The organism is Microcoleus sp. Pol11C2 (assembly GCF_036701505.1).
Classification (GTDB): Bacteria; Cyanobacteriota; Cyanobacteriia; order Cyanobacteriales; family Microcoleaceae; genus Microcoleus.
This window is the reverse complement of record NZ_JAUBQX010000014.1, coordinates 24,813-82,483: the sequence shown is the minus strand read 5'-3', so window position 1 is coordinate 82,483 and position 57,671 is coordinate 24,813. Positions and strand designations below refer to the sequence as shown.

Annotated in this window: 47 protein-coding genes (1 of these 47 only partly in view); 24 read left to right on the top strand and 23 right to left on the bottom strand. The window is 46.6% G+C overall.

What is annotated here, in order from left to right:
* The 3 genes from glmM to hisH all read right to left on the bottom strand — a co-directional run.
* On the bottom strand, positions 1-285 hold the start of the coding sequence (gene glmM, locus QUA42_RS11095) for a phosphoglucosamine mutase (RefSeq protein ID WP_333137338.1). Its footprint begins 1,176 nt before the window's first position; only the first 285 of its 1,461 coding nucleotides appear in the window; its start codon is at positions 283-285; its stop codon lies off the left edge, out of view.
* Between the two features lie 256 nt (positions 286-541).
* Positions 542-1,084, bottom strand: coding sequence for a 16S rRNA (guanine(966)-N(2))-methyltransferase RsmD (gene rsmD, locus QUA42_RS11090; RefSeq protein ID WP_333137369.1), 543 nt, complete (start codon positions 1,082-1,084; stop codon positions 542-544).
* Between the two features lie 107 nt (positions 1,085-1,191).
* A complete protein-coding gene (gene hisH, locus QUA42_RS11085) occupies positions 1,192-1,827 on the bottom strand; it encodes an imidazole glycerol phosphate synthase subunit HisH (protein WP_333069630.1) in 636 nt (211 codons plus the stop codon).
* Here hisH and QUA42_RS11080 point away from each other — a divergent pair.
* The gene (locus QUA42_RS11080) at positions 1,817-2,395 is read left to right on the top strand and encodes a pyroglutamyl-peptidase I family protein (RefSeq protein ID WP_445301305.1); all 579 of its coding nucleotides are present in this window, start codon (positions 1,817-1,819) and stop codon (positions 2,393-2,395) included. The two genes, hisH and QUA42_RS11080, sit on opposite strands and share 11 nt — an antisense overlap.
* A gap of 113 nt (positions 2,396-2,508) precedes the next feature.
* On the opposite strand, the gene QUA42_RS11075 is transcribed toward QUA42_RS11080, so the two are convergent.
* The 4 genes from QUA42_RS11075 to lgt all read right to left on the bottom strand — a co-directional run bounded on the left by QUA42_RS11075 (position 2,509) and on the right by lgt (position 5,881).
* A complete protein-coding gene (locus tag QUA42_RS11075; protein WP_333039820.1) occupies positions 2,509-2,991 on the bottom strand; it encodes a flavin reductase family protein in 483 nt (160 codons plus the stop codon).
* Positions 2,992-3,143: 152 nt separating this feature from the next.
* Positions 3,144-3,980: a dienelactone hydrolase family protein gene (locus tag QUA42_RS11070; protein ID WP_333137337.1), complete on the bottom strand. Its 837-nt coding sequence runs from the start codon at positions 3,978-3,980 to the stop codon at positions 3,144-3,146.
* A gap of 59 nt (positions 3,981-4,039) precedes the next feature.
* Positions 4,040-4,867, bottom strand: a complete 828-nt coding sequence (gene cobM, locus QUA42_RS11065; RefSeq protein WP_333137336.1) for a precorrin-4 C(11)-methyltransferase — start codon at positions 4,865-4,867, stop codon at positions 4,040-4,042.
* 120 nt (positions 4,868-4,987) lie between these two features.
* Positions 4,988-5,881 (bottom strand): prolipoprotein diacylglyceryl transferase, encoded by an 894-nt coding sequence (gene lgt, locus QUA42_RS11060; RefSeq protein ID WP_333137335.1) that lies wholly within the window; start codon positions 5,879-5,881, stop codon positions 4,988-4,990.
* A gap of 346 nt (positions 5,882-6,227) precedes the next feature.
* Here lgt and rlmN point away from each other — a divergent pair, with 346 nt between their 5' ends.
* The gene (gene rlmN / locus QUA42_RS11055) at positions 6,228-7,337 is read left to right on the top strand and encodes a 23S rRNA (adenine(2503)-C(2))-methyltransferase RlmN (RefSeq protein WP_333137334.1); all 1,110 of its coding nucleotides are present in this window, start codon (positions 6,228-6,230) and stop codon (positions 7,335-7,337) included.
* Positions 7,338-7,667: 330 nt separating this feature from the next.
* On the opposite strand, the gene QUA42_RS11050 is transcribed toward rlmN, so the two are convergent.
* From QUA42_RS11050 to QUA42_RS11040, 3 genes are all read right to left on the bottom strand, one after another.
* Positions 7,668-8,777, bottom strand: a complete 1,110-nt coding sequence (locus tag QUA42_RS11050) for a class I SAM-dependent methyltransferase (protein WP_333137333.1) — start codon at positions 8,775-8,777, stop codon at positions 7,668-7,670.
* On the bottom strand, positions 8,770-9,441 hold the full coding sequence (purN, locus tag QUA42_RS11045; protein ID WP_333137332.1) for a phosphoribosylglycinamide formyltransferase: 672 nt from the start codon (positions 9,439-9,441) through the stop codon (positions 8,770-8,772). Before purN ends, QUA42_RS11050 begins: the two co-directional genes overlap by 8 nt.
* A gap of 131 nt (positions 9,442-9,572) precedes the next feature.
* On the bottom strand, positions 9,573-10,148 hold the full coding sequence (locus QUA42_RS11040) for a GNAT family protein (protein WP_333137331.1): 576 nt from the start codon (positions 10,146-10,148) through the stop codon (positions 9,573-9,575).
* 59 nt (positions 10,149-10,207) lie between these two features.
* Between QUA42_RS11040 and QUA42_RS11035 the strand changes: the two genes are divergently transcribed.
* Complete coding sequence (locus QUA42_RS11035) at positions 10,208-11,098, top strand: sugar ABC transporter permease (RefSeq protein WP_333137330.1); 891 nt, start codon at positions 10,208-10,210, stop codon at positions 11,096-11,098.
* Positions 11,099-11,241: 143 nt separating this feature from the next.
* On the opposite strand, the gene QUA42_RS11030 is transcribed toward QUA42_RS11035, so the two are convergent.
* Positions 11,242-11,832 (bottom strand): DJ-1/PfpI family protein, encoded by a 591-nt coding sequence (locus QUA42_RS11030; RefSeq protein ID WP_333137329.1) that lies wholly within the window; start codon positions 11,830-11,832, stop codon positions 11,242-11,244.
* A gap of 77 nt (positions 11,833-11,909) precedes the next feature.
* Here QUA42_RS11030 and QUA42_RS11025 point away from each other — a divergent pair, with 77 nt between their 5' ends.
* On the top strand, positions 11,910-12,269 hold the full coding sequence (locus QUA42_RS11025; RefSeq protein WP_333137328.1) for a hypothetical protein: 360 nt from the start codon (positions 11,910-11,912) through the stop codon (positions 12,267-12,269).
* A gap of 258 nt (positions 12,270-12,527) precedes the next feature.
* Here the strand turns inward: QUA42_RS11025 and psaX are convergent, their stop codons facing one another.
* Both psaX and lipA read right to left on the bottom strand, forming a co-directional pair.
* Entirely contained in the window at positions 12,528-12,632 is a 105-nt protein-coding gene (gene psaX, locus QUA42_RS11020) for a photosystem I protein PsaX (RefSeq protein WP_333137367.1), read from the bottom strand.
* A 168-nt stretch (positions 12,633-12,800) separates the two neighbouring features.
* On the bottom strand, positions 12,801-13,757 hold the full coding sequence (gene lipA / locus QUA42_RS11015; RefSeq protein ID WP_333137327.1) for a lipoyl synthase: 957 nt from the start codon (positions 13,755-13,757) through the stop codon (positions 12,801-12,803).
* Positions 13,758-13,955: 198 nt separating this feature from the next.
* On the opposite strand from lipA, the gene QUA42_RS11010 reads away from it, so the two are divergent.
* Together QUA42_RS11010 and QUA42_RS11005 are read left to right on the top strand one after the other, a co-directional pair.
* Positions 13,956-14,507: a response regulator gene (locus QUA42_RS11010; RefSeq protein WP_333069606.1), complete on the top strand. Its 552-nt coding sequence runs from the start codon at positions 13,956-13,958 to the stop codon at positions 14,505-14,507.
* A gap of 286 nt (positions 14,508-14,793) precedes the next feature.
* On the top strand, positions 14,794-15,885 hold the full coding sequence (locus tag QUA42_RS11005; protein ID WP_333137326.1) for a PfkB family carbohydrate kinase: 1,092 nt from the start codon (positions 14,794-14,796) through the stop codon (positions 15,883-15,885).
* 167 nt (positions 15,886-16,052) lie between these two features.
* Here the strand turns inward: QUA42_RS11005 and QUA42_RS11000 are convergent, their stop codons facing one another.
* Together QUA42_RS11000 and QUA42_RS10995 are read right to left on the bottom strand one after the other, a co-directional pair.
* Positions 16,053-17,807, bottom strand: a complete 1,755-nt coding sequence (locus tag QUA42_RS11000) for a CapA family protein (RefSeq protein ID WP_333137325.1) — start codon at positions 17,805-17,807, stop codon at positions 16,053-16,055.
* 541 nt (positions 17,808-18,348) lie between these two features.
* The gene (locus QUA42_RS10995) at positions 18,349-18,492 is read right to left on the bottom strand and encodes a hypothetical protein (RefSeq protein ID WP_333039792.1); all 144 of its coding nucleotides are present in this window, start codon (positions 18,490-18,492) and stop codon (positions 18,349-18,351) included.
* Positions 18,493-18,712: 220 nt separating this feature from the next.
* Here QUA42_RS10995 and QUA42_RS10990 point away from each other — a divergent pair, with 220 nt between their 5' ends.
* The 10 genes from QUA42_RS10990 to QUA42_RS10945 all read left to right on the top strand — a co-directional run bounded on the left by QUA42_RS10990 (position 18,713) and on the right by QUA42_RS10945 (position 30,023).
* Entirely contained in the window at positions 18,713-19,906 is a 1,194-nt protein-coding gene (locus QUA42_RS10990) for a HEAT repeat domain-containing protein (protein WP_333137324.1), read from the top strand.
* 105 nt (positions 19,907-20,011) lie between these two features.
* A complete protein-coding gene (locus QUA42_RS10985) occupies positions 20,012-21,097 on the top strand; it encodes a glycosyltransferase family 4 protein (protein ID WP_333137323.1) in 1,086 nt (361 codons plus the stop codon).
* 135 nt (positions 21,098-21,232) lie between these two features.
* On the top strand, positions 21,233-21,994 hold the full coding sequence (gene map / locus QUA42_RS10980; RefSeq protein WP_333083028.1) for a type I methionyl aminopeptidase: 762 nt from the start codon (positions 21,233-21,235) through the stop codon (positions 21,992-21,994).
* A gap of 315 nt (positions 21,995-22,309) precedes the next feature.
* A complete protein-coding gene (locus tag QUA42_RS10975) occupies positions 22,310-23,239 on the top strand; it encodes an LD-carboxypeptidase (RefSeq protein ID WP_333137322.1) in 930 nt (309 codons plus the stop codon).
* A gap of 165 nt (positions 23,240-23,404) precedes the next feature.
* Positions 23,405-24,175, top strand: a complete 771-nt coding sequence (locus QUA42_RS10970; protein WP_333137321.1) for a hypothetical protein — start codon at positions 23,405-23,407, stop codon at positions 24,173-24,175.
* Between the two features lie 239 nt (positions 24,176-24,414).
* Positions 24,415-25,479 carry a uroporphyrinogen decarboxylase gene (gene hemE, locus QUA42_RS10965; RefSeq protein ID WP_333137320.1) on the top strand — a complete coding sequence of 355 codons (1,065 nt, stop codon included), beginning with the start codon at positions 24,415-24,417 and terminating at the stop codon, positions 25,477-25,479.
* Between the two features lie 405 nt (positions 25,480-25,884).
* Entirely contained in the window at positions 25,885-26,850 is a 966-nt protein-coding gene (locus tag QUA42_RS10960) for an NAD(P)-dependent oxidoreductase (protein ID WP_333137319.1), read from the top strand.
* Positions 26,851-27,221: 371 nt separating this feature from the next.
* Positions 27,222-28,814 carry a B12-binding domain-containing radical SAM protein gene (locus QUA42_RS10955; RefSeq protein ID WP_333137318.1) on the top strand — a complete coding sequence of 531 codons (1,593 nt, stop codon included), beginning with the start codon at positions 27,222-27,224 and terminating at the stop codon, positions 28,812-28,814.
* A 99-nt stretch (positions 28,815-28,913) separates the two neighbouring features.
* Positions 28,914-29,078: a hypothetical protein gene (locus QUA42_RS10950; protein WP_333137317.1), complete on the top strand. Its 165-nt coding sequence runs from the start codon at positions 28,914-28,916 to the stop codon at positions 29,076-29,078.
* A 45-nt stretch (positions 29,079-29,123) separates the two neighbouring features.
* The gene (locus QUA42_RS10945; RefSeq protein ID WP_333137316.1) at positions 29,124-30,023 is read left to right on the top strand and encodes a M48 family metalloprotease; all 900 of its coding nucleotides are present in this window, start codon (positions 29,124-29,126) and stop codon (positions 30,021-30,023) included.
* A 78-nt stretch (positions 30,024-30,101) separates the two neighbouring features.
* Here the strand turns inward: QUA42_RS10945 and QUA42_RS10940 are convergent, their stop codons facing one another.
* The 4 genes from QUA42_RS10940 to QUA42_RS10925 all read right to left on the bottom strand — a co-directional run bounded on the left by QUA42_RS10940 (position 30,102) and on the right by QUA42_RS10925 (position 35,606).
* Positions 30,102-31,655, bottom strand: coding sequence for a GmrSD restriction endonuclease domain-containing protein (locus tag QUA42_RS10940; protein ID WP_333137315.1), 1,554 nt, complete (start codon positions 31,653-31,655; stop codon positions 30,102-30,104).
* A gap of 415 nt (positions 31,656-32,070) precedes the next feature.
* Positions 32,071-33,945: an ATP-dependent zinc metalloprotease FtsH4 gene (ftsH4, locus tag QUA42_RS10935; protein ID WP_333137314.1), complete on the bottom strand. Its 1,875-nt coding sequence runs from the start codon at positions 33,943-33,945 to the stop codon at positions 32,071-32,073.
* Positions 33,946-34,174: 229 nt separating this feature from the next.
* Complete coding sequence (locus tag QUA42_RS10930; protein WP_333137313.1) at positions 34,175-34,648, bottom strand: tryptophan-rich sensory protein; 474 nt, start codon at positions 34,646-34,648, stop codon at positions 34,175-34,177.
* 112 nt (positions 34,649-34,760) lie between these two features.
* Entirely contained in the window at positions 34,761-35,606 is an 846-nt protein-coding gene (locus QUA42_RS10925) for a M48 family metalloprotease (RefSeq protein ID WP_333137312.1), read from the bottom strand.
* Positions 35,607-35,867: 261 nt separating this feature from the next.
* On the opposite strand from QUA42_RS10925, the gene QUA42_RS10920 reads away from it, so the two are divergent.
* Positions 35,868-37,475, top strand: a complete 1,608-nt coding sequence (locus QUA42_RS10920; RefSeq protein ID WP_333137366.1) for a HAMP domain-containing sensor histidine kinase — start codon at positions 35,868-35,870, stop codon at positions 37,473-37,475.
* 310 nt (positions 37,476-37,785) lie between these two features.
* On the top strand, positions 37,786-38,352 hold the full coding sequence (locus tag QUA42_RS10915; RefSeq protein WP_333037677.1) for a hypothetical protein: 567 nt from the start codon (positions 37,786-37,788) through the stop codon (positions 38,350-38,352).
* A 313-nt stretch (positions 38,353-38,665) separates the two neighbouring features.
* Here the strand turns inward: QUA42_RS10915 and QUA42_RS10910 are convergent, their stop codons facing one another.
* Together QUA42_RS10910 and QUA42_RS10905 are read right to left on the bottom strand one after the other, a co-directional pair.
* On the bottom strand, positions 38,666-39,862 hold the full coding sequence (locus QUA42_RS10910; RefSeq protein WP_333137311.1) for a GNAT family N-acetyltransferase: 1,197 nt from the start codon (positions 39,860-39,862) through the stop codon (positions 38,666-38,668).
* Positions 39,863-40,053: 191 nt separating this feature from the next.
* Positions 40,054-40,788 carry a dihydrofolate reductase family protein gene (locus QUA42_RS10905; protein ID WP_333137310.1) on the bottom strand — a complete coding sequence of 245 codons (735 nt, stop codon included), beginning with the start codon at positions 40,786-40,788 and terminating at the stop codon, positions 40,054-40,056.
* A 286-nt stretch (positions 40,789-41,074) separates the two neighbouring features.
* Between QUA42_RS10905 and QUA42_RS10900 the strand changes: the two genes are divergently transcribed.
* The 4 genes from QUA42_RS10900 (at position 41,075) to mdh (ending at position 43,985) form a co-directional block, all read left to right on the top strand.
* Positions 41,075-41,458: a photosystem I reaction center subunit IV gene (locus QUA42_RS10900; RefSeq protein WP_333137309.1), complete on the top strand. Its 384-nt coding sequence runs from the start codon at positions 41,075-41,077 to the stop codon at positions 41,456-41,458.
* Positions 41,459-41,460: 2 nt separating this feature from the next.
* Complete coding sequence (locus QUA42_RS10895; protein ID WP_333137308.1) at positions 41,461-42,393, top strand: DNA-formamidopyrimidine glycosylase; 933 nt, start codon at positions 41,461-41,463, stop codon at positions 42,391-42,393.
* Positions 42,394-42,699: 306 nt separating this feature from the next.
* The gene (locus tag QUA42_RS10890; RefSeq protein ID WP_015178120.1) at positions 42,700-42,915 is read left to right on the top strand and encodes an NAD(P)H-quinone oxidoreductase subunit O; all 216 of its coding nucleotides are present in this window, start codon (positions 42,700-42,702) and stop codon (positions 42,913-42,915) included.
* A gap of 116 nt (positions 42,916-43,031) precedes the next feature.
* Positions 43,032-43,985: a malate dehydrogenase gene (gene mdh, locus QUA42_RS10885; protein WP_333137307.1), complete on the top strand. Its 954-nt coding sequence runs from the start codon at positions 43,032-43,034 to the stop codon at positions 43,983-43,985.
* A 221-nt stretch (positions 43,986-44,206) separates the two neighbouring features.
* Here the strand turns inward: mdh and QUA42_RS10880 are convergent, their stop codons facing one another.
* Complete coding sequence (locus tag QUA42_RS10880; protein WP_333137306.1) at positions 44,207-44,437, bottom strand: hypothetical protein; 231 nt, start codon at positions 44,435-44,437, stop codon at positions 44,207-44,209.
* 953 nt (positions 44,438-45,390) lie between these two features.
* On the opposite strand from QUA42_RS10880, the gene QUA42_RS10875 reads away from it, so the two are divergent.
* Entirely contained in the window at positions 45,391-49,950 is a 4,560-nt protein-coding gene (locus tag QUA42_RS10875) for a PAS domain S-box protein (RefSeq protein ID WP_333137305.1), read from the top strand.
* A 422-nt stretch (positions 49,951-50,372) separates the two neighbouring features.
* On the opposite strand, the gene QUA42_RS10870 is transcribed toward QUA42_RS10875, so the two are convergent.
* Positions 50,373-54,503: an EAL domain-containing protein gene (locus QUA42_RS10870; RefSeq protein WP_333137304.1), complete on the bottom strand. Its 4,131-nt coding sequence runs from the start codon at positions 54,501-54,503 to the stop codon at positions 50,373-50,375.
* A 462-nt stretch (positions 54,504-54,965) separates the two neighbouring features.
* Here QUA42_RS10870 and acnB point away from each other — a divergent pair, with 462 nt between their 5' ends.
* On the top strand, positions 54,966-57,581 hold the full coding sequence (gene acnB, locus QUA42_RS10865; protein WP_333137303.1) for a bifunctional aconitate hydratase 2/2-methylisocitrate dehydratase: 2,616 nt from the start codon (positions 54,966-54,968) through the stop codon (positions 57,579-57,581).
* Positions 57,582-57,671 lie beyond the last annotated feature (90 nt).

Genomic DNA, 57,671 nt, shown 5'->3' with positions numbered 1-57,671 from the left:
CATTGCCAGCATATCGCTGGAATTCCTGCTGTCTTGCCCCAAAATCACAGGCCCCTGGTTGGGGGAATGTTGGCGTAGAACTTGCCCAGCCCAGAAGCCCACTTGCAGGGCTAGGGGTGCATTCAGCAATTCTCCAACTTTCCCGCGAATGCCGTCTGTGCCGAAGAGTTTGGTATTTGGCAGGGAGAGGCTATTTCCCAGCAGAATCGTATCCAGTTTGGCTGGCTGTACCGAGTTAACAGCCGGAAACTCGCTGCCACGAGGGCGCGAAGGTGTCTGAACCATATTCACTCCTTTAGGAATATTCACACTCACACTTTGGGTTCATGTTACAACTGAAAGTCTTTATTTTCAGCGTAAACTCCATTTATTTCGTCCATTGCTCAAGCAACTTGCTGTGACAACCTACGCACAAAGCTTAACTTCATCGGAAAAATTTGTATTGTACCCAAGGGAAAAACTTTTAGTCCCGGGCGCGCCAACGCCATGAAACCCGGTTTCTTTCTGCGTCGAGTAGTGACGCTGCTGCTGTTTGAGCCTGTCAGCAACTGCGTGTGTAGAAGGTTAATGCTGTATTGCCGTATATTTTCTGGCGGCAAATTTCTAGGCCGGAAATCGCTTGTGCCGATCGCTCCGGGCTGTGTTCGATCGCGATTTCCCCGTTTGGTGCTAGCATTTCTTGGCTGGCGATCGTGTTTAACACAGGTTCGTACAAGTCGCTGGCGTAGGGCGGATCGAAGTAAATGCGATCGAACTGCTGCCCCGCTAATGTCGCCAATTTCGCCGTCGCGTTTCCCCGCAGTATTTGGAATATTTGGGACGAGTCTGCTACTTGCTCCCAGTTTTCGCGGATAATCGCACAAGCTTTCGCCGACTGTTCGATGCCAGTGACACTCGCCGCTTGCCGACACAAAGCTTCTGCACCCATCGAACCGCTGCCGGTACAAATGTCAAGCCATCTGCAATCTGCGATCGTCCCTTGCCAAATATTAAATAAAGCTTCTCTGACTCGCGAAGGTGTAGGGCGAGTGGCGAGTCCCGGCAGAGTTTTGATTTGGCGGTTGCCACAGATTCTCAGGCTCATTTCGGAAGAAGGAAGAAGAAAGAAGGAAGAAGAAAGAAGGAAGAAGACTTTTAAAAATGTCAAACCCGGTTTCGGCAATCTACCGGGTTTTTCAATATTCATGCCACCTAAGCAGGTACTTTTTCCCTCACCAGACTGACAAAATTTGACAGCATTTGCAATCCTGTACTCGAAGACTTTTCCGGGTGAAATTGCACTGCCATCAGATTATCTTTAGCTATAGCCGCCGTCACGTTTTGACTGCCGTGACTCACCATTGCCGATCGCACTTCCCAATCAACTGGATCGACATAATAAGAATGCACGAAATAAACCCAAGGATCGGACGGTAAATTTTGCCACAGCGGGCAATTCTGCTGAGTAAATTGCAATTGATTCCATCCCATGTGGGGAATTGTCAAACCCGGTTCCGAGCGAAATCGGCGCACTTTTCCCGCAATAACGCCCAATCCCGGTTCTACACCTTCTTCGGAACTTTCCAACAGAATTTGCATACCCAAACAAATGCCTAAAAAAGGTTTTCGCGAGGCGATCGCCCTTTTTATCGGTTCTATCAAATTGCGCGATCTTAAATTCTGCATTGCCGGGTCAAACGAACCAACTCCCGGCAAAACCACCGCATCAGCCTGCTCGATTATAGCAGGAGAATCTGTAATTTTTGGCACTGCACCCACATTTTCCAAGCCTTTACAGACTGAGTGCAGATTGCCCATGTCATAGTCTACTACTGCAATGACAGACATTGACTTACTTGCCTTATATTATCAATATCAGTATTATTGCACAAATATGACGGCGAAAATCCTGCTAACCTCATTTGATACTTGGCTTCCCCATCAGCAATCCAACTCTTCGGACGACTTATTAGCCAAGATTTCCCAAATCAAATCTTTGCCTGATTCCCTGACTTTTTTGAGGAAACTGCCAGTAGATTTTCAGCTAGCACCGAATTTGGCTATCGCCAAAATCAACCAACTCCAACCCGACACTATTATCTGCTGTGGCATGGCCGAAAGCCGGCAAAAATTAACCGTAGAATCTTGCGCTTGTTGCGATCGCGACATTCGGAAAACCGCAGTTAATCTCGAACCGCTGGTCGCTGATTTAGCTGCCACAGAAATCAGTCACGAAGCCGGAAAATTTGTATGCGAAGCCCTATATTATGCGGTTTTAAAACATATTTGCGATTTTGAAATAGCCGCTCAATGTATTTTCGTCCACGTACCAATTTTAACTTCCGACAACGCTGACAGAATTGTCGCCGATTTTTTATTAGTTATGCGACGCCTAACTCTCGCAAGTAATAAATAGGTGGCTCTAATTCAACTTAAAAATGTGTTTAGTATTCAGAAACCCGGACTTTTAAAGAAACCGGGTTTCTCAGCGTTAGTTTTTTTTACTAACAACTGCCAACTGCCAAGTCTTTAGCCGCCGTAATTCCAACCCGTGCTTTCTAGCAGCAACGGATTGCCTTCTCGGTGGACGCCTGCAGCCACAACTTCTCCCACATAAACCGTGTGATCCCCGTGTTCCACAGCACCGACAACTTTGCACTCGACGTAACCCAGAGAATCCGAGATAATCGGACAACCAGTTTCCGCGCCGGGATAAAATTCTACATCCTCAAATTTATTGCCAACGCGGCGCTGCTGCTTGAAGAATTTCTGGGCTAAGTCTTTCTGTTCTGCTTCTAGGAAACTCAAAGCAAAGACACCGCTAGCTTTGATCATGGCGTGGGATTTGGAGTCTTGCTTGACGCAGTTGACAACTAACGGAGGGGTAAAGGAAGATTGCATCACCCAGCTAGCGGTGAAACCGTTGACTTCCTCCCCGTCTTTGACACCGCAGATGTACAATCCGTGAGGGATTTTCCGCAAGATGGTCTTTTTAGCTTGTTCGTCTAGCACGGGCTTACCTGTTCGATCGATAATTCTACACCGCTCAGTTTACCAATGTCGGGCCCACAAACCCACCTGTCTTAAGGGCTATTCGCTAATATTGACTTTTTCAATCCCAAACTTGACACCTGTTTTAAGTCAAAAATAACAACTCACAACTATTATGAAACTCCATACTTTTTAAACCAATCTTGCATCCGTTTCCAAGCCTCCTTAGCTTCTTTTTCCCGGTAAGTGGGGCGATAGTCGGCGTTAAAACCGTGCGGCGCATCTGGATAAAGCACAATTTCGGAACCGCTGCTGCCAGTTTTGAGAACTTCCTGCATTTTCTCGACTGTATCGTTGGGAATTGACTGGTCTTTGCCCCCGTAAAGCCCCAATACGGGCACTTTCAAACTGCCTGCAATGTCGATCGGCTGTTTGGGAGTTAAATCCGTAGAATTGCCAACCACGCGCCCGTACCAAGCAACTCCCGCTGTGACTTTGGGGTTGTGGGAAGAGTACAGCCAAACAATTCTGCCACCCCAGCAAAATCCTGTAATTCCCAACTTATTAGTATTGCCTTTTCCTGACTTTTGTGCCCACTCTACGGTAGCATCTAAATCAGACATAACTTGAGCGTCAGGAACTTTCGAGACAACTTTACTAATAATTTCTTGAACCTCGGTGAGTTTAGAAACATCACCTTGACGGGCAAACATTTCTGGGGCGATCGCTAAATAACCTAATTTGGCCAAACGGCGGCAAATATCTTGAAGGTGCGCGTGAACTCCGAAGATTTCTTGAATTACTAAAATTACTGGAAAATTGCTGCCGCTGGCTGGCATGGCTCTGTATGCTGGAATTGAGCCGTCTTTTACAGGAATTTTTACCTCACCTGCAACTAAACCAGCAGCATCGGTATTGATAACGGCAGCCGCAATAGGATGAACTGCTAAGGCAAATCCGGCGCTTAATGCGGTGACAGTGATAAATTGTCTGCGAGTTAAATCAGTCATGGCGATTTTAGATTTTAGATTTTAGATTGGGGAATTGAGAATTGGGAATTGGTAATTGGTTATTTCATAATTGCTCCTTCTTCCCTCTTCCTTCTTCCTTCTTCCTTCGATGGTTTAAAAAGCCGATCGTGCTCTGGATGGTACAAGCGCGATCGCCCTTCTGCTGATTTTCCCAACGCCGGACTAATCACATACATTGTCGTTCTGAGCAAATTATTTTCGCGCGTAGCAACGGCCATTTTGTCAAGGGAAACTAGCACAATTTTTTCATCTGGCCAGCCCAACCGATAACAAATCGCTACAGGCAAATCCGATGGGTAATGTTCCATCAATTTAGCTTGAGCTTGTTCGACATGGCGGGCACTCAAATACAGGCACAAACTCGCTTGATGAGCCGCTAAACTCGCCAATTCTTCGCGTTCCGGTACTTCTGTTCTGCCGCTAATTCGCGTCAAAATAATTGTCTGCACAACTCCCGGAACTGTCAACTCAATTTTAAGTTTAGCCGCCGCAAGTTGGAAAGCGCTAATTCCCGGGATTACCTCAAAAGCAATCCCCTCGGAAGCCAAAGCTTGCATTTGTTCGCCGACAGCCCCGTAGAGACAGGGATCGCCCGAATGGAGGCGGACGACGCTTTTTCCGTCGCGCACTCGTTCCACCATCAAAGGTACAATCTCTTCGAGGGTCTTATCCGCAGTTTGGATCACTTCAGCATCCGCGCGCACCCCATGCAAAATTTGCTCTGGGACTAGGGAATCAGCAAATAATATGACATCAGCCGCAGCCAGTAATTTTTGAGCCTTAACAGTCAACAAATCCGGATCTCCCGGGCCTGCACCTACAATGTATACCCTTGGAATTAGGGCTTCAATCTCTGTCAAACTCATGGCTGCTAAAAAATTTGCTAAATTTATGAACGCTTCCGGATGTACCTATTTTAGTTGGAAGTAAGAGATGGTAGATGCACCCTGGTTTTGAACCCTAGAGACTAACCTCTCTGGGGTTTTTTATTGATCCTCTGGCAATTTCGGAGCGATCTTTGCCCGATCGCTATTGGGGGAGACAACATCGGGTAAAGGTCGATCGAGCAAATAAAGCCAAGCCAACCCGCCCAACCCTAAAACGATCCCAGTCAAGCTTACCATTTGCGCCGTCCGCAGCGGCCCGAACATCAAACTATCAGTTCGCAACCCTTCAATCCAGACTCTACCAGAACTGTAAGCTGCGATATAAACTAAAAACAAAGCACCAGTTTTTAAGCGAATTTGGCCCTGCAAATCGCGGAAAAATAAAGTTAAAAGCAACCCAAATACTGTCAAATTCCACAGGGATTCGTAGAGAAATGTGGGGTGGAAGTATTCAAAATTAGCGTAGGCGGGCGGGCGGCTGTTTGGCGGAATATAGAGTTTCCAAGGCAAATCCGTAGGACTGCCAAAAGCTTCCGAGTTAAAGAAATTTCCCCAGCGTCCGATCGCCTGACCGAGAATTGCCGAAGGCGCGATTAAATCTGCCAATTGCCAAAAAGAAACTCGCTGAATTTTCGCAAAAATTAAAGCTGCGATCGTGCCACCCAAAATCGCCCCGTGAATGGCAATTCCGCCTTTCCAAATCGCAATAATATCTTCAGGCCTCTGGGCGTATTGCTGCCACTCGAAAGCCACGTAATAAATTCGAGCACAGGGAATAGCGCCCAGAACCAGCCAAATTGCCAAATCGCCCAGCAATTCCGGGTTAACGCGGCGTTTTTGGGCCAAGTATTGGGACAGACTCACCCCAATCAAGACGGCAGAAGCTATCAACAGCCCGTACCAGCGAATGGCTACGGGGCCAAGTTGAAAGATAATTGGGCCCGGCGATGTAAATTGAAACGCTAAGGGCAACGCAAGAATATTTAGCACCATAAAAGTTGCATTAATTGTGATGGAAAGCTGTCAAATTTGCATACCCTTTAACAAACTCCAGAGTTTATTTTAGGGGGCTGTGGTCATTTACACGCAATATTTGGGGAATTTTACCAAAAATTAACTGGATTCTTGATGCTGCTGATTTCGGTCTTGAGTTTTCTTTGTGAGTCCACAATAAGAGACCCCTAACCCCCTTTTTTAAAGAGGGGAACCGGATTATTCTTAAAGTCTCCCAGATTAAGAGGGATTTAGGGGGATGGAGACTTCACCTTTTGGAGGATTAACGGCAGCTTTGGTCTAGAAGTTTTAATATAGAGGGTGGCTTTAAATTTTCTGATGACCTATGTCTCCTACTTCCGTTTCTCAGGTGTACTCTTCTGGTAATTCCAAGGGCGCGAATCAGTCTCGCAAGACTGCTGCTTTGGCTGTTGAGTCGGGTAAAATTCCGCCCTTGCTGGGGGCGAGTTTAGCTGAGTTAACGGAGTGGGTGCAGCAAAATGGGCAACCTGCTTATCGCGGGAAGCAGTTGTACCAATGGATTTATGAGAGAGGCGCGCGATCGATCTCTGACATTTCTGTATTCTCGAAACAGTGGCGCGAGACTGTTGCTAAAATTCCGATCGGGCGATCGACCATTCACTATCGATCGGTCGCACCCGACGCCACGGTAAAGTATCTCTTAAAATTGGCAGACGGTCAAATCATTGAAACAGTCGGCATTCCCACAGAAAAACGGCTGACTGTGTGCGTCTCAGCCCAAGTTGGCTGCGCGATGGGCTGCGACTTTTGCGCTACCGGAAAAGGCGGTTTCAAGCGCAATTTAGAAAAACACGAAATCGTCGATCAAGTCTTGACTGTACAGCAAGATTTCGGCCGCAGAGTCAGCCACATCGTATTTATGGGAATGGGCGAACCCCTGCTGAATTTCGATAATGTTGTAGCTGCTGTCAAGTGTTTGAATCAAGACGTAGGAATTGGACAGCGAAATATCACGATTTCCACAGTAGGAATTCGCAATCGCATCAGCCAACTAGCCGAACATCAACTGCAAGTTACCCTCGCCGTCAGCCTCCACGCTTCCAATCAAAGATTGCGTGAAGAGTTAATTCCTAGCGCCCGCCCTTATCCTTTGGGTGAGTTAATTGCAGAATGTCGGGAATATGTGCGATCGACTGGACGCAGATTAAGTTTTGAATACGTACTTTTAGCAGGTGTGAATGACTTGCCGGAACACGCAGCCGAGTTAGCAACTCACTTGCGCGGTTTTCAGTGTCACGTCAATTTGATTCCTTACAATCCGATTCAGGAAGCTGAATACAAGCGACCGACTCCCAATCGAATTAACAGTTTCGTTGCGACTTTGAAGGAAAAGAAAATTGCAGTTAGCGTGCGGTATTCTCGCGGCTTAGAAGCAGATGCAGCCTGCGGACAATTGCGGGCATCCGAGGTTTAGGATTGGATTTTTAACCGCTAAAATTTGTCGTAGGGTGCTTTATACCTGAGATGTTGCACCATTCTCAATTAGCCTTTTGCGGGCGGGCAGGATGCCCACCCCACAAGAAAACTCCATCTTTGTGGAACAGGCATCTTGCCTGTTCTTGAGAATGGTGCAAGAGGTGAGTTAGACCGCGTTATTTTATCAATCATCTATAAACTACTTTGTGACGCACCATACTAAACTCTTTAAGGTGTTCTGCCTTTAAATTGTCTGTCCAAAAAAATCAAAGTCTTGTGGGGTGGGCGTCTCGCCCGCCCTGAGTATACAATTTAAATGCGCGACAGCTTACAAGCGTTTAACAAGTATCCACCGCAACTCTAACGGCGGTGTTTGTTGCACAGAAAATAAATCGCGCCCGCTAGCCCAACTCACAAACCAAGGTGTCGGCGGCCAAGCCGAGTCAGGCAAATGTTTTTGTTCGTATTCAATCACAGATTCATCAGAAATAATTTCTAACGGCAAACCCTCTATTGCGGCTTGCAATTCTTGTCTGGTAATCAGATAAGACCAACACAATTCAGACATTTGTTTTGCCATTTCATCGGGTTCGTACCCATCTACAGCTAAGAAAGCACTGAATAAGATAAACCCGCCGCTTAAAACGGCATCGGACATTTTGCCGAGGAAAAGACGAATTTGTTCGGGGTAGCGGAAATGAGAGAGAACTTCGGTAGCAATGGCTAATTTGTACCGATAAGTTTTCATCCTCAATAATGGATCTAAAACGTCGCCTTGGGTGACATTTATCGGCAAGTTTTCGGCGGTGGCTGCTGCTGATAGTTTCTCGGCAAATATCGGTGTTAGTTCGATCGCATCCACGGAATGGCCTAACCTTGCTAAAGGCAAACTATTGCGCCCTGGGCCCGCACCGACATCTAAAATAGGTGCTTTTCCCGGTTCGCCTAATTCGGCAGCAATGGCGATGACTTTGGCATCGGGATGGCTGCCGAATAAAGGTTCGGGGCGAATATCCGGCCAGCTATGATATTTCTGCGCCATTGATTCGACTTGAATCTTGGTATTCAGAGTAATGCCACCGGCTAAACCGCTTTGGGAATTGGCGGGAAAATAGGAGACTATTAGATTAGCGTGGGGGGAATTTTTGAATCCTTCTGCTAAGGCGTTGGCGATTAATGTTCGCAAGTTTTCGGCTTGGGCAGCGTCGATGTTTTGTCCGAGAATGTTTAAGAAGTCTGAGAGTAATTTAAGATAGTCGTCTAGCATCGATGGCAAGCAAGGCAGATAGAATTCTCCCTTGAGGCCGATGCTCCTTTTGAGCCTTTCTTTGAGAATTAATTTCAGGCGATTCGAGTCTGTCAGCGGCGGGTCTGTTTCGGGTGATGCGCTGACTGGCAATTCGGGGATAGATGCAGCACTGGTGAGGTTTTTAGTCACAATATTTTCGATTAGATTCGGCAATAAGTGCGAGCGCACCGAGCATAATCTTGTGCTCTTGCACCTGAATTCGAGCGTGCAAGGTTTCTGCGGTATCATCCGGCAATACTGGCACCGCAGCCTGCATTAAAATCGGCCCGCTGTCTACTTCTAAACGGGCGATATGCACCGTACATCCGGTGATTTTAACCTTGGCAGCCAGTGCTTGCTCGACGGCGCGAATTCCTGGGAAACTCGGCAGTAAGCTGGGGTGAATGTTAATAACGCGATCGGGAAAAGCATCAAACAAAACTTTGGTAACAATTCGCATCCAACCCGCCATCACGACCCATTCTACATCATATTCTTGAAAAGTTTTGACAATTTTTGTATCTAATTCTTCGCGGCTTTTGCAGTCGCGGTGATTGAGCAGAATCGAGGGAATGCCGTATTTTTCTGCTCGGGCGGCGGCTTTTGCTTCGGGGTTGTTGTAAATTAATACTGGGATTTTAGCGTTGAGTTGTTGATTTTGGATGGCTTGGGCAATTACCTCGAAGTTGCTGCCGCTTCCTGATGCTAAAACTCCTAATTTTAATGGAGGATGGGCCGGATCGATCGCACTTTTGCCAATCTCAGGAGAAATCAGGCAGGCATTGGAATTAACAGATACTGGATTAGCGGTCATAAAGATAAAAACTATTCACTCGTATTCTACAATACAGGTAAAGGGTAAGGCGTGCTTCGGCGCACTCTACATGGAGATATTGCGTAAGTCCTAAGTATATTATTTTTTTTCGCTGACCGACTGATTCACTCCTATTCTACAATATTCTCAAAAAACTCTTCCCTGAGAATCGAATAAAGTTTTATATCCCAATATCTGTCTTTCACAAATAGGTGCTGTCGCAATACCCCTTCCAATTGCATCCCCACTTTTTCCATTACCCGAGCGGAAGCAATATTGTTAACTTCACATCGAGCCATTATTCGATTCAGCAACATCTCCCGAAAGCCGAATTCAATAACTGCATTGACAGCCTCGCTCATGTATCCTTCGCCCCAATAGCTCCTAGAGAGTGCGTAGCCAATTTCCGCGCGGCTGTGCGTCATGCTCCATTCCACAAATCCGCAAGTCCCGATAAACTTTTTCTCGACTTTGTGGACAATTCCCCAATCTACAAGCTCTCGTCTTTTGTACATTTTTGTAAGTGACTTGAGAAAGTATTTAGTGTCTTCGATCGAGGTGTGGGTTGACCACATTGTGTATTGTGATACTTCGGGGTTTGAGGCATACTCAAACATATCGCTCGCATCGTTTAAAGTAATTTTTCGGAGTAGGAGCCTTTCAGTTTCTATAGTGGGTAAATGAGCTAATATATCGAGAAGGTTCATTTTGACATTGACCTATATTGTGATACCATTTAAAACTAAAAGCTAAAATTTACAAGCCAATGGTTCGGATTAAATTTGGGCGTTTTAACTGGTTGGATAATGATGCGATCGCAGCTTGGACTTTTCTGGCCCCAGCTTTGCTGTTTCTGGGTACTTTTTTGATTTGGCCGATCGCCTATTTATTTTACCTCAGCTTTACCAGCGGCAGCTTTACCCAGTCGGGAGTGCGTTGGATTGGCTTCAACAACTACTGGCGTCTAGTCACAAACCCGGATTTCTGGCAAATTATCCAAAATACGCTCTATTTTACTACTGCAACAGTCATTCCCAGTTTAGTGATTCCACTGGGCTTAGCAGTTTTGCTAAATCGCTCGTTTGCTTGGCGAGGAGCTCTCCGCACCGCTTATTTCATTCCTTCGATTACCTCTTTAGTTGCAGTGGGCTTGGGTTGGCGGTGGTTGTTTCAAACTGACGGCCCGGTGAATAATGCCCTAAGTGCGATCGGCTTAAATCCAATTCCTTGGCTTAGCAGCACAGTTTGGGCAATGCCAGTGATAATTCTGCTCAGTGTTTGGAAACAATTAGGCTTTAATATGGTAGTATTTTTAGCAGGATTGCAAGCAATTCCGGTAAATCGTTACGAAGCTGCAGAATTGGATGGAGCTAATGCTTGGCAGCAATTTTTGTACATCACTTTACCCGGTTTGCGGCCGACTTTAGTATTTGCTACCGTCACTACTGCTATTTTTACTCTGCGGAGTTTCGAGCAAGTTTACGTCATCACCGGCGGCGGCCCTTTGAACTCTACTAATTTGCTAGTTTATTATATTTACGAGCAAGCTTTTTCACAATTTGATTTTGGCTATGCAGCCGCAGCGGCAACTTTCCTGATGGCTGTAGCTTTGCTATTAGTTTATTTACAACTAAAAGTTTGGGGCGAAGATGCTTGATATCACGTCCGGTAGCATCCTTCGTGTGTGGTTCGTGTATGGGCGGGGCGGGTTTACGAGATTGTTTGTTTTAGGCAATTATGGTTGGTAAAACCCGCCCATACGCACAAATTATACAATTAACCATGCCCAATGCTCCATTACTAATTCCCAATTTTATATTCCATGTGTTCTGCAGTTTGTTCAGCTTGTGCTGTACCCAAAAGTTTGCCGACAACGTGCAAAGACATATCAATTCCCGCAGCAATTCCCCCAGAAGTGATGATTTTGCCGTTATCTACAAATCGCTGATTTTCGATAATAGTTGTGTTGGGAGCTAATTCTTTCAATAAACCCAATACTTGATGGTGTGTAGTTGCTTCCAAACCTTCCAACAAACCAGCTTTTGCCAAAAGCAGTGAACCCGTACAGACAGAAAGCACTAATTCTGCTGTTGGCGCACAATCTTTTATCCAATTAATAACTGCTGAATTATCGATTAACTTTCTCGTACCTTGTCCTCCCGGTACAATTAAAATATCCGGTGGCGGACAATCGGAAATGGTGCAGTCGGGATTTACACTCAAACCGTTGCGGGCGTTGACAGCACCGGGATGTTCCGCTACGGTAGAGACTGCAAAAGGTCGATCGCCCTTACTTAATTCTGATGTCACCGAAAACACTTCAAAAGGGCCTGCAAAGTCCAGTACCTCGACATCATCGAACATTAAAATAGCTACGTTCCTAGTTGCCATAAGACATACTTCTGATAGAGACCAAAATATCGGCGATTTGTTATCGTAGAACTGGTATAATTTAAATCATTAAAGCTATGCCGAAAATTATTCGCCATCGCGCCCTGAAACTCTGTGTTTTGTGTCTGGCTTGTGCCTTAGCAATTGCTGTTTCGCCAATTTTTACGCCCGCTCAATCCACAACTCAATTAGAATTTCGCATTATTCAATTAGAACGTCAAATTTCTGAACTCAGAGGACAAATCTACAGTTTGCAGAATCAAGGTTCTCGAGTTAACAGGTCTCCGTCTCCTTCCGGTTCTGGTCGGACAAATGCTAGAATGCTGTCGGGAGACCCGATGTTTGATAATTTAGCAACTTTGGCAATTGAAACTAAGCAAGATGTTATCAAAATTCAAGAGCGGTTGTCAAAGCTAGAATCGTCCAGAAATCGCTAGAGAAGTCATTAGTTAGAAGAAAGAGGGAAGAAGGAAGGCACGACACGGATTTTGACACGGATACAGGGATTAATTATTGAGCAAAAGTCGGAAGTCAGGAGTCAGAAGGAAGAGGGAAAAAGTCAGTAGTCATTAGTTAGAAGAATGAAGTCATATTCTCGCCAACTCCAAACTCCAAACTGTCCCCCTCTCCATCTCTCCCATTCTCCGACGTTGAGGTCGAGAACAGCAGGGTCTGCTAAAAGTTAAGTTGCAGAACTATTCAATGATATGGAAATAAAAGCCTGCAACCACAAAATTGATTGCTAACAGCAAGAGAAACCAGCCTGCGCGAAATGTGTAAGGGAATTTGCCCGTTTTCATCACGGAGTCGGATTTTAATTGGTTCTTCGCTATCTCTGGCATAGGTAAAGCTCCTAATTCATAATGTCACTCTATTTACAAATAGCAGAGAGCGTCGCACTTATGCACAATCCTCTAGAGTTATTTTTTGTAACAAGGAGTTTATACCGAGTGGAATTCAAATTAGTTTCAATCGCTCTCTCCGGCGTGGTAGGAACTGCGGACGAGAGGCCCCGATCGCACGCGCTCAAACCCCATCTCCCGGGCGATCGACCCGAAACGGTCAAATTCGGCTGGCGTCCAGTATTTACGCACTGGGAGGTGATCTAGAGATGGTCTCATGTATTGACCGAGGGTGAGCCGATCGCACTTGGCATCCCGCAAATCTGTCATCGCTTCGAGTATCTCGGCTTCGGTTTCCCCGTGTCCCAACATCAAACCGGATTTGGTGGGAATAGTTGGGTCATATTGCTTAACAATATGCAGAACATCGATCGAGCGATCGTACTTCGCCCCCCTCCGCACCGGCCCTTGCAAGCGACGCACCGTCTCAATATTGTGGTTGTAACAAGCCGGTTTAGCCTCCACCACCGTCCGAATCCGCTCTCGCTGCAACTCATCGATCCCTGAATTCTCCCCCTCTGAACTCCTCCCCATTCCCCCCCAAAAATCCGGCGTCAGCACCTCAACTTCAGTATCCGGGTTTAAGAGGCGGATTTGGGCGATCGTCCTGGCAAACCAACCCGCACCCCCATCCGGCAAATCATCCCTCGCCACCGAAGTCAGCACCGCATAGCGCAAACCCAACAAATGCACAGCCTCGGCCACCTTTTTCGGTTCCTCCGGGTCTAGCGGCATCGGAGAATGACCTTTATCTACTTGACAAAAAGCACAAGCGCGGGTGCAAGTCGGCCCCATCAACAAAAAAGTCGCCGTTTTTTGCGCGTAGCACTCGCCCCGGTTGGGGCATCTCCCCTCCTCACAAATCGTGTGAATTTGCCGCTGTTTGATAATTTTTTGCACTTGGGAAAGTTCGCTAGCTTTGCCAACTGGTCTACGCAACCATTCCGGCATCGCCTCGATTTCACCCCGCATTTGGGCGGCAACTGCTTTGACAGTAGGAGTTTTAGGAGTTTGGGGCGACATAAAATTAAGTGGCGATTGAGTTAATTCCTTCGATCGTATCCGAAATCAAAGCCCCTGAACTTGTAGGAGTATCACCCGAAATCAGGAGCGCGCCGAGGTGCAACAAAACTAAACTCGCCCAGAATTATGGGTAGAATTCTGTTAGGGATATACTGAAGGTTGCAAATCATCACTCATTCATTACTGAAGGAGTCAGTCGTGGCTGGTCAAAAAATCTTGGTAATCGATGACAGTAAAGTCATCCGCGTCCGAGTCCGAGAGATGTTGCCTCAGGGTAACTTTGAAGTTCTAGAAGCAAAAGACGGCGAAGAGGGACTCAAACTGATCCGTCAAGCCCGGCCAAATCTAATTATGTTAGATTTCCTACTGCCCAAAGTCAGCGGTTGGGAAGTGTATCAAAAAGTGCAAGCCCATCCTGAGCTTTCTAAGATACCTTTGGTGATCATGTCGGGCCGCGAAGAAGAGGTGATGGAAAAAATTCCGAAACCCTTTGAGAAGCATTTTTTTGCATTCATCGCCAAACCGTTTGAGAAGAAGCAGCTAACCGAGGCAATCAAATCGGCGATGGTACTGGCCAAAAAGAAACCAGTGCCGGAAGCCCCAGCCGCCGCCGCTGCACCCACTTCTGGAGGGGGCGCCGCCGAAATTCAGGCGATGACTGCGAAAATGGCGAAAATGCAAGCGGAAATTGATGCACTCAAAAAACAAATGACTCAGGTGATTACCATCATCAAGCAGAAATTGAAATAATTCTGCTGTTTTTTGAAGGCACTTATGTAGAAGGAAACTTCCACACCGTGCAACTTTCAGTTGAGTCTCAAAGGCTGCGATTTTATCTGCATTTTTTTGCCAAATTGTTTGAGCGAGTGCGATCGCCAATAGCCTGCAACTGGTTTCTCAAAATCCCAGTGAGAAAATCAATTAAAAGTTAAAAATAAAACAAGGGAGGAAATTAATTATTAATTAATATTAGGATTTTTAATTCCCGCTCGTTCCACACTCAATTATTAACTCCTCAGTCTCATTTTTTTGGTTAATGACTAACGACTATTCCGATTTTTTGCCTCAACTGCGTGCCTCAACAGAGCAATTATTGAAAAGATTAGACTGCTTCGATCGAGCGCAGGTATTAGCGATCGGAGATTTGACCTTGGACGAGTTTCTTACCGGACAAGTAGAGCGAATTTCCCGCGAAGCACCTGTGTTGATTTTGCGCTACGAAAATACTCAGCAAGTACCCGGAGGTGGCGCAAATGCGGTCTATAATTTAGCCAAACTGGGAGGCAAAGTAAAAGTTGCTGGTTTGGTGGGAAAAGACGACCAGGGAAAGGCTTTGTGCGGTATTTTTGAGGCGGCGGGAATTGATACGGGTGGGATTTTAATCGATTCGCAGCGTCCAACAGTCACCAAAACTCGAATTTCCGGGCACGCGCGGCAGTCAGTGACTCAGCAAATTGTCCGAGTCGATCGCAAATCGGACGAGTTGCCGGATTTAGATTTGCAGTTGCAACTGGCAGACTACATCCGGCAGCAAATACCGACAGTAGATGCAGTGGTTTGTTCCGACTACGGCGACGGAGTTTGGACGAATTTGGCGATCGAATCGGCAGTGGTTCCCGGCAAAACAATAGTAGACGCTCAAACCAATTTGCAGCGATATTCTGGAGCAATGTTATTTACTCCCAACTTGCCCGAAGCCGAGCAAGCCGTCGGATTTGCTATCAAAAACCCTCAAACTTTAATGCAAGCAGGACGGGATTTGTTGAACTTAACTCAAGCTCAAAAAATTCTGATTACTCGCGGCGAAGAAGGGATGACTTTGTTTGAAAGGGCGAACGGCGAAGAAATCAAAAATTCACCCTCTCCAACATCCATTTGTGAAAAGGGGGAATTTGCCATTCAAAGTTGGGACATTCCCCCTTTTAACAAGACTGATGTATTCGACGTAACCGGTGCTGGAGATACAGTTGTAGCAGCAATGACTTTAGCTTTGTGCGTCGGTGCATCTGGTTGGGAAGCGGCAGTTTTGGGCAATTTGGCGGCTAGTATTGTCGTGCGTCAGTTCGGTACGGCAACGACGACAGCAGACGAAATGAAAGAAGCTTTGAAAACGATGATTGATCACTAATCAGTTGTAATGGGTGATTGATTATTACTTGTTCCCAAGCTCTTTTTGGGAACGCAGATCCGGAGGCTCAGCCTCCAATTTTCCCGATCGCTTTTCGAGGCCGAGCCTCTGGATATCGGTTCCCAGGAAGAGCCTGGGAACCAGTTAAAATTCCCAATTCCCAATAACTACTTACTCTTTTTCAAAATTTGTCCCTTGTCATCAATTGTCAAACCGCTATTGGGAAAATCGCTCTTTGTCAAACGGTCAATCAACCCCACAGTCCTAAAATTGTTATCAACAGCCGGCACACCTCGCCCGTCAAGTTGGACGGGGATAATCTTACCAGAAACAAAATCCCCTTGCGGAGTCATTTTCACATCCAAAATTAGAGATTTACCGAGTGCTCCTGCTGAGGACAAAGTGCGATAACCCAAAAAATTGCCCAGCGAATAAGCAACCAATTTCCCTTTATAAAGTTCCATAGCTCTGGGAACGTGCGGGCCATGTCCCAAAATCAAATCTGCTCCCGCATCAATCATCGTCCGCGAAAACAAAACCATATTTCCCCGGTTTTCTCCGTAAAAGAACTCAGTTTTATTTCTCACATTCTGAGCTCCCGTTCCTTCAGATCCAGCATGAACTGATATCACTACAATATCAGCTTTTTCCTTAGCTTTTTTGACAACTTCTGAGCCTGCTTTCAGTTCCAGCAAAGAATTGTGAACGTCGCCGTAGTTGCTGAAACCGATAAAGGCAAAATTCACGCCCTTGACATTTTTATAAACAATTTGATCTCTTTTACCAACAGCCTTCATGCCATTGCTGTCGATGTTTTTAATCGTGTCATTAAATCCCTGCTCGTGAAAATCGTAAGAGTGATTGTTGGCAATACTCAAAATATCAAAACCAACATCTTTGAAGATTTTGGCATAACTCGGAGGCGTCCGAAAGGCAATCAGCATTCGTCCGCCGCCTGCTTTGGAACTGTAAGGATAATCGGTCATCGTGCTTTCAAAATTGCCAAACAGAATATCAGCTCCTTTGAGGTACGGTTTTACCGACTCTAATAACATCTCTTTTTTTGCCGGCAGTTTGTTGTAGGGATAATTTGTACCGGGAACCATGTCGCCAACTGCTTTGATACTGACAGTTGCCGGCACAATGGCAGGTTTTTTGGCAGCAGGGGAGGGCGATTTTGGATCGGGAAGGGGTTTGGCTGGGGCTGCTGGTGCTGGTGTGGAGCTCACTTCTTGTACCGCAGGCTTTGACGTTAGAGGGTTATTAGTAGCGGTGGTTGAGGATTTGTAAAGTTGAGAAGCCAAAACAAAGCCGGATATCGGCACGAGAATTAGACTCAGAGCACCGAGTGACAGCCCAGATTTTTTAGTTTTAGTGCGGGCTAACTCTGGCTGGGGTGATTGCTTTTGCTGGCTTTGATTTGGGGGTTTTGGAGTGGGGATTTTAGGGGGTTGGGGCGGAGATTGTTCTGGTGTTGGAGGGGGCGCAGTTGTGACATTTTGAGGTTTTTCTAGCTTGGGCAAAGTTACAGGAATGGGAGAAGTGGCTACACTAGCGGCTACTGCTGCACTCGCAGCTACTGCGGCATTCACGGCAACTAATGCACTCACGGGTTCGGAAGTCAAGCGTTTTTTTAATTCTACCGTCTGAGTCCAAGCGGGCAATTGCTCGCCGTCGCGCCGCCCGTAAACTGTCACTGAGTAAAGGTTATTTGGTTGCAGCCGCTGCAACCCTTTGACTGCGACTCGGAGACAGGCTTCTTCTGCGGGTAAATGTTCTGCTTCCAGCAGCAGGTGCAGGGTGTCATTTTCGCGGCTGGCTTTAGCCGTGACGCCGAAGCTTTGGAGTGCTTGGCCGATCAGAAATGCGATCGCCCTGGCATCGCCTTCTTTTGCTAAATTTAAAATATCTTGTTGGCTCACAAACGCCTCTACTCTCACACTAGAAATTTAGCTCGATCTTATATCAAATTTGGCGGCACAGCATTAAATACCCATTGATTTAACTTAAATAAGTGGGTAGAAATAAACAAAACGTTGGCATAGGACGCCTGCGTGAAACGGTCTACTCGCTGTCACTATAGCTCCTAACTAAATCCGACCCTACTTTTACAAGATAGTATGATTTTTGGCGCTGGCTAGCTGAATACAATATTTCCTAACGGTTATCTTAGCCGATCGCCCAAACACTTCTATCCGGCATAATTGCCCCCTTCAAATTAACATCTGTCAAATCAGCGCTCTCTTTCTTACAGCATTTTTGGTAAATAAAACTGGTTTACGATCTCCAGAGTGCGTCCTTGAATGTACTGAAAATATGCGGTTTAGCAGGGAAGAATTAACGAAAAAACCAGGTTTCTCGTTTCCAGTGCCAATCCCCCTGTCCCACTTGGGCCCAAATTCAGACAATAACGATCGACCCGCAGGCTCGGAAGCTTGTTAAACTCTTGGTCATGCCACGCTATTAGTGAGAAATCGACGGCGAGCCAAAATCGTCTGCTAGCGCCCCCGCAGTGCTGCGCTGCGGGGCCTGCACTGCACACTGCACGTAGGTGAGATTAGCTGCAATCAACTTTCGGGATGCCGCTGCTAAAGTCGCGGCCGCCAATGTAGTTGTTCATTTTAAACTAATTATTTAAAGGAGTTGCACGTCAATGACACAATTGTGCTTATAAGATCTGGCTCGGTGCCCTCTCAAACCAGGGTTTTTCGCTAGTCTGGTGCTATTTGTAAGTTAGTTAAGCCCATAGCAGCTAGGATCGAGCTAACTCAAGGTTAAACTAAAGCTCGTCATGCGGCGTTGCCTCTCAAAACCCGGATTGAGTCTTATGGCGCATTACCGCTCCTCTGTATGTTTGTTCACCTGCATTGCCTGTCTGGGCGCTGCGTTCAGTCCAAGTGCGGACGGAAAGCACCATGCTCTCAATGCTTCCTACCGGGCTGTTTCCCCAGAAATTGCTCAGGCGAACTCTCCCCCGGACGATCGCCAGGATTCCAAGCCTTCAAAGCCGTCTCCAGCGCCCGATAAAAACAAATCTCAGCCGTCCAAAACATCCAAATCTAATTCTAAGATCCCGAAATCGGTATCCAATTTGATCGTCATTTTGTCTCGTCAGCGGGGGTTCTTAATGTTGGGTTTGGCAGCAGTTGTCGTCACGGCAGCGGCAGTATTTATCATGCTCAAATTAGTTAGCAGTGACGAGTCAAATTTTTCTAAGCGAAGACGAGGAAGATTTGATCGCCACAACCAAAGAAACTCTCAATTTACTAATCCCGATTCTCCTACAAACTCGCACGAAAGTAGACCGAAAGAGACTTCTTCGGGGCGACAGTCACCGTCAGCCTTGCCCTACCCTTTTGATTTGCCAAGAGGCCACAGTATCGAGAGCAGCGATCGACCTTTACCGTTTATCATGGAATCCGGGGAACCAGAATCCAAGGATGCAGCAGTCGAGGGCGAGCGCATTAATTCCGACACCTCGCCCTTGGAAACTCACAGCAACGGATACAGCAACACAGGTTTCAACATTCCCGAAACCACTAATCAAACGGATTCCCTAGCGAAGAAGAAAGGTATTGCTCTTCCCGAAACGGATGGTAGACCTAAAGTTGATATTATTGAAGCACTGATTGAAGATTTGCAGCAGCTAAATCCGGCCAAGAGAGGCAAAGCAATTTGGGAACTAGGCCAGCGGGGAGATTCCAGAGCAGTGGAACCGTTGCTCGATTTGCTAGCAAATTCCGACTCCAAGCAGTACAGTCTAATTTTGGCAAGTCTCTCGGAAATTGGCATCCGCACGCTCAAACCCATGAATAATGCGTGGTCAATTTCGCTGCAAAATGAAAATCCCGAAGTGCGTAAAAATGCAATTCGCGACTTGACGCGGATTTACGAATTGGTGCATCAAATCAGTTACTTGTTGCACCGTGCGACGGACGATCCAGATCCAGAAGTTCAGGAAACTGCTCGCTGGGCAATCAATCAGTTGAACCGCCTCCGTCCGCGTTCTGGGATGGATTAATAAATGTAGCAATTTTCAAATAATTTGAACTTGAGATGTGAAATTGGAAATTTATAATTTAGATTATGTTAAAATTAGTGAATGCTGACTAATGACTAAGGACTAATGACTAATAACCATTTAAAACTATTGTTCCTCTCAACTTCAGTCGGTCAACTAGGTTCTGGGTTGGGCGGCGGAGTCGAACTTACAGTCCTTAACATCGCTAAAGAATTACAGAGTCGCGGTCATAAAATAGCAGTTGTAGCGCCGATAGGTTCAGTTTTAGAATCAATTCCCGTAATCGAAATAAGGGGTGATTTGCAAGTAACGGCCCAAACACAAAATTACAATGATCCTATTGTGATGCCCGCAGATTCTGTGCTGGCGAATATGTGGGAATATGCTCGCCAAGTTCAGGATGAATGGGATGTCATTGTTAATTTTGCCTACGATTGGCTGCCGTTTTATTTGACACCATTTTTTAGGACTCCGATCGCACATTTGATCAGCATGGGCTCCCTTTCTGCAGCCCTCGATCGCATTGCCGGACAAACCGCCCTCCAGTTTCCTGGTACGATCGGAGTTCACACCGCTTCTCAAGCCAAAACATTCGCCTTTGCCGATGAATGTCAGTTGTTGGGAAATGGCATAGATTTATCCCTGTACGAATTTTGCAACAAACCGCAGTCTAAATTAGCTTGGCTAGGCCGCATCGCCCCGGAGAAAGGTTTAGAAGACGCAGTAGCAGCAGCGAAAATTACAGGCATTACCCTGAAAATTATGGGCAAAATGCAAGATGAGGATTATTGGCATAAAATTTGTGCTGATTACCCGGATGCTCCGGTAGAATATTTAGGGTTTCTGACAACAACCCAAATGCAAGAGCAAGTCCGTCAGTGCCGAGCATTGTTGATGACACCACGTTGGGTGGAAGCTTTCGGAAATGTTGCGATCGAGGCTTTAGCGTGCGGTGTACCCGTGATTGCTTACGAGCGCGGGGGGCCGGCGGAAATTGTGAGAGACGGACTGACGGGCTTTTTAGTGCAGCCTGATAGCGTAAATGGCTTGGTAGGTGCGATCGCCCGCTTAGACCAAATTGACCGCAGTGCTTGCAGGCGACAAGCAGAGGTAGAATATTCTTTAGCAGCTTTGGGCGATCGTTGTGAACACTGGTTCAAATCTAACACTGCTAGTAGGGTGCGTCAGTAATAATACTGGCCAATTTTTAGAAAGATTCGCTGACTGACGCAGCTTACAAGTTTATTGAGCAGCAATTCCACTCTATTCTAAAATTGAGTTAAATAAACTCTTAATCGACCACAAAAAAAGCAAACTGAAAAAACTATGGCAACCGAACGTTTAGTGCTTTTATCCAGTAGAGAAATCGAAAAAATGCGCCAAGCAGGCCGTTTAGCGGCCGAACTTCTGCTACATCTCGAACCGATGGTTAAACCGGGAGTAAGCACTCTTGAAATTAACGATGAAGCCGAACGCTGGACTTTGGCACACGGAGCAAAAAGCGCTCCGCTAGGCTATAAAGGATTTCCCAAATCTCTGTGTGCTAGCGTCAATGAAGTAGTCTGTCACGGCATCCCCAATGCGAAACAAATTCTTAAAGAAGGTGACATTATTAATATTGATGTAACACCTTTAGTTGATGGCTATCATGGCGATACTTCCAAAACTTTTTTTGTGGGAAAACCTTCACCAGTAGCGAAAAAGTTAGTTGAAGTAACCGAGGAATGTTTAAGAAGAGGAATTGCGGAAGTCAAACCGGGTGCTCGTACCGGCGACATCGGTGCAGCGATTCAAGAATATGCTGAAGCACAGGGTTTTTCGGTAGTGCGAAATTTTGCGGGGCACGGGATTCACCGAGTCTTTCACACTGAACCGGAAATTCTGCACTACGGCAAGCGGGGCACGGGAAAGAAGCTCAGACAAGGCATGGTTTTTACGATCGAGCCAATGATTAATGAGGGTACTTGGGAAGTGGAAATTTTGGGCGACGGTTGGACATCTATCACCAAGGATGGAAAGCTTTCGGCTCAATTTGAACACACTCTGGCTGTGACTGATTCTGGGGTGGAAATTCTGACTTTACCGTAGTAATGATTAACAAACAGTCTGAAAAACTCACTCCTAAATCAATAGTAATTAACCATATGCCGTAGGGGCGGGTTTCACCGACAATATCTAAGGATTATCAACAATCTAGATAAACCCGCCCCGCCACAACCGATAACCTATACCAACCTGAAATTTGCATCGAATCAGAAAATGTAGGTTTGTATTTATGGGTGGGTGGGGGCGGGTTTTCGAGATAGTCTGTTTTAGTCAGAAATTGTCTGTAAAACCCGCCCCTACAGAATTAGGATGTATTCACCAAACACGATCTAACTAATAATAAATAACTAATAACTAATGACTGACATAAAATTTCTGCAACCAGGAGATTTGCTCAAAGTAATTGCCCCTAGTGGCACTTTGCGAGAATCAACTAACTTTGAAAAGGGTGTAGAAATTTGGAAATCTCGCGGCTATCGACTTGAATTAACACCGGGTTTTGACGATCGCTGGGGCTATTTGGCCGGTTCCGACGAAAACCGGGTCCGACAGTTGGCAGATGCCCTCAATGACCCGGATTGTCGCGGTATTCTCTGCGTTCGAGGCGGTTTCGGCAGCACTCGACTTTTGGAAAAAGGAAATGTGGGAAAGGCGGAAAATTCCCAATTTCCAACTCCCGATTCCCATTCGCCGAAATGGTTAATCGGCTTTTCAGATATTACTGCTTTGCTGTGGAATCAGGCTAAATTGGGCGTTTGGGGCGTTCACGGGCCGATGCTGACAACTTTGGGTGCTGAACCGGATTGGTCTGTCGATCGACTTTTTGACTGCATAGAAGGTCGTCCCTTACAATCTTTGCAAGGGAAAGGATGGGGCAGCGGACAAGCCACCGGGCGGCTGTTTCCTGCGAATCTGACGGTGGCTTCTCATTTGCTCGGAACCCCGTATCAACCGGATTTGACCGGGGTTATTCTCGCATTTGAGGATGTTTCTGAGGCTCCTTACAGGGTCGATCGAATGTTGACTTTGTGGCGGATGGCGGGGGCTTTCGCTGGGGTGCGGGGCATTGCTTTGGGGCGCTTCAGTCGTTGCGAGATTGACCCGAGTATTCCCAGTTTTAGCATTGAAGAGGTTTTGCGCGATCGGCTGGGGGACTTGAATATTCCGATTGTCTCGGATTTGCCCTTCGGCCACGAGGGGGTTAACGCTGCTTTGCCCATGGGAATCATGGCTTGTCTCGACGCTGAATCGGGATTGCTGATTTGCGGCGATAAATCGCAACTTTAGATTAGAGATCAACGTCTATAACTTTAACTTGAGATTTTCCACCAGCTAAATAGCGGGGTTGGGTGAGGTAGACACGGTTGGCAGAAATTACATTTAAAATGGATTGTGTATGCAAATGTCGGCGCCAAGAAAGCAAAAAGATTTTAAATTTTTCCAGAGGTTGATATGAAAGCACACAACTTGTTAAACAGTATTGCTGCCGCAGTCCTAGTTACGGGATTGGCACTTACGGGGATTTCCTCTAGTGCGGTTGGCGAACAGATAGGGAATAACGATCGCATAGATGGAGTAATTCGCCGCACTTCCCCGATTTACCGTTTCCGAAATATGTGGGTTCCGGGATCTCCGACGGAAGAATTGCGCGGGCAAGAATACACATTCAACGCTCGGGAAGGCGATAACATTGAAGTGTTTTTAGACACAGATAGAAGTCGCGGTTTTACTCCCGTCATGGTGCTGTTTTACGGGAACAACAAACAAGTCGCTTTTACGCAAGACCGTTCTTTTAATTATCAAATTCCCCGTAGTGGCGATTACAAACTGTTAGTGTTAGCAAAAGATGCTGCCAGGGGCGGTAACTACACGCTGGAAGTTTCGGGAATTGATGGGGGGGACAGACGAGCTCGCAATTCGCGGGACGATTGGTACACGAGGCGAGATGACGATCAATATGACAGAGCACAGCTTCTGCAAGATGATTTTGGCTTGCGGTCTGTTGATTGTCGCGAGAGACGTTCTATGGTGAGAGTCAGGTTTGACGATGGTAATCAAGATTCAACTTACTGCGCTGTCCCGAATAGAAGGTTTCCGGCGGGAGATTATTACTACAATTCACGGACTAGAGATTTAGACTCCGCAAGGCGGAATGATAGTAGATTCGATGCGGACCGAGATCAATGTCGGGTAGTGGTGGGCGGAGTTTGTGTGACGAGGTAAGTAGGTCAAAGTGTAGGGCGGAATCAGAAACCCGGTTTCTACGAAGAAACCGGGTTTCTGAGCCTATACACAGGACTTATACAGTCCTTTATATACGAGTCGATCTGCGGCCATCGCCTCACTTTCTTTGGCAATGACAAAATACACATTTGTACACACAACTATTTTGTCAAAAAGGACGATCGCACAGTGGTAAGCTACCAAAGGCATTGAAATATCTAAGGTAGAGAAAAGTTAAAATGTCGGCATTAAATGAAGTTCCCTTGTTGTTGCGGGCAGCCCGCGGCGAAACCCTAGACCGCCCGCCCGTGTGGATGATGCGCCAAGCCGGCCGCTACATGAAGGCTTATCGAGATTTGCGAGAAAAGTATCCCTCGTTTCGCGAACGTTCCGAAATTCCCGAAGTTGCGATCGAAGTTTCCCTTCAGCCGTGGCGCGCGTTTCAACCCGACGGCGTAATCCTGTTTTCCGATATTGTCACCCCCATGCCGGGTTTGGGCATCGACATGGACATCGCCGAAGGCAAAGGCCCGATTATCCACGCACCCATCCGCACTCAGCAGCAAATCGACGCGCTGCAACCGCTGAACCCGGAAGAAAGCTTGCCGTTTATCAAAACCATCCTCAAATCCCTGCGCGAGGAAGTCGGCAACAAATCCACCGTGCTCGGTTTTGTGGGCGCGCCGTGGACGCTGGCGGCCTATGCCGTTGAGGGCAAAGGTTCTAAGGATTATGCCATCATCAAAAACATGGCATTTTCCGATCCAACTTTACTGCATCAGTTGCTGTCGAAATTCGCCGATGCGATCGCAGTTTACGTGCGCTATCAAATCGACTGCGGCGCGCAAGTAGTGCAAATGTTCGACTCCTGGGCCGGTCAACTCTCCCCGCAGGACTACGACACCTTCGCTCTACCTTACCAGAAACAAGTATTCGAGCAAGTCAAAAAAACCCATCCCGACACACCGCTAATTCTGTTAGTCACTGGAAGTGCCGGCATCCTCGAACGTATGGCAACATCCGGTGCGGATATCGTCAGCGTCGATTGGACTGTTGACATGGCCGACGCGCGCCGACGTTTGGGCCCGAATATGAACGTTCAAGGAAATCTCGATCCGGGCGTGTTGTTTGGTTCTCAACCGTTTATTCGCGATCGAATTCTTGATACAATTCGCAAAGCGGGCCCGCGCGGACACATCCTCAATTTGGGACACGGTGTATTACCGGGAACTCCCGAAGATAACGTGCGTTTCTTCTTTGAAACGGCAAAACAAGCGGACAAATTGCTTGCAGTTGCTGCTTAATTTGATTTCGATAGTAGAATCCGATCAAATCCGGTTAATTGCACCTGATCTTTGTAGAAATACGGCAATGGGCATTGCCGTGTCAACTTAACGTTAAACGTAGTATCGGTCTGCTGTCTGACGATTAGGGTTCGATCCCCTGGCGCCCCCCTTAATAAGGGGGGGACAGGAATCTTTTCAAAGTAAGGGGGATTTAGGGGGATCGAGACTCAGTTAAAAGCGAGATTTATCAGGGGTTTCAGTCTTACGTTGACACCAATGGGCAATGCCGTCTCCCTACCGTCGAAAAAGATTATATAATCGGAGCGAATCCGGTTAATTGCATCTGATATTGGTAGGGATAACGCAATGCCGTCTCCCTACCGTCGAAAAAACGTCAAATCCTCCCTCTTCCCCTGCGGCAAAATGAACTCCAAAAAAATTTTTGTGACGGGTGCAAGTGGCTGTATCGGTCACTACATGGCCGAAACTTTGATTCAAGAAACAAACCACGAACTTTACTTATTAGTTCGCAACCCAGAAAAATTAAAATTTGACTGGAAAGCCCGCCCCGGCATCCATATAATACAAGGCGATATGCGAGATATCGATCAACACGCCGAACTTCTGCAAACAATTAATGTCGCAATTTTAGCTGCCACTGCTTGGGGAGGAACTCAAGAAGTGTTTGACGTTAACGTAACCAAAACTCTCCGGCTAATTCAACTACTTTCACCACAGACTTGCCAGCAAGTAATTTATTTTTCAACTGCCAGCATTCTCGGTAGAGACAACAATTTGCTCAAAGAAGCCGGGGAACTGGGGACAGATTATATTAGCTCAAAATACAACTGCATGGTGCATTTGTCAGCCTTGACAAATGTGCCTCCCATTACTGCACTTTACCCGACATTAGTATTGGGAGGAGACGCTGAAAAACCCGTCTCTCACTTGTCATCTGGCTTGCCACTTGTCGCAAAATGGATTGGTTTGATTCGCTGGTTTAAGGCAGATGGCAGTTTTCACTTCATCCACGGCGCAGATATTGCTAAAGTAGTTAATTATTTAGTTGAACATCCGCCGGCTTCCGAGGAACCGCGACATTTTGTGCTAGGAAATCCGGCGATTACAGCTAATGAAGTGGTAGAACAAGCTTGCAAGTATTTGAATAAAAACATATTTTTTCGGATAACTCTGTCACCTTGGCTAGCGGATTTCTTTATTTGGCTGTTCCGAATTCAGGTGGCTGCTTGGGATAGATTTTGCATCAGCTACCGCCATTTTACCTATCAAAATCTGGTGAATCCCGAAAGCATAGGAATCCCGAGTTACTGCGGTACAGTTGCCGATATGTTAAGAACTAGCGGGATTCCGGGCAAAGATTCAAATTAGAAGGAAAAGGGAACAGGGAAGAGGGAATGTGTATCTTACGAGATATATGTAGGGTGCGCCGACGCGCATCTTACGAATAAGGTAAGTTTTTCCAGTTCTTTTTTGCCTTAATCCCATGCTTTTTAAATGCGATTATCGTCAATTAAGGGTCAAATACGATAAGATATCAGCATTTGCAAACTTTAACAGGGAACTGCAAGCTAAAAATTGCGCTCATTGTGTGTGGCTTAGGGGGTGTGACCCATCGCCAGATATTCGATCGAGTGCAAGATCGTAATTTTAGCCTTAACATGAAGTCTTGAGAGTCGATCGAACTCTCAAACACGCCAGCCCGATCGCAAGTTGTTTACTGATGTGAGGTTTAACATATAATGCGAGTTCTTCTAGTTTACCCGCTGTTTCCGAAAACATTTTGGTCTTACGAGAAAATTTTAGAATTAGTCGATCGTAAAGTGCTGCTGCCACCGCTGGGTTTGGTAACGGTAGCAGCTATTTTACCCCAAGAATGGGAATTTAAGTTAGTCGATCGCAATATCAGACAAATTACAGAAGCAGAATGGGAATGGGCAGAGCTCGTTATTCTGTCCGCAATGATTGTTCAAAAAGAAGATTTGCTAGACATCATTCGCGAAGCAAAACGGCGCGGTAAATCCGTAGCTTGCGGCGGCCCTTACCCGACTTCCGTACCAGAAGAACCTCAAGCAGCAGGCATAGATTACCTGATTCTCGACGAAGGCGAAATCACCTTGCCGATGTTCGTCGAAGCAATAGGGCGCGGCGAAAAAAGCGGAATTTATCGATCGGACGGCGTGAAACCCGATGTTACCACAACCCCAGTTCCCCGCTTCGATTTGCTGGAATTAGACGCCTACGACTCGATGTCAATTCAATTTTCCAGAGGCTGTCCTTTCCAGTGCGAATTCTGCGATATCATCGTCCTCTACGGCCGCAAACCCCGCACCAAAAACCCCCAACAATTGATAGCAGAATTAGACTATCTCTACAACTTGGGCTGGCGGCGTGGCGTGTTCATGGTAGACGACAACTTTATCGGCAACAAACGCAGCGTCAAACTGTTGCTAAAAGACTTACAAGTCTGGCAAGAAGAACACAAATTTCCATTTACTTTCAACACAGAAGCCTCCATCGATTTAGCCCAAGACCAAGAATTGATGGATATGATGGTAGCGTGCAATTTTAATGCAGTCTTTTTAGGGATTGAAACTCCCGACGAAGAAAGCCTGCAAATGACGAAAAAATTCCAAAATACCCGCAATTCTTTGATAGAATCGGTAGAGTTAATTGCCAAATCCGGTTTGCGAGTAATGGCCGGATTCATCATCGGATTTGACGGGGAAAAACCCGGTGCCGGTCAGCGGATTGTCCAGTTTGCCGAAGCAGCCGCCATTCCGAGCACAACCTTTGGAATGCTGCAAGCTTTGCCGCACACTGCATTGTCCCACAGACTAGCAAAAGAAGGGCGGTTGCGCGACAAATCTGGCAACCTTAATCAGACTACTTTGATGAACTTTATTCCGACGCGGCCTCTCGAAGATATTGCCCGCGAATATGTCGAGGCATTCTGCGAAGTGTACGATGCTGAGAAATATTTAGACCGGACTTATCGCCACTTCTTGATGTTGGGTGCACCTACAGCAAATATACCTGCAAGAATTCCCAGTTGGATAGACTTGCGAGCACTGCTAACTGTGGTTTGGCGGCAGGGAGTCAAGCGCAAAACTCGGTGGAAGTTTTGGCATCATTTGTTCAGCATTTTCAAGCGCAATCCTGCGGTTTGGGATCACTATTTAACTGTGTGCGCTCACAACGAGCATTTCCTGGAATACCGCCAGATTGTGCGCGATGAAATTGAAGCTCAATTAGCCGAGTTTTTGGCTAATGAGTCTCAAACTGTATATCAAGAACCTGTTGCTGTTGAGGAAAAGGAAGTGCAAGCGGTTTAGGGTTGGAGAATTCAACCGCAGATGAACGCAGACAAACGCAGATGAATGTAACATTGTCTGCGTTTATTTTGTTGATTTAATCTGCTTTCCAGTCAGAGGGTGGAAATCTCATATCCGGTGGCTGTGTCGCCTCTGGAGAGCAGCCTGAGAGAGCATCCCGATACCCCTTCGCAGTCTCTGACTGAACAGGTAATATACTACTATTGGCGGCAGCAGTTATTTCGGCAGATAGAGGCGCGATCGCCCGCAAATATGAAAATCTAATTACAAGATAAAAAATATCAAAATAGCGATCGCCCTCAACCCGCCATGTTAGGAACAAATCAACTCAGAACAGCCGCTCTCTTAGGACTCCTAAGCGGTCTTCTCGTTTTAGGAAGTTATTATTTAATCGGCAACGAGCAAGGACTTTACATCGGTTTAGCGCTAGCAGCCTTCTCAAGTTTTAGCTCTTGGTACTATTCCGACACGGCCGCGTTAATGGCTTACCGCGCTCAGCCGCTCGCCCGCAGCGAAGCTCCCGAACTCTACGATATGGTAGCCTCGCTGAGTGAAAAAGCAGAAATTCCGGTGCCGAAAATATTTCTAGTTCCCACTCAATCTCCGAACGCATTCGCCACAGGAAGAGATCCGGAACACGCGACAATAGCAGTTACTGAAGGCATCATAAAGCTGCTTTCTCGCGAAGAATTAGAAGGCGTTTTAGCCCACGAACTCACGCACATCCGCAACCGCGATACCCTCACTCAAGCAGTTGCAGGAACAATTGCCGGCGCGATTACATTTGTCGGGCGAATACTCACTTTTGGAGCGCTTTACGGCCCGGTAACGCGGGATAGCAGACAAGGCGCGAATCCGTTTGGTTTGCTGTTTTTAATCATTTTAGCGCCGCTATCAGCAACCGTAATTCAAATGGCGATTTCTCGGACGAGGGAATTTGCAGCCGACAGCGGTGCGGTGGAAATTACCAATAACCCGATCGGCTTAGCAAACGCCCTGCAAAAATTGGAGAAACTGGGTCATGAAATTCCCATGCACGGCAATCCTGCGATGTCGCCGCTGCTGATTGTGAATCCTTTTTCGACTAAAGGTTTGCAGTCACTTTTCCGCACTCACCCGCCGACAGAGGATCGCATTCAACGCCTTTTGGAAATCGCGCAGCAGCAGCAGCAAGGTTCTCCTGTTATGGCCTACGTGTCCGGAATTTAATCGGTCGAAAATGCAGCAACAATATTTAGAAACCCGGTGTTTTGAAGCAGCCGGGTTTTTGTAGATCTTTCTTAAAGCTTAATTTTTATATCCTGTATTGCAGTATGGATGAGTTATCTGCCCATTATCTAAAGTTGCCAATCCACCATCTTCTTTCCGCTGTATGTGATCGATAGAAATTGAGTTTCTGTGAATTAATCCGTTGCATATTTTACAGCGTGGGACACTCAGCAATGCTCCTTTTATAAAAATCTCACTCTTTTTATTTGTATTGAATTCTTTTGTAGATGAAGTTATTGACTTCTCTTTATTACGAATATTTAAATACTTAAAATCATCGCTCGATATAATTTGGTTTATAGTGTCATCAAGAGTGTTTCCAGCTTTTAAATGAATCACAACTTGCTCAAAAAAATTCGATATGTGTTTGTAGCTTTTCTGAATATCCCTATGCTTTTCATAAATCTGTTTAATTAAGTAGTCGTAATTTTCAAGAAAATATTCAAATTCTTCTCTAATATCTATGAAGTCATTTAACTTTTTTCTTTCATCTAATTTCATGACAAAATCAACAACAGCAAAGAAAGAGACTGTTCTGTGTTGTCCATTTTGTGAATAGAAATATAGAATGGGATGTAGCCCCAAAGATGATGGCTCATTGCTATTTAATATATATGCAACTTTTCTCACCTTTTTTAAAATTTTTATTGTTGTTTCACCTGTGAGATCATCATTAACTCCCTTATTGTTAAAATCTATTTTGTTAACAATATTTACAAAGTCTAAAATTAATGGTAAAGTTTGAGCGGAATACAATTTCCCCCCCACAGGTAGATCTAGAGTTTTTATTGGAGTCTGCAACTTCGGTTCAAAAAGTATCTCATTAATTTCTTTAGCTATTTCTTGAATTTGAGCCTGTATTTCCTTTGAAAATATCGACCAATATTTATGACCTTTTCCGCTTCTTATGATTGCGCGTGCTGCGATGCTATTAGGTTTCTTCCTGGATTCAAGAAGTTTGAGCTCGGTTTTATCAATGGGGGCAGCTTGCTGATTAATTTTGAAAAAAGAATTTTCCGCTTTACTTGCATCACCTTCAACCCATTGAAGCTGAATTGCTAAACCTGCTAAATTTAGTGCGGATTTTACAATTTCTGGTTTAACTTTATCAGGATGTGTGAGAGCTAATCTACAATCCTCGTATGATCCAACTTTTTTGTTTATCAGTTTGCGTGTTTCTTCAGCAATCTTTAATTGTTCATCAGGAATTACACCGTCATAAAATAGTTTTGAGATTTGCCCATCACCGTAATCATTGTTAACCCAAGCAGACAATGCACTCAATCTATGACTCCCATCAATCACGAATAAGTATCCAGCTTTACTGCGCCAAAAAATGATGGCGGGTATCAAATCACCTTCTATAAAACTTTTGATTAATTCGCAAATTCTTTGGCTATCCCATTCAGTAGTTTCTCTTTGGAAATCTGGTTTTCTGACAGCGGGGAAGAAAAATGAATCTTTTTTGATGTCTTCAATAGAAATTTTTTCTTTTTTCGTACCTGAAATTTTACTTTCTTCTACTTCAAAATCTTCTCGTGGAATCAGAGCATCTAGATTAACTTTAGCCATGATGTTTTTATATATATTTGGATTAATGAGCTATCAGCCAAATACTGGGTAAGCACAAGACTGAGTGCTTTCGCTCAAGGGATGCGCCTACTGGAAGAGACATAACTGGATATGGAGGTTGTCTCTAGGACTCAGACTCTCGATCTCCAGGGCAGAGGTTTGTCAGTTCAAACTCCTAATCGAAAGCACACAGACGTAAAAGGAAGGACTTTGGGACACATCTCGCGGGTAGAAGTAACTCAGAACTTTAATTTTTTTTTACAACCACCCTCGAATGATCATACATCTTTATGAACAGGACTTATGCACTCCGAACAAAGAAACCGGGTTTTTTACCGAATCTGCCGACTACAACGAAGTATTCTCGAAAAAACCCGGTTTCTGGACTCTCATGCGTAAGTCCTATTCAACCCTATTAAACTGAAGCCGCAACCTTATCTATAGGCCGCACTTGACCGAGGTATTCGCGAAGTGCGTCACCTTCCACTACCTCAGTTTCCAACAGCTTCTGCGTAATTGTTTCCAACAATTCCCGATTTGCTTTCAGAATATCCAAAGCTTGCTGATGTGCAGTTTCGACAATTTCCTTCACTTCTTGGTCGATCGCCTCAGCAGTCTGAGCACTTACCGCACGGCGGGCATTTCCCATACCGTCGTTGAGGAACATTGCTTGCTGCCCTCGATCGTAAGCTAGAGGCCCCAAAACCTTACTCATTCCGTAAGTTGTCACCATCCGTTCAGCTAAATCAGTCGCCCTTTGCAAGTCATTTGAAGCGCCAGTAGTAATGCTACCAAACACAACTTCCTCAGCCGATCGCCCGCCCAACAAAGTCGCAATTTGACCCCGCAATTCCGACTCATCTAACAAGAAACGGTCTTCAGTCGGTAACTGCAAAGTATAACCCAAAGCAGCCATACCGCGAGGGACGATCGAGATTTTGGCAACTTCGCCATTACCAGTCATCAAAGCACCCACCATTGCGTGGCCGACTTCGTGATAAGCAACAATGGTTTTCTCTTTTTCATTGAGGACGCGGCTTTTCTTTTCCAAGCCGGCTACAATCCGTTCGATAGCTTCTGCAAAGTCTTCCTGCGCTACAGTTAGGCGTTTGTTGCGCGCCGCCAACAAAGCAGCTTCATTGACCAAATTTGCCAAATCAGCGCCCGAAAAACCGGGGGTGCGAGTGGCGATCGCCTTCAAATTAATATCCGGGCCCAACTTCACTTTTTGAGCGTGAATGTTCAAAATTTCTTCGCGGCCCGATAAATCCGGGCGATCGACTAAAACTTGGCGATCGAAACGGCCAGGGCGCAACAAAGCAGCATCCAAACTTTCTGGGCGGTTAGTTGCAGCCAGCACAATTACCGTAGTATTGCCCGCCGCAAAACCATCCATTTCAGTTAACAGTTGATTGAGAGTTTGTTCGCGTTCGTCATTCCCACCGAAGCTAGCGTTACTGCTACGAGATTTGCCGATCGCGTCCAATTCATCAATGAAAATAATACAAGGAGCCTGTTTCTTAGCCTGCTCGAATAAATCTCTAACTCTTGCAGAACCAACACCTACAAACAGTTCCACAAACTCCGAACCGGAGATGCTAAAAAACGGCACGCCAGCTTCACCAGCTACTGCTTTTGCTAACAGCGTTTTTCCAGTTCCCGGAGGCCCGACTAACAGCACGCCTTTCGGAATTCTCGCGCCAATTGCCGTAAATCTGTCAGGAGTTTTCAGGAATTCAACAACTTCCACTAATTCAGTTTTAGCTTCTTCTACTCCAGCCACATCAGCAAAAGTAATTTTCGCCGATTCGCCTTCTACATAGACCTTAGCTTTGCTTTTGCCGAGCGAGAGCGCACCCTGTGGCCCGCCACCCTGCCTGTTCATGAAAAATTGAAAAATCGCCACAAAAATCAGCGGCGGAACCACCCAGCTTAAAACACTGCCGATCCAGCCATTTTTGGCAGGGGGAGTTGCCGCAAATTCAACACCTTTTTCTTGCAAAAGTTTAGGAAGTTCCAGGTCAAAAATTGGCGTAGTGGAGAGCACTTGACCGGGTTTGTCGCCTTCGCCTTTGAGTTGGTAGCGAATTTCATTTTGACCTACTGAAGCTCTGACTACATCTTGTTCTTGTACTTGATGGACGAACAAGCTGTAAGGCACTTGCGGAATTTGGGGGCCGAACAAATTGGGTAAAAAGATGTTTGCCAGCAAAAACAAACTTGATAGCAATAACAAAATATTGCTAATTTGGCGAAAACGAGGTGCTTGGGGCTGGTCTTTAATAGCCATTGATAACTGTCATCCTTTGATTTAAAGCAGTTTTATTCATCTATTTTCTCATCAAATACCTACACACTGTTAAGCGGATTTCCTCACTTTATCGGGTGGGTTAACCCGCTAGCACGGATTTGCTATTATTAACAATGTTTTTTGAGTAAGCGCGAAGACGCTAAGGACTCGAAGGAAGAGAAGAGAAGAGCGTTATAGTATGTAGGGTGCGCCGAAGAACACCGAATATTTATGCCGCTTCTGGGTTTAACTGAATCATTTCCCAAGTGGTATAAGTGCCGATCGCACCCCAAATCACGTAAGGCAAAAGTAACACAGCCGCAGTTTGAGAAATCGGCAAAACAGCCAAAGTCAAAACAGCTCCCACAATCTCGCCCGCCCCTCCCAAAATCGTCCCTACTTTCAGACTTTTGGCTCGGAGAGTAGCAGGAATATAAGCAACTGTGACAATTTCTAACAGCAAGTACAAAGCCATCAACAGCCATGTTTTAAGGCTCCATGGCTCCTGTTCCCACACGAAAGTAGCGCTGCCGGCCCCGCAAGCAAAAATTACCGTCCAAATTAACGGAATAGCAGGCTCAAAAAACATCCAATCCGGTCTTTGAAGTTTGACTGCCCAGTTAATATCGCGCAGTTTAAAAAACAGAGTACCGAACGCGACTGAGAAAGTCACGCCGCCGATAATCATCCAAGATTCGATCATGGTTTTCAACTTTCAAATTGCTCGATCGCTCATTAAGTCGATCGTGTCAAATCAAAGCCGAACTTAGATCCGCCTATAGTAATAACTTTTGTAAAGCCCGATGCAATTATCGCTAACCGCCCGACACATTCTTAGCAAACTCTTCGCGTCCAGACACCAAATTAGCTGGAACGCCGTTAGGGAAATTTTTCGTGATTAAAGCTTCCAACTTTTGAACTCGGTTTTCAGGGTTTGGGTGAGAACTCAAAAACTCCGGTGGCGCTTCGCCCTTCCTAGCGGCACCGAGTATTTTCATCACCTCAACAATACCTCTAGGATCGTAACCCGCTTCCGTCATAAACCGAAAACCGAGCTGATCGCTCTCAAGTTCATCAGACCTACCGTACCGCAAACCGACAACTTGATTGACAGCTTGAGCAATTAATGCTGCCTGCTGGCCCCCACCGCGATCGTCGCTAGTAGCCACCCCAACCGCCGTTACCAAAGCCCTGCCCAACTGCTGTTTTGCCAAGTGTTCCGCACCGTGGCGGGCGACAACGTGACCGCTTTCGTGACCTAGTATAGCGGCCAACTGAGCCTCGGAATTTAGCCGGCGCAGCAGCCCCGCAGTAATGAAAACTTGTCCCCCCGGTAAAGCAAAAGCATTGACAGTTTGGGCATCTCGCAGCAGGTGGAATTCAAACGGATAACCTGCTTGTTTCGCCGCCGAACCGTTGACAACTCGTGCTCCTACTTGATCGATATACTGCTGAATACTTTGGTTGGGATAAAGCCCCCCGTGCTTGGCTGCCATTTGATCTCGCGCCTGCAATCCCAAAACTATCTCCTGGCGGGGAGAAAGCTGCACCCGCTGTCTCTCTCCTGTTACGGGATTTTGTACGTCGTTTGTAAAATAGGTAATTGCCCCAAAAAATGCCATTAATAGCCCGATCGCGGCTCGAAATAAAAATTTGTTCACAGGCTTTTACCTAAAAACTTTCGCGATTAGACTACTACGCTGACAACTACCTCCACATCTGCCTGAAGTATCAAAAATGGAAAGTTGTTAGAGTTTTTTGGAATTTTTTGCGAAGAAGGCTTTTTTAAAGGAACCGGGAAGGCGCAAAGAACACGAAAGAAGAGAAGAAGAGAAGAAAATAATAGAAGAAGGTTATAGTTATTAAATCGGTTAAATCTGTTGAATCTATTACACAATCCGTGGCCGAACTTCCTTCGCAATATGTTTCAAGCTACCCGCCGCCGCCTCGCTATTTGGTACACTGCCGTTACTGCTGTATTGTTACTTGTATTCGCCACGGGTTTCTATTTCTACGTCCGCACTACTTTGATCGATCGCATTGATGATACCCTCAATCATGTTGTAGAAGTAATAGAGCGGACTCTCGTTATCGAACCGCTAAGTTTGCCTAATACCCACGATAAAAAAAACAAATTGCAAGTTAATATTCAAGCCAGTTTTCGAGATAGCACCGATGCTGTAGAAGACGACCACATTGATTTAGAATGGTTCAGTCCTACGGGCGAATTGCTGTGGTCTACTTTATCGGCACCCCTGAATATTCCCATTCATGCTAACCGCACCGGCGAAACAGTTTGGATAATTAATAATAAGTTGCAGTTTGAGGGTACAAATCAGGCAAAAAAAAGTTTGGCAACAGGCCATGTACGGGATGTCACGGATTTAATGGGTAGAGGGAAGAGGGATTTAACCGCAGAGACGCAGAGAGCGCAGAGGGGAGAAAGAAGAGATTTTGATGGCGTTTTGAATGCAGGTGAGCAGGAAAATCTAAATTTAGGTAGTGAAAAGTCTATTGCACAAAATACAAATCGCGTTTCTACCAAACCAATTAGCATTCGGACAACTCAAAACTATTCCCTCAGACAAGTAACGCAGCGAGTACAAATCGGCCGCCAAGTTCTGGGATATTTGCGAGTTAGCCATCCTTGGTTTGAAGTGACAAAACCCATCCGCCAATTAATTCTCGATTTGATTTGGGGCGCGAGTTTAACTCTAATTTGCGTGGCGGCTATTGGCTGGCTGCTGTCGGGATTGGCGATGGCACCGATTCGGGAGTCTTACGGGCGTCTCAAACAGTTTACTGCTGATGCTTCTCACGAACTCAGAAATCCGATCGCCACTATTCAAACTAACGTCCAAGTAGCTTTGGCGGAACCGGATATCGAACCTCAGCAACATCAACAGCTACAAGTTATCGAACGCCTTACCCGCCGTTTGGGGCGCTTGGTTGACGATTTGCTATTTTTAGCCAGACAAGATAGCGGTATCGTGCAGCAGCAGTGGATTGAAGTTCCTCTCGATGCTTTGCTGATGGAGGTAATTGAAGAACAACAGGCGATCGCCACAACCCAAAATCTCTCTCTTTCTTTGGAAATTGTCGATCTGCCCAACGCTGAGGACAACTTTACACTGTTGGGCGACTGGGATCAACTAGCCCGACTGTTTACCAATCTCGTCAGCAACGCCGTGCAGTACACGCCCTCTGGCGGTCAAATTGAAGTAGAATTGCAACTCGCAGGTAAACACAAAAGAAATTCGCCGATGTTAAATCCAGCGCTGCAAATAAAAGTAACAGACACGGGCATCGGAATTTCCGCAGAAGCCCTGCCACATTTGTTCGATCGATTCTACCGCGCAGATCCCGCCCGAACCCACCGCAGCGCCGCTGGTTCCGGTTTGGGATTAGCCATCGCCAAGGCAATTGTCGAAAATCACCGTGGCCAAATCCGCATTGACAGCCAAGTTGATCGAGGTACAGCCGTTACCGTCACCCTCCCCGCCCACAAATCCGAAGCATCTCGCGTCTAAAAATCCTCTCTTCCCCTCTTCCTCTGCGCCCTCAGCGCCCTCTGCGGTTAATAAAAAAACAGGACTTAAGCAGAAACGATGAAAAATAGACCCGGAGATTGCTTCGTTTTTTTCTTCGGACACAAATCCGCCTTTAAACTTCCTCTCTTCCCCTCTTCCTGTACGCCCTCGAAAGGTTAATCACAAAATTTACCCCTCAAGCCTGATTCTTTCTACCCTGAGTCCAAACCAAGCTATTAAAATTCAATTCCCGCATAGATTAACATGAACTTTGTTGGAAAACCTCGATCGAACTTGTGAGGAGTTATTTATGTTTCGCCACAATCTACCGTTAAAAAAAATCAGCTTGCTAGCAGCCACCTGCGGAGGTTTACTCGTTAGTCTCGCAACACTTTCCCAGGCCGGCGGCCCCCCGCCCCAACAAGGAAAACCCGTTTCCCAACCCGCAGAAACCCCCGCAGCCACTGAAGAACCCGTCAGTGAACCAACTCCGGCTGCGAGTCCGGGCCTCAGCGGGATGCCCTCTACACCAACAGACGCGCCTGCCCGCTTCCCCATGCCCAGTGCGCGAGTTACGCCTGCCGAAGGCATGATAGTAATTAAACTGGTGAATACCACCAATGCTGTCATCAATTATCAAATCGTAGGCGTGACCCAGCCGCGCACTCTGGGCGAACAATCTGAAATTTTGCTTCAAGCCCTCAAAGTGCCAATCACCCTCACTTATCAGCGCCCAGACGGCGGATTGGTGCTAGTTCGCCCCCAAGCAACCGCGATGCCGGGAATGTTGCAAGTCAGTTTCGGCGCGACAACTGAGTTGGACGCTGATACAAAATCGCTGCAAATTCAGGAAGATGGCAAGGTAATTTTGAATTAGTTTAACTGTTGACTGTTGACTGTTACCATTCGTGTCAACTTAAGACTCAAATCCATAATAAATATCGTTTATAGTTTAGTTGCGATACCCCCTAAACCCTCTTAATAAGGGGGGAGGGACAAGACTATTCTTACCTCCCATCTAACTCCCCTTAATAAAGGGGAAAGAGCATTCAAAGTCCCACTTCTTAAGGGGGATTTAGGGGTATCGCAACTTCGATACAAACGAGATATACACAGGGTTTTAGTATTATGTTGACACCGATGGGCTGTTACTAATTCCCAATTTCCAATTCCCAATTCCCAGTCAACCGTCACTCGCCGAGTAACAAAGGAGGTAACTTAGTAAAAGGTAAATCCTCGTTTACTGCATCAATTTCTTGCTGTTCTCTTTCGTTGATTTGACCGATATAAGACTTGAGAATTTGCGCCAGACGGTTGTTATAAAATCGGTGCAAACTATAATTTGGCGTAGCTGGAAAGCCGCGCCGTTTTTTGTGCCGCCCGCCGGCACCCGGATCGAAGCTTTGGATGCCCCGATCGATCGCCCATTCGATCGGCGTATAGTAGCAAGCATCGAAGTGCAAGCAGTCGATTTCCTGCAAACTTCCCCAATAACGCCCGTACAGTCGATCGCCCTTATACAAACAAAAAGACATACCCACCGGCTGTCTGTCATCTTCCTTGTCGTAGGCGGCTACAAATAAAACTCGATCGCGATAATTGTGGTGCAACTGTTCAAAAAATCGCTTAGTCAGATACTTGCTTCCCCACCAACCAAATTTGTCGCAAGTATTCTCATAAAAAGCATACATTTGAGCAAACATAGCTTGGGGAATTTCATCGCCCGTCAGCGTTTTTACCAACAAACCAGCTTGGTCAACTGCTTTGCGTTCGCGTTTGATATTGCGGCGCTGGTTGGCATTAAATGCGCCTAAATAATTGTCAAAATTTTGATAGCCTTGATTTTGCCAAATATAACTGTGGTGCAGCCAACTGCTGAAACCGTGGCGTTCCATGCGCTGCCGCCATTCGGGATCGACATAAAGGAAATTGCAGCCGGAGATATTGTGGCGATCGCAAAAATGGTCGATCGCGCTTACCATTACTCCAGTTAACTCGTCTTCATCTTCCCCCTCGGCAATCAAAAACCGATAGCCTTCAGCCGGAGTAAACGGCGTCATTCCCATCAATTTGGGATAATAGTGAACACCCAAACGTTGAGCTAAATCCGCCCACTGATTATCGAATACAAATTCGCCGTAGCTGTGGCTTTTGACATAAAGTGGCGCGCCAGCAATCAACTGTTTGTCTCGCCACACTGTTAAGTGATGCGGTAGCCAACCGGTTTTACCTGTCGCACTGCCCGAGACTTCGAGATTGTTCAGCCAATCCCATTCCAGAAATGGAGTTTTTAGTGGCATCGCCAGGGCATCCCACGACGCTTGCGGGATTTCGCCTATTTTGCTAATCCAGGCTACAGAATATTCAGGTTTTGGCTGTTTCAGCATAGGGAGATTTGAGCGTAGAGCGATCGAACTTCATTTAAGTTAATATAATTTCCCCTGTTCGACACTTCTTACCAGGCTCTTCCTGGTAACGCAGATCCAGAGTTTGAGCCTCGATTTTCCTTGGGCTGGTGAGGCACAGCCTCGCTTACATGGGTTCCCCGGCTCTGCCTGGGAACCAGTTAAATGTGCGACTATCGATCGACCCGATAATGCAAAAATACCTCTTGTCCCACCTGTTTAACCGCCAAAAGCTCCAATTTCGGAGCTAAATCCGCCAAAAAACCCTCTCCCTCCACTGGTGTCGGTGCATCCGCCCCGCCCAAAATTAACGGGCACACCGTCAGCCACAGTTCGTCTACCAAGCCTGCAGCCAGCACAGACGCTACGAGTTTTCCCCCTCCCAGAATCGCCAAGCGTTTGATACCGAAGCTTGCTAGCTGTTGAAACGCATCAATCCAATCAATCTCTCCACCTGCGGTTTTCGCATAGATAATTCGATCAAACTTACTGTTTCTCATCGGGTAGGGAAATCGGATTGCCGTTTCCCCGTCTTTCGTCGCCAGAGGAGACGGCAATGCCGTGTGCCTACTGTGTTGCCCCGTCAGCAGCCACCGAGGCACCGGTTGCTGGAAAAATCGCAAATTTGGGTCAAATTGGGACGATCGCGAACACACAATTTGCACCGGTTGTGGGAGCTTTCCTTGCAGTTCCCTCTGTTTGAGCAATTCCGGCGAAATCACTCTCATCGTCGTCCCATAAGCCTGTAGCGTGCCTTTGCCGAACAAAACGGCGTCGCTTGCTGCTACTTGCTGTTCGAGGTGGGCTTTGTCGTTGGCAGAACCGAATCTCGCGGGCGATCGTAGTGCATCTGCTATTTTACCGTCAGCGCTGATCGCGAGTATTACTGTTGCGTGAGGTTCAGTCATTACTTATCAGAATTTCGCAGAACTTTTAACTGTAGCAATTCACAACTATTTGTAAAGTTTGTTTTCAACTCGCTCGCACTGCTTTTATTTGACGGATAATGTGAGTTTATTTATTTTGCAACGGCAGCGATCGCCCTACCAAAGTATTTACTTTTCTTTACAAACAGCAGACAAAAAACGGCGCGGGAGGTAAAAAATTCGTTGCAGACTTTAAATGCGCCGCGCGATCGACTAGAGTAAAAAAAATGGCTTGATCCGTTTATTCATCGCAAAGGAAAAAAAGCTCATGGTTCAACGCGGTTCAACAGTCCGGATTCTCCGCAAAGAATCCTACTGGTATCAAGAAGTGGGCACCGTTGCTACGGTAGACCAAAGCGGCATTAAATACCCAGTTATCGTTCGCTTTAACACCGTAAATTATGCAGGCGTCAACACCAACAACTACGCCGAAAGCGAATTAGTGGAAGTGGCAGCACCCAAAGCAAAAGCGAAAACAGGGACTCCAGTAGCTTCCGGCGGCAAACAAACCACGCTCGACGAGAGGACTCGGAAAACCGGCAGCGGTACCCCCTCGCAGCAGCCCAAAACTGCTACGGACAGCAAACCGGGTGCCGAAATCCCCGGCACGGTCGAAGGTTCGCCTCAAGGTCAAGGAACAGAACAACGCTAATTGTGCCAGAACTGCCAGAAGTTGAAACTATTTGCCGGGGTTTGAATCAAGCAACCCTCGATCGAGAAATGTTGGGCGGTGACGTGTTGTTAAACAGCACGATCGCCCGCTCCATCTCTGCGACCGATTTTTTGACAAAACTCAAAGGAAAGTCGATCGCCCGCTGGTACAGGCGCGGCAAATATCTACTGGCAGAACTATCTCAATTCCCAGAAGGAGAAAGAGAGAAAGGGAAAGGGGGAGAATTTAGGGCTCAAACTCCAAGCTCTTCCCCTCTTCCTTCTTCCTTCCTCCTTCCTTCAAAAGCCGGCTGGTTGGGCGTTCACCTGCGGATGACCGGACAACTGCTGTGGGTGAACAGATCCGAACCCCTGCAAAAACACGCGCGAGTGCGGCTGTTCTTTGAAGGAAACCAAGAATTGCGGTTTGTAGACCAGCGCACCTTCGGGCAAATGTGGTACGTGCCTGCAGAAACCGAGGTTTCCAGCACTGTCATCGGTCTGAAACTTTTAGGGCCCGAACCGTTTTCCGAGGAGTTTACAACAGAATATTTGACCCGCAAGCTGCACCGGCGGGCGCGACCCATAAAAACAGCTTTGCTAGACCAGTCACTGATAGCTGGTTTGGGCAATATTTACGCAGACGAAACTTTGTTTTTGTCGGGAGTGATGCCCACAACTCTGTGTGCGGATTTGACCGCAGAGCAAATAGGGCGCATCCATACAGCTATTATTCAAGTTTTACAGAAGGCGATCGAATCCGGGGGCACCACTTTTAGCAATTTTCTCAACGTCCAAGGTGTCAACGGCAACTACGGTGGCGTCGCTTGGGTGTACAATCGCGCCGGTCAACCCTGTCGCACTTGCTCCACAACCATCGAACGTATAAAATTAGCAGGGCGATCAACTCATTTTTGCCCCGCGTGTCAGCAATAAGCACAAGGAAGAAGGAAGAAGGAAGAAGGCGGAAGAAGGAAGAGGGAAGAAGGAAGAAGGAAGAGGGAAGAAGGAAGAAGGAAGAGGGAAGAAGGAAGAAGGAAGAACTGATATCTTGCACCATTGTCAATAAGGCTGTCAGGGGCGGGCTGGACACCGAGCCCACAAGAATATTGAACTATTGTGGAACAGGCCGGAAATCTTGTTAAGCGAGAATGATGCCAGATGTCAGAAGAAAGAAGAAGTCCTTTGCACCCAAATCTAGATTAAAATTTGTATAGTTTTTTAAACTAAACCAAGCAAGTTATGGCAATCAAGAAAGGCAGTATCGTTCGCGCTGTACGCGAAAAATTGGAAAACAGTCTAGAAGCCAAAGCCAGCGACCAGCGCTTTTCCTCGTATATATTTGAAACAAAGGGCGAAGTGATGGATGTTCGCGGCGACTATGCCTTCGTCAAATTTGGCAAAGTACCCACCCCGAATATTTGGCTGCGGGTAGACCAACTCGAAGATTTTAAGTAACTCACCAAAACTAAACATCACTGTTCTTAATGTAGCGAAGGGTGCACACGGCGCACCTTTCCCCAATTAAGCTGATTGCTAAAATCTAAAATCTAAAATCTAAAATCTAAAATCCAATGAATTCTCCATCAAACCGCGTATCAATTATTGGTGCAGGCAAAGTCGGCAGTACGTTAGCCCAGCGAATTGCTGAGAAAAATCTGGCAGATGTAGTATTGCTAGATATTGTGGAGGGTTGGCCGCAGGGCGTTGCTTTGGATTTGATGGAAGCTAGGGGAGTGGAACGCCACGATCGCCAAATTGTCGGTACAAATGATTATACAGATACGGCCAACTCAAATATCATCGTAATTGCCGCCGGAGTGCCGCGCAAACCCGGTATCAATCGGGAAGATTTAATTAGAATCAATGCTCGAATTGTCACCGAAGCCTCAAAACAGGCGATCGAGCATTCTCCCGAAGCAATCTTAATCGTCATCACCAATCCCCTAGATATCATGACTTATTTAGCTTGGGAAGCTGCGGATTTGCCCAAACACCGAGTCATGGGGATGGGGGGAGTTCTCGACTCCGCCCGCTTTGAAACTTTTATTGCCATGGAATTGGGCGTTTCAATTGCTGAAATCAATGCAACTGTCATCGGTTCTCATGGCGATTTGATGGTTCCTTTGCCTCGCTATTCCACTGTCAACGGTATTCCCATCAATCAACTTATGGATGTTGGGGCGATCGATCGACTTGTACAGCGGACTCGCCACGGCGGCGCAGAAATTGTCGAATTGATGAAGATTAGTAGTGCTTATTTTGCACCCGCATCTTCTGCCTGTTTGATGGTAGAATCTATTTTATTTAATCAGTCGCGACTCTTGCCTTGCTGCGTTTATTTGCACGGCGAATACGGCGTGCAAGATATCTTTTTAGGAGTTCCCTGCCGCTTGGGATCTCAGGGAGTCGAACAAGTAGTCGAACTCGAACTCAGCGATACCGAAAGAGCAGCCTTTATTGAGTCTGGCAAATTGGTTGCCGAAAATATTGAGGAAGCTAGGGCAATACTGAAAACGTCTTCTTAAGTTTGTAGCAGTTCGTTGAGCACAGTAGCCTGCTGGCCACTTCAATATAATAATTTATATTGAGTATGAAAGTGCGATCGCTCTGTCGGAACTTGCCTTATCGGATTTCAACCGTGCTTTGATTAATATTATTGATCATGTTTGTTAGGCTATATTTCACAAGCCCAAAAAGGGCAGCAAAGAACCGAGCGATAAATATAAAATTTCCTCTCAAAAACTTGCTAAAAACGCAAAAACTGGCAAGCAAAAGCAGTTGAACTTGGTCTGCGCGACAATACTCTCAGAGTTTCTCTAGAAATTAAACCAAAAATCTGCCATATTTTCTTTACTACTAAACCAACAGCAGAAGCAGTCAGTTTAGGATTATCTCTCACTCGCGCTCGCATTGTCCAAGAACAGCGTAGCACTTTAAAGGTAGAAAGCGAAATGCGAGTTTCTACGGAATTTCCCATTACTTTGCCCAAACATTAATCCTGGCGATCGCCATTTCTATTGATCAAGCTTGAAATACCTTTACTTTAGCCCAAAATGTGATACCCTAAATATTTGTATTATCTAAAATTTTTACACTTGTCAAAAATCGCAAAAATCGGGCCAAAAGTCTCCGCGCGTGCCGAAGCTATCCCGAACGCGCGTGCGGGCTCGTTGCGGTAGGGAATCCCCCTTGAGTTGATCCCATTTAACCACAGCCTGCAACTACCTCAACTGTTTGACCGAAAACTAACCTCTGATTCGGTGAATTTTAATCCGTTTAAAAAATCCCATCCCTCGCATGAAATAACGAGAAGGCAAGGAAAAATATCTAAAATTTCGGCTGGCCCTAAAGATTGTAAAAAATCTAATTTAGGAGAGATAAATCGCGTATTACTTAAAACTTTAGAAAAGGCGATCGCCTAAGTTTAAACAAATTTAAATAAAGGCGTTACCAACAGGATATTCCATCGCCACAACAAGGAAACCATTAATCAAGTTTGGGGTAATAATAAAAAGGTGACAATTGCAACCCAAGGCGAACAAAAAAAATGTCAAAATTAGTCAGAGACGCTCCTCCCGCTCGCGAAATGGAACCTGGTTTCTTGTTTCCACTTTCGGAGTTTTCCTGAGTTAATTACGTTAAGAAACCGGGTTTATGTGTAAGTTTTGTTAGCATTATTCCCACTAATTGACAATTAATGAAGTAGCCAATTATGCAACTTTTTCAGTAAATATACGGGAGCTAATATGGTCGATAGACCTCCAAATCTCGAAAAAATACGGAAATGCAGTGTGAGTAGCTGCTAAGTGCTAGCAGAATGAGGAGAATATGTTCTTTGCCTTTTTGAGTTACCAGGCTCAACTTGCAGAGCGCTATTGAGATGGCATCAACCTCGATAACAAACCGCAAAATAACTAAATAAAAATCATTATGTTTCATGAATACCTGTATCACGAAGTCAGCAACCTGCGCGAGAAACTAGCTCACCTAGAAAGAGAAACGCAGTCTCAAACCTGGTTCAAAAAGCTGCAAGCGCTGATGGGAGTTATTAGCAAAATTCGTGAATCCCTAGACTTAGAAACAATATTCAAAATCACAGCCACCGAAGTTCGGCAACTCCTAAATGCCGATCGAGTCGCCATCTACCGCTTCTTTCCCGAATCCGAATGGAATGAGGGCGAAGTAGTGTCCGAAGACGTACTGCCCCAATACAGCCCCTCTTTGGGAACCAGAGTCCGCGACAATTGCTTCGGCGAACAATTTGCAGCCAACTACACCAAAGGTTACGTTCAAGCAGTCACGGACATCTACAAAGCCCGGTTGAGCCCTTGTCACCTCAAAATCCTCAAGCGGTTTCAAATCCGGGCCAACTTAGTCGTACCGCTACTGCAAGGGCAACATTTGTGGGGATTGCTGTGCATTCACTCCTGCGGTCAACCCCGCCAGTGGCAAGAAGACGAAATCGAATTTGCCAGACAAGTAGGCGACCATTTAGCAGTTGCCATCTACCAAGCCGAACTGCACTTGCAAACCCAGAGGCAAATAGCAGAAATCGAATCCGCGCAGCAGAAACTCCGCGACAGTGAGCAAAAATATCACCAAATTCTCGATTCGATCGGCGATATGGTATTAGTCAAAGGCCCCAAATCCAAAATTGTTTGGGCAAATCAAGCATTCCGCAACTATTACGGCACGACTGAAGAGGAACTTCAAGGCATCGTAGACGCACCTTTCGCCAATCCCGACAATACTCTCCAGTACGTCAGAGATGACGCCTTCGTATTTGACACCGGACACACTCTGCAAATTTCCGAAGAACCGGTGACGCGCTACGACGGAGAAGTGCGGCTGTTCAGCACCGTCAAAACACCGATCCGCAATGCAGACGGCCAAATCGTCATGACTGTCGGCGTCTCCCGTGACATGACGGAACGCAAAAAAACAGAAGAAGCCGTCAAAGCCAGCGAAACAAAATACCGCAGCCTGGTAGAAACCTCCCAAGACATGATTTGGTCGGTCGATGCGATCGGGCGCTATACCTTCGTCAACCCAGCAGTTAAGTACATCTACGGTTACGAACCAGAAGAAATGATCGGTCGGCCGTTCTCCGACTTTGTGACACCAGAACAAAGCCAGAAAGATTTAGAAGTTTTCGCCCGCCTGTTTGCCGGAGAATCAATTTTCCAGTACGAAACCACCCAAATCGCCAAAGACGGTAGCATGAAACATTTGATGTTTAACGCCATTGCCCTCTACGACGAAACGGGAAACTTCCTCGGCACCACGGGCACAGCCACCGACATTACCGATCGCAAGCGAGCAGAAGCAGCCTTACAACACGCCAACGCAGAACTAGAGCGCAGAGTAGAAGCACGCACGGCCGAACTGCGCCAGACTTTTGCCGCACTCAGTGCCAGCGAAGCCAGGTTCCGGACGATCGCGGCCACCATCCCCGGAGCTTTGTTCCAGTTTTGCAACCGGGACGGAGTTTGGCAAGTTGACTACGTTAGCGATCGCATCTTCGATCTCATCGGCGTCACAGCAGCAGAAATGACGCGAGACTTAAATACATTCATTTCTCGCATCCACCCCGAAGACTCGGAAAGCCACCTCGCTTCCGTCAACGAAGCCGTAGAAAATCTTTGTCCCTGGCACTACGAAGGGCGGTTAGTCAAGCCCGACGGTGAGATTCGCTGGTGGCAGGGTGACTCCATGCCCACCCGCAGCGAGAACGGCGAAATAATATTTTGCGGCGTTTTGCTCGACATCACCGATCGCAAAGTTGCCGAAACCGCCATTCGCAATAGCCAGCGACAGCTAAAACAAGCCCAGAGAGTAGCCCACGTCGGCAATTGGGAACTCGACGCAGCCACCGAAACCCTCACTTGGTCAGAAGAACTCTTCCGCATCTTCGGGCTCGAACCGGCCGAAAGCGTGCCCAACCTAGCCGAACAGGTCGCTCTGATTCATCCTGAAGATTTGGAAGTGTGGCAGACTCAAGTCCAGCGGGGACTCGCAACAGGCATCCCCTTTGATTTTGACTTTCGCCTTTACCGTCCCGACGGCATTTTGCGACACGTGAACGCCGTGGGCCAAGCCGAAACCGATGTGAACGGCAAGGTGGTAAAACTGTTCGGTACGGTGATCGACATTACCGATCGCAAAGCCGCCGAAGCAGGACTGCGGCAAGCAGCAGTCGAGTTAGAAGACAGAGTGAGCGATCGCACGACTGAACTTTCCCAAGCAGTCACCCAATTAGAACAAGAAATTGGCGATCGTAAACAGGCAGAAGCAGCGCTGCAAGTTTCCGAGCAAAACCTGCGGACTATCTTTAACAATGTTTACGATGCTATCTTCATTCACGATTTAGAAGGAAACATTCTCGATGTCAATAATCGAATGTTAGAAATGTACGGAGTGAGCCAGGAACAAGCAACAAAATTATCAATTAAAAACGACTATTCAACACACGACAATCCCATTGAAAAAATGGAAGAACTTTGGGAAAGAGTATTAGCAGGCGAAACAGGTCGCGTGGAATGGAAAGCGAGGCGTCCCAAGGACGGTTCAACTTTTGATGCAGAAATTGCCCTTTCCAAAATTAATCTCAACGGCAATCTCAGCATCATTGCCAACGTCCGAGATATTAGCGATCGCAAACAGGCAGAAGCAGAACTGCAACACGCCCAACAGTTTATGGAATCTGTACTCAAAACCATACCCGTAGGAGTGGTTGCCAAGGATGCCCAAGAACTGCGGTTTGTACTGTGGAACCCGGCCGCCGAAGAGTTGCTCGGTTTCAGTGCAGCAGAAGTTATCGGCAAAAATGATTACGACTTTTTCCCAACAAAACAAGCTGATTTTTTCACCGCCAAAGACCGGGAAGTGCTCAACAGCGGGCAAATTGTAGAAATCGCCGAAGAAGAGGTTGAAACGAGGCAAGGAGAAACGCGGATATTTCATACCAAGAAAACAGCAATACTCGATGCTGATGGCAAACCGCAATATCTATTAGCTGTTACCGAAGACATTACCGATCGCAAGCGGGGAGAAATTGCCTTGAGGCGATCGGAAGCCCTACTCAGACAGCAAGCCGAGCGAGAAAAATTGCTCAACAACCTCACTACTCAAATCCGCAATTCCCTCGATTTCGACAGCATTATTGCTGTCGCCGTCCAAGAAATTCGGGCTTTCATGCAGATCGATCGGTGCAACTTTAGCTGGTATCGCGGCGACGGGGAGGAACCTTTCTGGGAAATTCTTAAAGAATCTCGCCTCCCCCAACTTCCGGATTTAACAGGTTGCTATAAAGCTTCTGACTTCGGTGCTTTAGGAAAAACTGTCTTGCGTCTAGAAACGCTGCAAGTCGATGATGTCGGAGCAATCGCAGACCCTGTTTGGAGAAAGTCTCTTAGTTATATGGGCTACCAATCTATATTGGCAATTCCGATGCAGGCACTTTCGGGAGTCGTGAGTGTTGTTACCTGCTCCCACTCCGCTTCTGTGCGGCATTGGAGCGACAGCGAAGTAGAATTGTTGCAAGCGATTACAGTTCAATTGGCGATCGCTCTCAACCAAGCCGATCTTTACGCCCAAACTCGCAATAAAGCTCGCGAATTAGAGCAAACATTGCAGAAATTAACCAGCACTCAATCGCAGTTAATTCAAAATGAAAAAATGTCGAGTCTCGGTCAACTTGTGGCAGGAGTCGCCCACGAAATTAACAATCCAGTTAACTTTATTTACGGCAATCTATCCCACGCCAACGACTATACTCAAGACTTGCTGCACCTGATCGAACTTTACCAAAATCACTATCCCAATCCAGTCCCGGAAATTCAAGAGGAAGTAGACAATATAGAACTCGAATTTCTGATGGAAGACCTGCCAAAGTTGCTTTCTTCAATGAAAGTCGGTGCCGACAGAATTCAACAAATTGTTGCTTCTCTCCGCACATTTTCCCGCATGGACGAAGCGGAAAAGAAAGCAGTCAACATCCACGACGGCATAGATAGCACGCTGATGATTTTGCAGCACCGACTCAAAGCTAAACACAATCATCCAGAAATTGAGGTGATTAAAGAATACGCTCCACTGCCCTTAGTAGAATGTTATGCCGGACAGTTAAATCAAGTATTTATGAACATCTTGAGCAATGCTTTGGATGCTTTGGAAGAACGGGATCTGCGCCGTTCTCCCGAGGAAATGCGGCAACAGCCCAGCAACATCCGCATCCGCACTGAAATATCGCCAGCGGGCAAGGTAATCATTCGGATTGCTGACAACGGGCCGGGAATACCGGAGACTGTCGGCACTCGGCTTTTTGACCCGTTTTTTACCACTAAACCTGTGGGTAAAGGCACCGGGATGGGCTTGTCAATTAGCTATCAAATTGTTACAGACAGACACAATGGGTCGCTGAAATGCACTTCTTCACCGGGACAGGGTACAGAATTGGTGATCGAAATACCCCTCAAAGCTAATTGTTAATAGGGAATTGGTAAGTTGTAAGTTTTAATTGGCAATTAACAATTGCGAAAGTGTTACTGTGCGTCAGCTTTGTAATTCTCAACCATATCAATTCCGGTAGCATCGTCGTCGGACGTAAAATTTACTCAACAATCAGTAATCAGGGACGGTACAACCGGAATTGATCTCATTCATCTGCGTTACTCTGTGTTAATCTGCCCTCATCTGCGGTTTAAAAAAGAGAATTTTTCTGACCGCAGATGACAAGGGATTAATGCGGATTCACGCAGATGAAGAATTCCGATGCTAACCAATTTGATATGAACACCGAAAATCTAATTTTGATGCACCATTTATTCCCTGGTGCATCAGTTTTGAGATTGTGAGTTTGTAGCAAAAATGTCTTCACGGGGTGAGGCACTATTTACCAATCTGTACCTCACTCAGTCCATAATGGCTATATTACCGAGATTTATCAGGATTTCTGTCACTGCTGAACTGTCCAAAGGTTTAGAAAACCAATATCCCTGAGCTAATTCGCAGTCGAGTTCTCGAAGCTGTGATAACTGTTCGGCTGTCTCTACACCTTCGGCGATCGCATTCAATCCCAAATTGTGAGCCAAAGTTACGATCGCCCGCACAATCTGCAAAGGCTGACCCCCGTCGTCACCGTTTTCGACAGCCCCCAAGCGGCTCACAAAAGATCGATCGATCTTCAGTGTATCCAGCGGAAAACGGTGCAAGTAACTCAAAGACGAATAGCCAGTACCGAAATCGTCGATCGACAATCGAATATTTCTAGCTTTTAATTGGGCTAGCACAATATTGGCTTTTTTCACATTTTCCACGATCGCGCTTTCAGTAATCTCCAATTTTAAACAGCTCGGATCGCAGCCAGTTTCTGCTAAAATGTCATCGATTTCCTCGATTAAATTCGGCATACCTAACTGTTTAGGAGAGAGATTGACGCTCATTGTTAATTGCGAAGGATCAATAATAGGTAATTTAAAATTCGGAATTGGTACCTGGGAAGTTGTACTGAACGTAGCCGAAGTATTGGTAATTGGGAATGGGGAATGGGTAATAGATGAGTGGAAATCAGTAATCGGGAATTGGTAACTGGGAATTGGTAATTTTTTACCGATTCTTTCTTCCCTGTGACCAATATTGGGGCTAGGCTCAGTAAAAGTTCCGTGTTCCTCATTCCCTGTATCTGTTACATCAGTTAAATTCCCTCCATTGCCCGTTGCCCTCTTCTCTGTTGTTACCCTGAGCGAAGTCGAAGCGCTTTCTTCCTTCTTGTTACGCTGAGCGACTCGCCCTGAGTGCAGCCGAAGAGAGTCGAAGGGCCTTGTTCCGAATTCGATGGGACTTCTTCCCTGTTGCTCGGTTAACATTTCTTGCCAAATCCGCAATTGCTGACAAGCTTCCCGCAACACCCAGGCTCCCAGAGGCACGATCAAACCTGTTTCTTCAGCTACAGGAATAAAAGTAGACGGCGGAACTAGACCCCGAACTGGGTGGTGCCAGCGCACCAAGGCCTCAAAACCTTCGAGCGCACCGCTGGCGATCGAAACAATCGGTTGGTAGTGCACAATAAAGTGCGAACGTTGATCCTTGCTCTCTCCTAATTCCTCCTTGCCCAAAATAGCCAACCGCAGGTCAGTTTCTAACTGCAACAGCGACATAGTTTGGTCGTGCATCGCCAAATTAAACACTTCGTGGCGGGCCTTACCCAAAGCTTTAGCGCGGTACATAGCGATGTCAGCATCGCGTAGGAATTCTTCTGGGTGAGTGTACGAATTTAATTCGCCACTGGCGGTGGCTTCGCCTCGACTGAAAACAATGCCAATGCTAGCAGTGGTAAATACTTCGTGTCCTTCGAGATGAAACGGCTTCGTCAGTTCTTTTTGTATCTTTTTAGCTGCGAGGGTGGCGTCACTGAGGCTCTGAATGTGGTCTAGCAGGATGGTGAATTCGTCTCCCCCCAGTCGGGCGACGGTATCAGAAACCCGGACGCACGTTTGCAGTCGCTCCGCGAGGGCGATTAGCAGTTTGTCTCCTAAAACGTGTCCTAAAGAATCATTAACTACTTTGAAGCGGTCTAAATCTAGGAAAAGTAAACCAAATTTGTAATCGGGGGACTGATTGGATCGGCGGATGGCTTGTCCTAGCCTGTCGATGAACAAAACCCGGTTGGGCAAACCCGTCAGCGCATCGTGAAAAGCGCCGTGCAGCAGTTGCCGTTCTACTCGCTTGCGCTCGGTGACATCTCGGATAATAATCTGGCCAGCGGTCGAGCCTTGATAAATAGCGGGGATGCCGGCCATTTCAACGTCTATTATTTGTCCGTCGAGCCTCATCAGTTTTTGTTCGGCAAGGTCGATCGGCTGATTTTCTATCTCGACTAGCCGAATGCGCTCTGTGGCTATTTCCACATAGTTTGGATGGACGAAATGCAATATGGGAAAGCCGATTAGCGCATCGGGAGAGTTCGCACCGAGGAGTTTCGCGCCGGCAGCATTGATGTAGGCGATTTTCCCTTGACTGTGAACGGCGATCGCTTCGGGAGATAGTTCTACTAAACGGCGATAGCGTTCTTCACTTTCTTTGAGAGAGACTATTAACTCGCATCGCTCTTTTTCAGCTTGCTGGCGTTCGACTTCCATTTGGTGAACCGCCAGAATTTTGCCAATACTTTGAGCCATCAATTCTATAATTTCTATTTCCTCGTACTTGAACTTTTTTTTCTTTATTTCTGGCGAACTAAAACTCAACGTGCCGTAAGTTTTATTGTTAACAAATATCGGCGTTCCAATGTAAGATTCCGCCTTGCAGTTCTGATAAGCAGGATGTTCGCGCATCTCAATATCTGAGCCTATATGAGAATACGCAACTGTTTTGTTAAGTTTAATGACTGCCGCGCAGTAAGTATCGCTGAGGTTCAACTCTAAGCCTCGCACGAAGTATTCTAAATCGCTTTTCGCTGCTCTGACAATAAAAGTCTCGTTGTCAACTTCAGCCATGATGCCCATAGAAAGTCCAAACATCAAACAGCCTGCTGTTAGATAATCGTCAACCAGTTCTTCAAAGTTTTGATAATGATAAGTTGTAATCCGATGCAAGTGTTTGAGATTAGCGCTAAATGCTGCTAAAGCTTGAGAATTTAAAAATAATTCTTCTTCCGAACGCTGGCGGTCGGTAATGTCTGTTTGTACTCCAATAAAGTGGGTTAAGTGTCGCCGCGAGTTGTAAACTGGAGCGATCGACAGTTCGTGCCAAAAAGGGGTGCCGTCTTTCCGAAAGTTTCGTAATATAACTTGAGATTCTCTGCCTTCTTCAATCGCAATTCGCAATTGTTTGGCAGCGGGGGTGTCAGTGTCTGTACCCTGCAAAAATCGGCAATTTTTCCCCATTAACTCGTCTCTGCGATAACCCGTAATCCGCTCAAAACTGGGATTGACATAAATAATCGGATTATCTGCAACGGTGGCGTCGGTGATTGCAATGCCGTTGCTGCAACTTTCGATCGCCCGTTCCATCATTTGTAAGCGCTCTTGCGATATAATGCGCTCGATCGCCGCAGCTAACACGTTGGCGATCGCTTCTACAAAATAAACGTCATCTTGACTGAAAACCCGCCCTTGGCTGGTATGAACCCCCAAAATTCCCCAGGCCGGCGAGGATGAACTGTTCGCTGGTTCTGCTTGTCCCCAGTTCCTCCCCAGTCCCCGATTGCCGGGAATAATTACAGTGACGCCGCTGACTGCCCGATGGTTATGCAGTAGCGGCAACTCGCTAAAGCGCGTTTCCACCCGTAAATCTTCGACGATCGTCGGTTCGCCCACTAGCAATGTGTAACCTGCTTGCGATCGGGCAGAAGCGGCAACAGTAGCGCTGCCGACGAGGCCCGGCTGCCAGCCAACCCCCGCTCGCAGCAGAAAAGCATGACCAGAGGGCAACAGTTCTAATACCTGGCAATAATCAACGTCCAGGGTTTGAGCAATTAAAACCGCAGCTTTGTCCATCAGTGCGGACAAATCTGTTTCGGCCAGAGCCTGCTGCCCCAAGTAAGCGACGGCCGCTTGCTGGCGGGCCCGCGAGTGAATTGACGTGAGCAATTCCTGCTCCTTGGCGGCCACTCGCTTCCGATCCGTAATGTCGCTGAATACCGACAGAACAGCTTTCCCCGACACCAATGTCAGATACCGCATCGATACACTTGCCCAAAACAGCGTGCCGTCAGCTTTTTTAAGCCGGATTTCTGTCTCGCGGACGTGTCCGTTGCGGGCGAGCCGCAACAGCAATTCCTGGCGCTCTGCAGGTTTGTGGTAGAGCATTTCGGCTTTTTGGCGGTCGATCGACTTGAATCCTGTGAACCCGAAAGCCTGACGACATAAATCGTTACTATAAAGAATTGTGCCGTCCGCCAGACTGCTCACGACCAGGGGTATTGGCATCGAGTTGGCGATCGTCAGCAGTAATTCTTTGGTTCCTTGCAGCTCTTTGTACAAGTCTGGCTTGGACGCCCAGCCGTGACAGTCTTCAGACTTTTCAGGGATAAAACTTTCCATTGTTTAATCGATCCATTAGCAGGACAACTTTTTTAAACTTGTGGTCAATCAATACTGCGGACGGTTTTTAATTAGCAGTCGTAGAATAAAAGTTTCAAGGCGATTCGCCAATCGAGCTACCAACGGAAAATCAAGGGTTTCAAACTACGAACTAAAAACAGTCCAGATTATTGGTAAATGACGATTTCAGATGCAGAGGAGGATCTACAGTAGCCCACAACACATTAATCTTAACCAGAACTATGCAACTGAAGGCCCCTAAACTGCTCGGCTGAAGTTTGATACGCTGCTCTCCCGTTAAAGACCACATCTGTCTTTGGTATGAAAATCTACTGTTTTTAAAGTTGCGTTAAGTTTTGATAAGAGCGAGGTACTTTACCCAATGTGCAGCGGAAGCTCCTAATCTAAAAAGTAAAGTCACCTACAAACAACCACCGAATACTATCCGAGGAGAGAGGAGAAATGCTTGAATCTTACCGCCGTACCGCTGCCGAACGGGCCGCTTTGGGAATTCCACCCCTGCCGCTAGACGCCCAGCAAACGTCGGAACTGTGTGAACTGCTGAAAAATCCGCCGGCTGGAGAAGAAGAGACCTTAATAGAATTATTGCGCGATCGCGTCCCGCCAGGAGTAGACAGCGCCGCCTACGTCAAAGCTGGTTTTTTAACTGGCATTGCTAAAGGCGAAATCCACAGCCCCCTAATTGCTCCCAAATGGGCAGTTTACCTGCTGGGGACAATGATGGGCGGTTACAACGTCCAATCTTTAATCGATTTGCTCAATCCTACTGCCGAAATCGCCATTCCCGCCACCGCCGCCCGGGCACTGAGCAAAACGTTGTTAGTATTCGACGCTTTCCACGACGTTATAGCTTTGTCTGATACTAATCCCTACGCCAAACAGGTAGTCGATTCTTGGGCGGATGCCGAGTGGTTTACAGGCCGTCCTGTATTGCCAGAAGCGATTACCGTTACAGTCTTCAAAGTTCCTGGAGAAACCAATACTGATGACTTGTCGCCTGCACCTCATGCTACCACGCGACCGGACATTCCCCTACACGCTTTGGCGATGCTAGAAAGTAAGATGCCAGGAGCTTTGCAAACCATTGCAGACTTGAAGCAAAAAGGTCATCCCGTAGCCTATGTTGGTGATGTTGTCGGTACCGGTTCGTCACGGAAATCGGCGATTAATTCCGTACTCTGGCACATTGGGAATGATATTCCGTTTGTGCCGAACAAGCGCAGTGGCGGTTATATTTTAGGAAGTGCGATCGCCCCGATTTTCTTCAATACCGCTGAAGATTCCGGCGCTTTGCCGATCGAATGCGATGTCTCCAAAATGGAAACAGGAATGGTAATTACCATCCATCCATACCAAGGCGAAATTACCAACGAAGCCGGAGAAATAATCTCCACATTCACCCTCAAACCCGACACAATTCTAGACGAAGTTCGCGCAGGTGGCCGAATTCCGCTATTAATTGGACGAACTTTAACCGACAAAACCCGCGCAGCTTTAGGACTAGCACCTAGCACTATTTTTACCCGTCCCACAATCCCAGTAGATACGGGAAAAGGCTTCACTTTAGCACAAAAAATGGTAGGCAAAGCTTGCGGTTTGTCAGGCGTTCGTCCCGGTACATCTTGCGAACCAGTAATGACAACAGTCGGCTCGCAAGATACCACCGGGCCAATGACTCGGGACGAATTGAAAGAACTTGCTTGTTTGGGATTTAGCGCTGATTTGGTTATTCAAAGTTTCTGCCACACCGCCGCTTATCCGAAGCCAGTGGATGTAAAAACTCACCATGAGTTGCCCGATTTCATGGCAGAGCGAGCAGGCATAGCTTTGCGCCCCGGAGACGGCATTATTCACTCTTGGCTGAACCGAATGTTATTGCCGGATACAGTCGGCACTGGCGGCGATTCTCACACTCGTTTTCCTTTGGGAATTTCCTTTCCTGCGGGTTCGGGATTGGTGGCATTTGCTGCGGCCTTGGGCGTTATGCCTTTGGATATGCCGGAATCAGTTTTAGTGCGGTTTAAAGGCGAATTGCAGCCCGGAGTAACGCTGCGGGATGTTGTGAATGCAATTCCCTATGTAGCAATTCAAAAAGGTTTGCTAACCGTCGCGAAACAGAACAAGAAAAACATCTTTTCTGGACGGATCATGGAGATTGAAGGTTTGCCCGATTTGAAGGTTGAGCAGGCTTTTGAATTGACCGATGCGTCGGCAGAGCGTTCTTGCGCTGGATGTACGATTAAATTGAGTGTGGAGACTGTTTCCGAGTACATTCGCTCCAATGCTGCGCTGCTGAAAAACATGGTGGCGCGGGGCTATCAAGATGCGCGGACGATGATGCGCCGGGTGGCGAAGATGGAGGAATGGTTGGCAAATCCGGTGCTGATGGAGGCGGATGCTGATGCGGAGTACGTTGAAATCATCGAAATCGATCTGAACGAGATTACAGAACCCATTGTGGCTGCTCCCAATGACCCGGATAATGTTAAGTTGTTGAGTGAGGTTGCGGGCGATCGCGTTGACGAAGTATTTGTCGGTTCTTGCATGACAAATATCGGTCACTACCGCGCCACAGCGAAGGTGTTGGAAGGTGCAGGGGAGGTTAAAACTCGCCTGTGGATTTGTCCCCCAACTCGCATGGACGAACAGCAACTCAAAGAAGAAGGTTATTACAGCATTTTTGGAGCTGCTGGAGCGCGTACAGAAATGCCCGGCTGCAGTCTTTGTATGGGCAATCAAGCGCGGGTTAAAGATGCGACAACGGTGTTTTCAACTTCTACTCGTAACTTTAACAACCGCATGGGCAAAGATGCACAAGTTTATCTCGGTTCTGCGGAATTGGCTGCTGTTTGTTCGCTGTTAGGTCGCATTCCCACAGTCCAAGAATACAATGACATTGTGTCGAAGAGAATCGATCCTTTTGCGGGTGATTTGTATCGGTATTTGAATTTCGATCAAATTGCAGGTTTTGAGGATGAAGGCAGAGTGATTGCTTTGGAAGATATGCCTCGAATTGAGGATATTTTGGGAATTCCAGATGGTGTGTTGAGCAAGTAAAAAGTGCGGCGGGCTATGGCCCGCCCTTTGTTTATAATAGGAGTAGGGGTTCACGCCTGCATCTCTAATTCACGTCCACGATATTGATCG

Coding starts and splice junctions, on each gene's coding strand:
- rsmD (WP_333137369.1), bottom strand. CDS start 1,084: ATGAGCCTGAGAATCTGTGGCAACCGCCAAATCAAAACTCTGCCGGGA.
- QUA42_RS11080 (WP_445301305.1), top strand. CDS start 1,817: ATGACAGACATTGACTTACTTGCCTTATATTATCAATATCAGTATTAT.
- hisH (WP_333069630.1), bottom strand. CDS start 1,827: ATGTCTGTCATTGCAGTAGTAGACTATGACATGGGCAATCTGCACTCA.
- QUA42_RS11070 (WP_333137337.1), bottom strand. CDS start 3,980: ATGACTGATTTAACTCGCAGACAATTTATCACTGTCACCGCATTAAGC.
- cobM (WP_333137336.1), bottom strand. CDS start 4,867: ATGAGTTTGACAGAGATTGAAGCCCTAATTCCAAGGGTATACATTGTA.
- lgt (WP_333137335.1), bottom strand. CDS start 5,881: ATGGTGCTAAATATTCTTGCGTTGCCCTTAGCGTTTCAATTTACATCG.
- rlmN (WP_333137334.1), top strand. CDS start 6,228: ATGTCTCCTACTTCCGTTTCTCAGGTGTACTCTTCTGGTAATTCCAAG.
- purN (WP_333137332.1), bottom strand. CDS start 9,441: ATGACCGCTAATCCAGTATCTGTTAATTCCAATGCCTGCCTGATTTCT.
- QUA42_RS11040 (WP_333137331.1), bottom strand. CDS start 10,148: ATGAACCTTCTCGATATATTAGCTCATTTACCCACTATAGAAACTGAA.
- QUA42_RS11035 (WP_333137330.1), top strand. CDS start 10,208: ATGGTTCGGATTAAATTTGGGCGTTTTAACTGGTTGGATAATGATGCG.
- QUA42_RS11030 (WP_333137329.1), bottom strand. CDS start 11,832: ATGGCAACTAGGAACGTAGCTATTTTAATGTTCGATGATGTCGAGGTA.
- QUA42_RS11025 (WP_333137328.1), top strand. CDS start 11,910: ATGCCGAAAATTATTCGCCATCGCGCCCTGAAACTCTGTGTTTTGTGT.
- psaX (WP_333137367.1), bottom strand. CDS start 12,632: ATGAAAACGGGCAAATTCCCTTACACATTTCGCGCAGGCTGGTTTCTC.
- lipA (WP_333137327.1), bottom strand. CDS start 13,757: ATGTCGCCCCAAACTCCTAAAACTCCTACTGTCAAAGCAGTTGCCGCC.
- QUA42_RS11005 (WP_333137326.1), top strand. CDS start 14,794: ATGACTAACGACTATTCCGATTTTTTGCCTCAACTGCGTGCCTCAACA.
- QUA42_RS10990 (WP_333137324.1), top strand. CDS start 18,713: ATGGCGCATTACCGCTCCTCTGTATGTTTGTTCACCTGCATTGCCTGT.
- QUA42_RS10985 (WP_333137323.1), top strand. CDS start 20,012: ATGACTAATAACCATTTAAAACTATTGTTCCTCTCAACTTCAGTCGGT.
- map (WP_333083028.1), top strand. CDS start 21,233: ATGGCAACCGAACGTTTAGTGCTTTTATCCAGTAGAGAAATCGAAAAA.
- QUA42_RS10975 (WP_333137322.1), top strand. CDS start 22,310: ATGACTGACATAAAATTTCTGCAACCAGGAGATTTGCTCAAAGTAATT.
- QUA42_RS10970 (WP_333137321.1), top strand. CDS start 23,405: ATGAAAGCACACAACTTGTTAAACAGTATTGCTGCCGCAGTCCTAGTT.
- hemE (WP_333137320.1), top strand. CDS start 24,415: ATGTCGGCATTAAATGAAGTTCCCTTGTTGTTGCGGGCAGCCCGCGGC.
- QUA42_RS10960 (WP_333137319.1), top strand. CDS start 25,885: ATGAACTCCAAAAAAATTTTTGTGACGGGTGCAAGTGGCTGTATCGGT.
- QUA42_RS10955 (WP_333137318.1), top strand. CDS start 27,222: ATGCGAGTTCTTCTAGTTTACCCGCTGTTTCCGAAAACATTTTGGTCT.
- QUA42_RS10945 (WP_333137316.1), top strand. CDS start 29,124: ATGTTAGGAACAAATCAACTCAGAACAGCCGCTCTCTTAGGACTCCTA.
- QUA42_RS10940 (WP_333137315.1), bottom strand. CDS start 31,655: ATGGCTAAAGTTAATCTAGATGCTCTGATTCCACGAGAAGATTTTGAA.
- ftsH4 (WP_333137314.1), bottom strand. CDS start 33,945: ATGGCTATTAAAGACCAGCCCCAAGCACCTCGTTTTCGCCAAATTAGC.
- QUA42_RS10930 (WP_333137313.1), bottom strand. CDS start 34,648: ATGATCGAATCTTGGATGATTATCGGCGGCGTGACTTTCTCAGTCGCG.
- QUA42_RS10920 (WP_333137366.1), top strand. CDS start 35,868: ATGTTTCAAGCTACCCGCCGCCGCCTCGCTATTTGGTACACTGCCGTT.
- QUA42_RS10915 (WP_333037677.1), top strand. CDS start 37,786: ATGTTTCGCCACAATCTACCGTTAAAAAAAATCAGCTTGCTAGCAGCC.
- QUA42_RS10910 (WP_333137311.1), bottom strand. CDS start 39,862: ATGCTGAAACAGCCAAAACCTGAATATTCTGTAGCCTGGATTAGCAAA.
- QUA42_RS10905 (WP_333137310.1), bottom strand. CDS start 40,788: ATGACTGAACCTCACGCAACAGTAATACTCGCGATCAGCGCTGACGGT.
- QUA42_RS10900 (WP_333137309.1), top strand. CDS start 41,075: ATGGTTCAACGCGGTTCAACAGTCCGGATTCTCCGCAAAGAATCCTAC.
- QUA42_RS10890 (WP_015178120.1), top strand. CDS start 42,700: ATGGCAATCAAGAAAGGCAGTATCGTTCGCGCTGTACGCGAAAAATTG.
- mdh (WP_333137307.1), top strand. CDS start 43,032: ATGAATTCTCCATCAAACCGCGTATCAATTATTGGTGCAGGCAAAGTC.
- QUA42_RS10880 (WP_333137306.1), bottom strand. CDS start 44,437: ATGGGAAATTCCGTAGAAACTCGCATTTCGCTTTCTACCTTTAAAGTG.
- QUA42_RS10875 (WP_333137305.1), top strand. CDS start 45,391: ATGTTTCATGAATACCTGTATCACGAAGTCAGCAACCTGCGCGAGAAA.
- QUA42_RS10870 (WP_333137304.1), bottom strand. CDS start 54,503: ATGGAAAGTTTTATCCCTGAAAAGTCTGAAGACTGTCACGGCTGGGCG.
- acnB (WP_333137303.1), top strand. CDS start 54,966: ATGCTTGAATCTTACCGCCGTACCGCTGCCGAACGGGCCGCTTTGGGA.